We start from the raw sequence: 55,296 nt of genomic DNA on the forward strand, positions 1-55,296 counted from the left end.
CCGGCACCGACTGGGCAGCTCCGGTGGGCTCGCCGATTATTGCCGCGGGCAACGGCGTCGTCGAAAAGGCCGGCTGGGCTGGCGGCTATGGCAAGCAGATCATCCTGCGGCACGCCAATGGTTACGAGACGTCCTACAATCACCAGAGCGCCTTTGCCAAGGGCATTGAGCCGGGTGTTCGCGTTCGCCAAGGTCAGGTTATCGGCTATCTCGGCTCAACCGGCCTCTCCACCGGTCCGCATCTTCATTACGAACTGATCGTCAACGGCACCAAGGTCGATTCGATGCGCGTCCGCCTGCCGGTCGGCAAAACGCTGAAAGGCGACGACCTCGTCGCCTTCAAGCGCGAGCGCGAACGCATCGACGACCTGCTCAAGCAGGAAGACAGCAATCAGCTGAAGGTAGCGAGCGCCAAGATCGAAGGCTGAGCCGACGTTTTCGTCGTCAGCCCTGCTGATTCGCCGTGTCGCGCGCCCATGGCAGCCGCTCGCCGGAAACCGTCATCCAGGCGGTGATTGCCGAAAGCAGGCAAAGCAGCGCGGTCACTGCGGCAACGGCCGCGAATGCCGCGTCGCTGGCGGCAAGCCGTGCCGCATCGAGACCGGGCGCCAGGCCGGCGGGCGCCGGTTCGCCGAAACCCGGAATGCCGGCACCGGTGCCGAGCACGGCAGCGTAGACCCAGGCCGCCAGCGATCCCATCGCCGCCACGGCAATCAGGCCGCCGATGCGCGAGACGGCGTTGTTGATGCCCGAGGCCGCACCCGTATCCTTGTCCTCGACCGCCGTCATGATGGCGGTCGAGAGCGGCGACACCACCAGCGCCATGCCGAACCCCATCAGCGCCATCAGCGGGAACACCCCCAACCAGAAATTGTGGATGCCCCAATAGGCCAGCAAGGCAAGCCCGGCAAAGGCAACAGCCACCACCAGACTGCCGCTGGCGATCGGAAAGCGAGGCCCGATGCGGTCGGACCACTGGCCGACCGGCCCGGACAGCAGCGCGATCAATGCCGACAGCGGCAGGAAGATGAAGCCGACCTCGGCCGTGCTCAGCCCCCATCCGGCGATCATGAGCATCGGCAGATAGAACAGATTGGCCGACAGCGCGAAATAAAGGAAGAAGGTCGCCACATTGGCGCCCGCAAACGCCCCAATCCGAAACAGCGATAGGTCGATCATCGGCTCGCGCCGCTGGCGTTCGAAGACTATGAACACGACGAGCAAAACTGCGCCGGCGGCAATACTCGGGCCGGACATCAGCCCCTCCCCGTCACCGCTCATCGAGGTCAGGCCGTAAGCGAGCGCTCCGAACGCCGATATGGCGAGTGCTGCGCCGCCGAGATCGAGGCTGCGCTTTTCCGCCGGCGCGTCGGCGGGAACCTTGGCCAGCAGAAGATAGATCGAGATAAGACCGAGCGGCAGGTTGATGGCGAAGATCGCCCGCCAGATGCCGTCGCCGAAGGCCGACAGCACGAAGCCGCCCAGCACCGGACCGAGCGCCATCGTCAGCGCTGATGCCGCCGCCCAGATGCCGATCGCCCGGCCGCGTTCCTTTTTCGGATAGGCTTTGGCGATAATGGCCAGGCTGCCCGGCACCATGACGGCCGCTCCAACACCCTGGATAGCCCGAAACGCAATAAGCACCGCCGGGTTAGGCGCCAACGCGCAGGCAAGCGAGGCGGCGATGAACAGGACGATGCCGGCGACGAAGGAGTGGCGCAGGCCGAAGCGATCGCCAGCGGCGCCGCCGACGAGAATGAGGGCTGAAAGCGTCAATGCATAGGCATTGGAAATCCATTGCGCCTCGGCGAGGCTGGCGCCGAGGTCGACGCGGATCGCCGGCGTCGCAATTGCCAGGACCGATCCGTCGATAAAGCCGAGTGCGGAAGCCAGGATCGCCGCGATCAGCACGAACCGCCGCTGCGCCTGCGGGCAAAACGTATCGGACGGAAGTGAGCCGGTCAGGGGAACGGCGCCGGTACCGACTTTGGTTGGCGTGTGCATGCTGCCTTACCTAGACCGCCGGGGGGCCAGCGACAACCGGCCGGCAGGCTGTTCTCGTTGAAACCAGCCCGAACCTGGCCATGCAGGCAGGACCACGCCAGTGCGGGTGCAAACGGCCGATGCCGTGCTAAGCTTCTTGCAGCGCGACTGGCAAGGGGGAAAATACCCGCATGAAACGACCGCTCGAACCCTCGGCGGAAGGACGTGGGCGCGTCGTCGGCATCACCGACGGCGTGTTCGCCATCGCGCTCACCCTGATCGTTCTCGAGATCAGGGTGCCAGCGCATGAAACGGTGCATTCCGAAAACGAGTTGATCGCCGCGGTCGCAGCACTGGCGCCGCGTTTTCTGACCTATGCGCTCAGCTTCCTGACGCTGACCATCTTCTGGTTCGGCCAGCAGGCGCAGCACGGGCTGATCGCGAAGTCCGACAGGCGGCTTGCGACGCTGAACCTTTGTTTTCTCGGTTTCATCGCCTTGCTGCCGTTCTCGACCGATCTTTTGGCCGACTTCCTCGAATTCAGAACCGCCGTGCTCGTCTACTGGCTCAATCTTTTGATGCTCGGGCTGACGCTGCTCGCCAGTTGGCGCTATGCGGACAAAAACGGCCTCCTGGCGGAAGGCGTCGATGCGGAGACCACCCGAACGGTCTATCTGCGCATCGTCAAGGCGCAGATCCTGTGGGCGATCGGCGCTGCACTCTGCCTCGTCAGCCCGCTGCTCAGCGTCGGCTTCATGTTGGTGGTGCAGCTGATCTATGCGGCGGCGCCACGCGCGCGACTGCTGCGCAAGATCATCGGGTGAGTGGAGCGAAAACGCTCAACTCAGTCGACGAACTCCACCGTCACGCCGGGCGACACGATTTTGGCCAGCTCGCGCGCGTCCCAATTGGTCAGCCGCACGCAGCCATGGCTTTCGGTCTTGCCGATCTTGGACGGATCCGGGGTGCCGTGAATGCCATAGGTCGGCTTGTCCAGCGCAATCCAGACCGAGCCGACCGGACCGTTCGGCCCCGGCGGGATGGTCAGGATCCTGTCGTTTTCGCCCTGCTTGAAATTGATGTTCGGGTTGTAGGTGTAATTCGGATCCAACGCGACACGCGACACCGCATGGGTGCCGGACGGCGACGGCGTGTCCGACGAGCCGATGGTCGCCGGATAGGCCGCGACCAGCTTGCCCGCCGCATCATAGGCGCGGACCTGCTTGTTGGCCTTGTCGGCGATGATGCGCGCCACCGGCGTCGCCACCAGCCTGCCGAAATTGGCGACCTTGATGATGGTGCCGGGGCGGCTGAAATTGGCGTCCGGATTGAGCGATTTCAGATAGGCCTCGTCCATGTGGAAGCGCTCGGCCAGCGCCTCGGGCACCGACGTGTAGCCCATGCGGTCGAGCTGGGCCTTTTGGCTGTAGTCCTCCGGTATCGAGGCGACATAGGGGCCGGCCGCATCCTCGGGCGTGATCGTATAGGAGGCGAAGGCATCGCCACCGGATTGCGCCAGGGCGGCCTGGATGCCGATCGCATCGGTCGATTTCAGATTGCTGCCGGTGATCTCATTATAGGCGGCAAGCGCCTTGTCGACATTCGAGCCGAAGCGTCCGTCGATGACGCCGGGCGAAGAACCGGCACGGTCGAGCAGCACCTGCAGCGCCGCCACGTCCTGGCGGGCGCCGAGCGATAACGACGGGTCGACCGCCGTTTTGCCGCCAGTGCTTGGCGGCAAGGCCGCCTGCTCGCCCGGCACTGTCGGTTCGACCGGCTCGATCGAAGCCTCATTGAGCGGCTGGCGCTCAATGGTGCGCGGCTTCACCGGCTGCGCTTCCTCCGGAAAATTGTTGCCATAGCCGCCGTCATCCCGCGGCGCTTCGGGGAAGACTTCTGCCGAATTGTCGCCATAGGGGTCGTACTCGTCAGCCGGCGGCACGATGACCCTGCCTTCGTCTTCCAACTGCCTGCGACGGAACCGCGCCGTGTCCTCCGGATCGTCAAGATAATGGCGGTCGTCTTCGACCGGTCCGAGATTGCGCAGGCGCTCGCGGCGCAAGGCACGGCGATCGAGCCTGGTCTGCGGCGGCTGGATGGCGATAACCTTGCCGGTCTCCGCATCGACGATGACGCGGTTTCCCCTGGCGTCGTAATAGATGTCGAGATTGCCGTTCTGGGCGACAAGAATGCCGCCGTCATCGGCAGCACGACCCACCCGTGGCGCAGTATCCACTATCGGCGATGCCATCGTATTCGAAGCCAGCAGCCCGGCAGCAAGCGCTGAAAGGGTGAAGATGGTGCGCAACATGGTGGCCAAAATTCTCCGGTCCGTAACTGCCGCCGCCGGCATTGTCTCTCAAGAGCGCCGCGCGTCCTTTTGGGGCTTAAGGACACTCTAACGCTTTAAATCTCCGCATCGTGCTTTGCGAAAATCAAACTCGATTTCGGGCCGATGTGGTCGCGAACCCCTTCGCCAGCAAATCACTTGCGTACGATAAGGTTCCAATATGAACCGGGCATGAAGATGGCGGGTTTCTGACCGATTAACCGGCAGCAAGTCCCAATTCCTTGCGCGCCTGCTTCGTCAGCTTCAGCGCGACGAGACGGTGGCTTTCGCGTAGATAATCCTTCAACGCCTCATCATCCATGCTTTCGCCTGTCTGGCGCTGGATCCATTTCATGCCGCGCGAGGCGAGATAGGGTGCCGGCCGAAGGCCCGGCTGTTCCCTCAGCACGTCATAGGCGATATCGGAGCATTTGAAGGTGACGAACGGCTCTTTGCCTTCACTCCAGCCGCCGATTGCAAACACCTTGCCGCCGACTTTCCAGACATGGGCGCCGCCCCACTGCACGACATGGGTCGTCGAAGGCAGCGAGGCGCAGAAGCTGTTATAATCGTCCAGCGTCATCTGCGCCCCGCCAATGATGGTAGACCATGAGATCATGGTCAAAAAAGAAGAGAGGAGCCCATCCCGATTCCATCGGGATGGAACAGGCTTTGGCTTGAAGTCAGGCGGCCGCCTCGGTTGCCACGACCGCCGGCTTCGAGCGGAAGTTCAGCCGGTCGGACCCGGCGGTGACCTTGACGGTCGAGCCGTCGAGGATCTCGCCGAGCAGGATCTTTTCCGCCAGCGGATCCTGCAATTCCTTCTGCATCACCCGCTTCAGCGGCCGCGCGCCGTAGGCCGGATCATAGCCCTTGGCCGCCAGCCAGTCGATCGCCTCCTGATCGAGCGAAAGCGCGATCTTGCGGTCGACAAGCAGGTTTTCCAGCCGCTTGAGCTGGATTTCGACGATGCGGCCCATATCCTGCCGGCGCAGCCGGTGGAACAGGATCACCTCGTCGATGCGGTTGAGGAATTCCGGCCGGAACGAAGCCCTGACCACATTCATCACCTCGTCGCGCACCACGTCGACATCCTGGTCCTCGCCGAGATTGACCAGATATTCGGCGCCGAGGTTGGACGTCATGATGATCAGCGTGTTGCGGAAGTCGACCGTACGGCCCTGCCCGTCGGTCAGCCGGCCGTCGTCGAGCACCTGCAGCAGCACGTTGAACACGTCCGGATGCGCCTTCTCGATCTCGTCGAACAGCACGACCTGATAGGGCCGCCGCCGGATCGCTTCGGTCAGCGCGCCGCCTTCCTCATAGCCGACATAGCCGGGGGGCGCGCCGATCAGCCGGGCGACCGAGTGCTTCTCCATGAACTCCGACATGTCGATGCGCACCATGGCGCTCTCGTCGTCGAACAGGAAGCTGGCCAGTGCCTTGGTCAATTCGGTCTTGCCGACGCCCGTCGGTCCGAGGAACATGAACGAGCCGAGCGGCCGGTTCGGGTCCTGCAGGCCGGCGCGCGCACGGCGCACCGCTTTCGACACCGCCTGCACCGCCTCACCCTGGCCGACGACGCGCTTGCCGACCTCGTCTTCCATGCGCAACAGCTTGTCGCGTTCGCCTTCCAGCATCTTGTCGACCGGGATCCCCGTCCAGCGCGACACGATATGAGCGACGTGATCGGGGCCGACCACTTCCTCGACCATGCCGGCCTTGCCATCCCTGGCTTCAGCCTGCTTCAGCTGCTTTTCGAGTTCCGGGATCTTGCCATAGGCAAGTTCGCCGGCGCGCTGGAATTCGCCCTTGCGCTGCGCAATGGCAAGTTCGTTGCGCGCCTCGTCGAGCTGCTTCTTGAGGTCGGCGGCAAGCCCGAGCTTCTGCTTCTCGGCCTGCCACTTCGAGGTCAGCTCGGTCGATTCCTCCTCGAGGTTCGAGAGTTCCTTCTCAAGCCGGGCGAGCCGGTCCTTCGAGGCATCGTCCTTCTCGACCTTGAGCGCCTCGCGCTCGATCTTGAGCTGCATGATGCGGCGATCGATCTCGTCCAGCGCCTCGGGCTTCGAATCGACCTGCATCCTGAGCCGCGAGGCGGCCTCGTCGACGAGATCGATCGCCTTGTCCGGCAAGAAGCGGTCGGCGATGTAGCGGTTTGACAGCGTAGCGGCCGCGACCAGCGCCGAATCCGAGATGCGCACTTTGTGGTGCTGCTCGTATTTCTCTTTCAGGCCGCGCAGGATCGAGACGGTGTCTTCGACCGTCGGCTCATTGACGAAGACCGGCTGGAAGCGGCGGGCAAGGGCCGCATCCTTCTCGACATGCTTGCGGTATTCGTCGAGCGTGGTGGCGCCGACGCAGTGCAGCTCGCCGCGGGCCAGCGCCGGCTTCAGCAGGTTCGACGCATCCATGGCGCCATCCGCCTTGCCGGCGCCGACCAGGGTGTGCATCTCGTCGATGAACAGGATGATGCCGCCGGCCGCAGACGTGACTTCGGAAAGCACCGCCTTCAGCCGCTCCTCGAACTCGCCGCGGTATTTGGCGCCGGCGATCAGCGACCCCATGTCGAGCGCCATCAGCTGCTTGTCCTTGAGCGATTCCGGCACATCGCCATTGACGATGCGCAGCGCCAGCCCTTCGGCGATCGCCGTCTTGCCGACGCCGGGTTCGCCGATCAGCACCGGGTTGTTCTTGGTGCGGCGCGACAGCACCTGGATGGTGCGGCGAATTTCGTCATCACGGCCGATGACCGGATCGAGCTTGCCCGCGCGGGCGTCCGCCGTCAGGTCGCGCGCGTATTTCTTCAGCGCGTCGTAGCCCTGCTCGGCGCTCGCCGAATCGGCGGTGCGACCTTTGCGTACGTCGTTGATGACCTGGTTCAGCGCCTGCGGCGTGACACCCGCCTTGGACAGGATGTCGGCGGTCTTGGCCGACTTTTCCATGGCAAGCGCCTGCAAAAGCCGTTCGACGGTAACGAAGCTGTCACCGGCCTTCTTGGCCAGTTCCTCGGCGGTCGAGAACACCTTTGCCAGCGGCTGCGCCAAATAGAGCTGGCCATTGCCGCCCTCGACCTTGGGCATTGCCTCCAGTGCCGTTTCGACGCCGAGCTTGACGTCACGGACATTGCCGCCGGCGCGCTCGATCAGCGACGCAGCCAGGCCCTCGTCGTCGTCGACAAGGACCTTAAGAATATGCTCGGGGGTGAATTGCTGGTGGCTGCGGGAAAGCGCCATGGTTTGCGCGGACTGGATAAAGCCACGCACGCGCTCGGAATATTTTTCAAGATTCATGCCTGTCTCCTTCCGTCACCGGCCCGCTTCGCGGCACCGGATCGGATTGCGGTGACGGACCCGCCCGTTCGAGCCGGATCCTGTTCACGCAAGATATGGGACGCAAACCACGGACCCTCAAGACGCCTCGACACTGGCGAACGCATAATATTCCGAGCGCGCAAAACAAAAACGGCGGAGATTTCTCTCCGCCGTCCAGGGTAAAGGATGCGCTAAGATCGCCTGAACGTTTCTTCGATCAATTCTCGACGTCGGCAATAGTAGGTTGACCGCCGGCGTCTTCAGCCGGCGCCGCATCGACATTGCCAGTTTCGGCACTGTCAGGGCCGGAACTGTCAGGGCCGGCATTGTCGTTGCCGCCATTTGCCTGTTCGACATCGAGGCGCGGACGACGCGGACGCCTGGGGCGGCGGCCCGGGCTGTTTTCGGCCGCGGCTTCGTTGAGCTCGGCCTGGGCGGCGAGACCCGCCGGCGAAAGGTTTTCGAATTGCGGTGCGGGCTCGCTCACAAAGACCGGCTCAGCGGCCGGCACGGGCTCTGCCTGCGCCGGCGTCTCGTCGCGCCGTGGCTGTTCGACGCGCTGACCACCCTGCTGCTCGCCGCGCGCGCCATATTCGCCGCGCTGGCCGTTCTGGCCGTAACCGCCATTGGGGCGACGGTCGCGGTGGCGTCCGCCATTGTTGTCGCGGCCGCCCCGATTGTCGCGGCTGTTTTCCTGGTTCAGAGCCAGCTCGGCCGGCGTGCCATCGATGACCGGCTGCGGGCCGGCACCGTGATTGGCCGAAGCCGAGGCCTCGTTGGCATTGTTGTTGCCGGCATTGTCGAACTCATCGCGATCCTCGTCGCCGTCATCGTCGAAATCATCTCGATTCTGCTGCGCGTTCTGGATCGGCATCTGTGCCTGAGCGGCTGCGATGATGCGGTTATAGTGCTCTGCATGCTGGAGATAGTTTTCCGCCATCACCCGGTCGCCGGAGCTTTGCGCGTCACGGGCAAGGGTTGCGTACTTCTCGGCAATCTGCTGAGCCGATCCGCGGATCTTCACGTCCGGACCGTTGCTCTCATAGTTGCGCGTCAGGGGATTCGGCCCCTTACGGTTGTTGTTGTTATTGTTGTTGCCGCCGCCGCCGCCATTGTTGTTGCGACCGCGCATGCGCCTGTTTTGCTGTTGTGGCCTCATTAGACTCTCTTCACTTTGAAATTTTCGAAAAACTCTTCACGAACGGAGGCGCTCATGCGGCCAGCCGTTTCGTTCCTTCACCGGCGTTCGCCCGCATCAATTGCGTTGGCGCCACGTGCCATCCTGTTCCGGTTACTTCACTTGCCGGACGATTCCCGCACGAAGCTTGGGCGTCGTTTGCGCAAGAAGGCAGCTATTTCCAAGGAAAACCGAATCGCTAAGAGCACTGCCTGCTTCGTCTCATCCGGTTAAGGCGACCCTAGCCGCATTCCCCGGTATTGCCAAGCGCTTTTTTCGCACTGCATCACGGCTTCCACTGTTCGAACACAAGAACTCTGTCGTTTCCGCCGAGATCACGAAACACCCCGACCGGACAGTACCCGGCCGCGGAGAATATCCCCGTAACCTGTTGGTGCTGCGTATGGCCGATCTCGACCGCAATCCTGCCTTGGAGTTCCAAATAGGCTGCCGCTCCTGCGGCGATCTTCCTGTAGGGGCTCAGACCGTCCACGCCGCCATCCAGGGCCTGGCGTGGATCGAAACCGCGGACCTCGTCCTGCAGATTTCCAATGTCGTCTGAGGGTATATAGGGAGGGTTTGCGACAATTACATGGTACCGGCCAGAAACTTTTTCAAACCAGTCGGATTTGAGCGCCGTGAACCGACCGGCGAGCCCCAATTCCCCGGCATTACGCATGGCCGTGACCAGCGCCTCTCGCGAAATGTCGACGCCGGTGGCGGTCGCGGCCGGGACAGCGCTGAGCAGCGCCAGCGCGATGGCACCGGTGCCGGTCCCCAGATCGAGGACGCGGCAGCCGCCTTCGCGTGCCGCCATTGCCTTGACGAAGGGCAGTATAGCCTCGACCAGCGTTTCGGTATCCGGCCGCGGCTCCAGCGTTTGCGGCGAAAGCGACAGGCGCAAGCCGTAGAATTCGCGATAGCCGAGGATGCGGTGCACCGGCTCGCCGGCGATACGCCGCCGCAGTGCGGCATCGATCGCTGCTCTCACGCCCGCATCGACCGTTTGCTCGGGATCGGCGATGGCCTGCGTGCGGGTCGTGCCGGAAAAATGCTCGACGATCAGCCTGGCATCGAGCGCCGGATCCGCGATCCCGGCCGCGGTAAGCCGGTTTCGCGCCTCCCGCAACAGTGAGGCGAGCGTGCCGGGCAGGCCGTCAGCCATCGAGGCCGATATCGGCGAGCAGCTTCGACTGGTGATCGGCGATCAGCGCGTCGATGATCTCGTTAAGCTCACCCATCATCACCCGGTCGAGCTTGTAGAGCGTCAGGTTGATGCGATGATCGGTGACGCGCCCTTGCGGAAAATTATAGGTGCGGATGCGTTCCGAGCGATCGCCCGAGCCGACCTGCGACTTGCGCGATTCGGAGCGTTCCTCGTCCGCCTTGCTGCGCTCGAGATCGTAGAGCCTGGCGCGCAGGATCTGCATGGCCTTCGCCCGGTTCTGGTGCTGCGACTTTTCCGCCTGCACCACCATGATGCCGGTCGGCAGATGGGTGATGCGCACGGCCGAATCGGTGGTGTTGACGTGCTGGCCGCCGGAACCCGAGGCGCGCATCGTGTCGATGCGGATGTCTTCGGCCCTGATGTCGATATCGACCTCTTCCGCTTCCGGCAACACCGCGACCGTCGCCGCCGAGGTATGGATGCGCCCGCCCGCCTCCGTCGTCGGCACGCGCTGCACGCGGTGCACGCCGGATTCGAATTTCAGATGCGCAAAGACGCCCTTGCCCGAAACGGTGGCTATGATTTCCTTGTAGCCGCCGACCTCGCCCTCGCTGGCCGACACCGTCTCGAAACGCCAGCCATGCGCCGCGGCATAGCGCTCGTACATGCGAAATAGGTCGCCGGCGAAAAGTGCCGCCTCGTCACCGCCGGTGCCGGCGCGGATTTCGAGAATGGCGTTCTTTTCGTCGGCGGCATCCCTTGGCAACAGCAGGATTTGGATGTCCTGCTGCAGCGCCTCGATGCGATGCTTGACCCCTGGCAGATCGGACTCGGCCAAGGCCCGCATCTCGGCGTCGGTGCCCTTGTCGGCGAGCATCGCCTCCAGATCGGCCTGTTCGCGCTCGGCGGCGCGTAGCGCCCTGATCTTTGCCACCATCTCCTGGATGTCGGCATATTCGGAGGCCATCCTGACATAGGCGTCCGCCGCCGGCCCGGCCGACATCTGCGCTTCGAGCATGTCGAAACGCTTGACGACTTGGTCCATACGGTCGCGGGGCAGGTTGATCATGGCGAAGTCTACAACGGTATGGAGCGGTCGTCGGCAAAGGCTTGCAGCAGCGCCCGCATCGGCAGGCCTTGCGCCGGCGCCATCAGATTGTCGTCGAAGAACGCTTCCAGTTCGCTGAGCGGCAGTTCCGTCAGCATCGCCTTGACCGGGCCGATCGAAGCCGGCGACATCGAGATCGAGCGGTAGCCAAGGCCGATCAGCGCCATCGCCGAAATCGGCTTGCCGGCAAGTTCGCCGCACAGGGTCACCGGCGTATGGTTGCGCGCTCCGGCGTCGGCAATTTTCTTCAAAACACGCAGGAACGGCGTCGAGAGCGGGTCGAAGCGGTCGGACAATTGGGTGTTGCCGCGATCCACCGCCATGACGAACTGGAACAGATCGTTCGAGCCGACCGAGACGAAATCGACCGCCTTCATCAACTCGTCGAGCTGGAACAGCAGCGACGGCACCTCCAGCATCGCGCCCACCTTGAGGCTGGTCGGCAAATGATGGGCAAAGCGCGACAAATGCCGCACCTCGCGATCGATGATCTCGCGCGCCTGCACGATCTCGCCGAGTTCCGTCACCATTGGCAGCATCAGCTTCAGTTCGCGCCCGCCGCACGCCTTGAGCAGTGCGCGGATCTGGGTGCGCAGCAGGCCGGGCCGGTCGAGCGTCAGGCGGATGGCGCGCCAGCCGAGCGCCGGGTTCTCCTCCTGGATCGACCCCTTGAAATAGGGCAGCACCTTGTCGCCGCCGATATCGATGGTGCGGAACGTCACCGGCTTGCCGCGCGCCGCCTCGAGCACGTCGCGATAGAGCCGCTCCTGCGCTTCGGCGCGCGGAAAAGTCGAGGCGACCATGAATTGCAGCTCGGTGCGGAACAGGCCGATGCCGGCCGCGCCAGCTTCGGCCAGTTGCGGCAGGTCGACCGCCAGCCCGGCATTCATCAGAAGATCGACCTGGACACCGTCCTTGGTCACCGACGGCTTCTTGCGCAGCTCGCGGTAGACCTCCTGCCGCCGCGCCCTGAAGCGCACTTTCTCGGCATAGGCCGCCTCGAGGTCGGGCTGCGGGCGCAGATGGATCGCGCCTTCCTCGCCGTCGACGATGATGGCATCGCCGTTTTCCGCCATGGAAACGGCGCCCTTCATCTGGCCGGCGACCGGTATGCCCATCGCACGGGCCACGATGACGACATGGCTGGTCGCCGCGCCGTCCTCCAGCACCAGTCCGCGCAGCTTGTCTCTGGGATAGTCAAGCAGCTCGGCAGCACCCATCGAGCGGGCGACGATAATGGCGTCCTTGGGCAGCGAGGCCGCGACGTCCTCCGGTCCGCGCCCCATAAGCTGCCGCAGCAACCGGTTGGCGAGATCGTCGAAATCGCTCATCCGTTCGCGCAGATACGGATCGGTCATGTGCAGCATGCGGGCACGCATGTCGCTCTGCACCTTTTCGACCGCCGCTTCGGCCGTCAGGCCGTTGCGGATCGCCTCCTCCAGCCGGCGTACCCAGCCACGGTCGTTGGCGAACATGCGATAGGCTTCGAGCACCTGGCGATGCTCGCCCTCGAAGGCGACGTCGCGGCGCTCCAGCATGTCGTCGATGGAGAGCCTGAGCGAGCCGAGGGACGCGTCGAGCCGCCTGACCTCCTCCTCGCTGTCCTCGTTGAACAGGTTGGTGACGACAATGCGCGGCTCGTGCAGCACCACATGGCCGAGCCCGACGCCTTCATTGAAGGACAGGCCGGTAAAGCTTACCGGGCGACGCAGATCGAGCTCGAGGCCGGGGCGCGTCAGCCGCTCCAGATCGCCGGTGGCGATCATCTCGGCGATCACCATCGCCGTCGTTTCCAGCGCCTCGACCTCGTCGTCTCGATAATGGCGCATGGTCTTGTTCTGCACGACCAGGACGCCGAGCGTCCGCCCTGCCCTCAGCACCGGCACGCCGAGGAAGGAATTGTAGATTTCTTCCCCGGTCTCCGGCAGGTAGGCGAAGGCAGGATGCTCCTGTGCATTGGAAAGGTTGAGCGGCCGCGCCGAGGCCGCGATCGTGCCGACCAGGCCTTGACCCAGCCTGAGCTGCGCCAGGTGGACGGCGTTCGGGTTCAGGCCTTCGGTGGCGTAGAGCTCGAGCACCGAATCGGCGCGCAGCACATAGAGCGAGCAGACCTCGGCAACCATGTTGGAGGCGATGTCGCGCACGATCCGGTCAAGCCGCTCCTGCGGCTCCAGCGGCTCTTGCATGAGCTCGCGGAGCCGTTTCAGCAAAACGCGCGGGCCACTGGCCGAATCACGCATCGCGGCTTCTTCTCCAATAGCATTTCAGCCGGTGCAGGTTGCCCTGCACAGCGGCACAAACGCAACAACTCAATTAGAGCGCCGTGCGTCCAATTGAACGCATAAAGGCCGCTCCAAGACTTTCGATCTGCTACTGCTTATCCAGACCGTAGACGGAATGCAAAGTGCGAACTGCTAGTTCCGTATAGGGACCGTCGATCAGGATCGAAATCTTGATTTCGGACGTTGTAATGGCGCGGATGTTGATCGACCTGTCGGCCAGCGCCTTGAAGGCGGTGGCGGCGACGCCGGCATGGCTGCGCATGCCGATGCCGATGACCGAGACCTTTGACATGCCGGCTTCCGACTGCACCACATCGTAGCCGATCGTCGCCTTCAGCCGTTCGAGCACGGCAAGCGCCTTGTCGACGTCGCCGGATGGCACGGTGAAGGTCATATCGGTGAACTTGCCGTCCTCGGAAATGTTCTGGACGATCATGTCGACGTTGATGTTGGCCTCGGCGAGCGGCCCGAAAATGCCGGCGGCGACGCCCGGCCGGTCGCCGACGCGGCGCAGCGATATCTGCGCCTCGTCCTTGGCATAGGCAATTCCGGTGACGACCTGCTGTTCCACGATCTCTTCCTCGTCGCAAATAAGCGTTCCCGGCGGATTGAGCAAATCCCCCATTCCGGGTGCATCGGGATCGTCGAAGGACGACCGCACAAAGGTACGCACCCTGTGCACCATGGCAAGCTCGACCGAGCGCACCTGCAGGACCTTGGCGCCCAGCGAGGCCATTTCGAGCATTTCCTCGAAGGAAATCTTGGCCAGCCGCCGCGCCTTCGGCTCGATGCGCGGATCGGTCGTGTAGACCCCGTCGACATCGGTGTAGATGTCGCAGCGGTCGGCCTTGACCGCCGCCGCGATGGCGACAGCGCTGGTATCGGAACCGCCGCGGCCGAGCGTTGCGATCCGGTTGTCCGGCCCGATGCCCTGGAAACCGGCCACCACCGCCACCTGGCCTTCGCCGAAGCGCTTGATCAGGAACGCGCCGTCAATATCGAGAATGCGCGCCGCGCCATGCGCGTTGTCGGTCTTGATCGGGATCTGCCAGCCTTGCCAGGAGCGGGCATGCACGCCGATATTCTGCAGCGCGATCGCCAGCAAGCCGGCGGTGACCTGCTCGCCGGCCGCGACGACGGCGTCATATTCGCGCGCATCGTGCATCGGCGAGGCCTCGCGCGTCCAATGCACGAGCTCGTTGGTCTTGCCGGCCATCGCCGAGACCACGACGGCGACCTCATGGCCGGCATCGACCTCGCGTTTGACGTGACGCGCCACATTGCGGATGCGGGCGATGTCGGCGACGGACGTTCCGCCGAATTTCATCACGATGCGCGCCATGGAAGCGAAATGCCTTTGACTGAATGCCGGACCGAGGGCCGAAAAGCGGAAATGCGTCCGACCGGGCCGGACGCTCAATGCGCGGCCTCCTTAGCCAAATGATCGCGGTTTCGCAAGGCATGCCGCCGCTGCCGGCCAGGCGACACACGAGCGCAGTGTCACGCCTGCACCGCTTCTTGGCAAATGCCGCTCGCTTCAGCCCTACAGTGCTGTGGCTCTCCACAGGCGCGGATAATCGAGGACGAAACCGAGCGGCGAAACCTCCAGCATCTCATTGTAGCCGAACAGCGGCGCGGCATAGGCGTAGTGTGCGGCATCGACGCGCTGATAGGTCTGTTCGAGGCGAACGAGCCTGAGTTCGGGAAATGTCAGATAGGCTGCCGGTGCGGGCGTCGCGGTGCCGACATTGAGGACAAAACGGCGAAGCGCCAAAAGGTTCGTGGCGGGCGTGAAGCCGAGATCGACATCGATGAGACCGTCGACTTCCGCTTGATGCTCGCCGTTTAGCGTCCATTGGCGCTCGGTAAGCCGGTCGATGCCATAATGCAGCTCTTGCGTGCCGAGAAAACCGTCGGCACGCGCCGAGCGCGTATGCCAGCCGGTATCGCAGTCCACCTCGTAGGCGATGCTGCACGGCTTGCCGTCCTGGACGAAAAGCGCGTGTCCCCTGAGGTTCCACCCGGAACTCGCTTCCGACAGCAGGCAAGCGTCGTGGCCTTCCTGGTCAAGCCGGCGCCAAAGAATGGAAGCAACCGTTCGCATCATTGTGCACTCCTTCGATCACCATGTCTCGGCTTCGTCCGCCAGGGCATTGGTGTTTCCTTCCGGGACACCATCAACTGACATGTGCTGACACAATTGCCTCCGGCAAAAGGCGGTGCTGTCAGGCATCACGCGCATCGCGCTGCCGGCGGTGAATTTCGCGCCTTGACATTCGCAGCCTTGCGCCCGACTTCCTAGCGTCCGAGGAGACCACGCCATGCCAGAGCCCCGACGATCGACGATCGATGCCGGAGAGGTGGAACGATTTTCCGCCCTTGCCGCCGAATGGTGGAACCCGAACGGCAAGTTCCGCCCGCTGCATAAGTTCAACCCGATCCGGCTTGCCTATATCCGCGACCAGGTGGCGGCCCGCTTCGGCCGTGATCCGCGTGCGGCACGGCCGTTCGAAGGCCTGCGCTTCCTCGACATTGGCTGCGGCGGCGGGCTTTTGTGCGAGCCGATGGCGCGGCTTGGCGCCGAAGTGGTCGGCGCCGATGCCTCAGTCACCAACATCGAAGTGGCCAAGCTGCATGCGGCGGAAGTCGGCGTGAGCGTTGACTACCGCGCCATGACCGCGGAAGACCTGGCCGACGCTGGCGAAAAATTCGACGTCATCCTCAACATGGAAGTGGTCGAGCATGTCGCCGATGTCGATCTGTTCCTGGCCAAATGCGGCGAGATGGTCAAGCCCGGCGGCATCATGTTCGTCGCCACCATCAACCGCACGCTGAAGGCCCTGGGCCTGGCCATCATCGGCGCCGAATATGTGCTGCGCTGGCTGCCCCGCGGCACCCACCAGTTCGGCAAGCTGGTGCGCCCCGAGGAACTCGAAAAGGCGCTTGCCGGCGCCGGCCTGACCGTCATCGACCGCACCGGGGTCAGCTACAGCCCGCTCGCCGATCGCTGGCAGCGGTCGAAGGACATGGACGTCAACTACATGGTGCTGGCGGAGAAGGTATCCGTCTGAAGCTTACGCCTTCTGGCCCCTATGTCTTCTGGCTTTGCGCCTTGGTGGTGATGAACACGCCGGCGGTGATGATGACGGCACCCGCCCAGGTCAGCAACTGATAGCGCTCGCCGAGGAAGAGCGTCCCGGCAAACAGCCCGACCGCCGCCGCCACATAGCCGATCTGGCTGAGATAGACCGGGCCGCCGACCGCTTGCAGGCGGAAGAAGAAGGCGAACATCGCCGAGGCTGATGCCACCTGTGCCGCAGCGACCAGCGGCACGCCGCCGAGCGAGCCGAATGCATTGCCGCCCAGCAGGACCAGAATGCCGGCAAGCAGCATCAAGGCTGCTGCCAGATGGCTGCCGACGGCAAGCTCGATCGGGCCGGTGTCTTCAGGCCAGTCGACGGTGCGGTAGATGTTGCCGGCGGCGAGGCTGACCGGGATGAGCAGGCCCATCGCCACCCAGAAAAATTCGGCCGGATGGCCCGCTTCCCCGCGCGTCACGGCCACCATGACTGCGCCCACGAAACCGACGACTATGCCGACGATGCCCAGCATGGTCGGGCGCCTGACCCCGAGCAGCATCGAGAACACCAGCGTGACGACCGGCGACAGCGTGAACATGATGCCGCTGTAGCCGGCGCCCAGATGCGGAATGGCTGAAAACATCAGCAGATTGGGGATTGCGTAGGAGACGGCCGCGGTGACAAAGAAATAGCGCAGCCTGTGCGGCGAAAGCCGCATGCGCTGCCCGTTGAGCAGCAATGCGCACAAAAGCACGCCGCCGGCGCCAAGCGAGATGACGAAGGCCCAGACCATGGCGGGGACGCCGGCCGCCGTCGCGATCTTGCCGAACGGCAGCGTCAGGCCGAGCAGTCCACCGGTGACGACCAGAAGGCCAAGCGCCGAGTCCCAGAGAAATTTCATCGCCGTCCCATCGCCTGTTCGCACTTGGCCGATACCACAAGCTGAGGTACGATAAGGTAAAGATTCTTCACGTCAAGATACATAACGGTGAGAGACATGGATCGCGCAGCAAAAGCGATCGAGCAGTGGAAAAAGGAACGGCCGGATCTCGATGTCTCGCCGATGGCCGTGCTCGGACGGTTGAACGAGGCTGCCTCGTTGATCGCGCGGGAGCGGCTGGCGCCGCTGTTTGCAAGTTACGGACTGCAATCCGGAGAATTCGATGTGCTGGCGACGCTGCGTCGTTCCGGGCCGCCATACGCGCTGACGCCGACCGCTCTGTACGAGGCGACGATGGTGACATCGGGCGCGATGACCAACCGCCTCGATCGGCTCGAGAAATCCGGCTTGATCAAGCGCGGGCCACATCCCGACGATCGCCGCGGCATCGTCGTACAACTGACCCGGAAGGGCCTCGCTTTGATCGACGAGGCGGTTGCCGCGCACGTTGCCAACGAGCACGAGATACTTTCCGGCCTGATACGCCCGGAGCAGGTCATGCTGGCACGCCTGCTCGAAAAATTGATCGCGAGCCTAGGCTAACCAAACCGGCCAAAAGGGCCGGCCGAGAAGGTGGAAAACTCAAATCCTGGCCGCGGAGCCTCGTTTGGGCCGGCGGACAGCTCTGATCTTGCCGCTGTTTCCGCCGCCACAGAAAAACTGGTCACCGCCATCGGATTCGAGCCCCGACACGCCTGTTCCTGGCGGCATATCGAGCTTCTCCAGGACCTTTCCCGTTTCAGGATCGATCCGCCGGACATCGCTCTCCTCACCCTCCCAGGTGCCATGCCACAGCTCGCCATCGACCCAGCTGACCCCGGTGACGACGCGGTTGGAAACGATGGTGCGAAGGATTGCCCCTGTCTCGGGATCGACCTGATGGATCTTTCGGCCCCGGTGCTGCCCGACCCAGAGTGTTCCTTCGGCCCAGGCGAGCCCGGAATCACCGCCATTGCCGGGCGCCGGGATCGACGCCAGCACCTGGCCATTCTTCGGATCGATCTTGTGGATGCGATCCTCGGCGATCTGATAGAGGTGCTGGCCGTCGAAGGCCGTGCCGGCGTGTGCCGCGACATCGATCGAGCGCACCACTTTGCCGCTCGCCGGATCGAAGGCGTTCAACCTGTCACCTGACGCAAACCAGACATGCTCACCGTCGAAGGTAACGCCGTCGACGTGGTCGACACCCGGAAAGGGTCCATATTCACGGAGGATTTCGGCTGAGGATCGTTTCATAATACCACCCTAGTAGCCCGGCAGCGGGCCGGGGAGTAACAAGATTGTCGGGAAACCCGGCACCGGCGGGGTCATCCAGCGACGCGCCCGCCCGCGGCCGAACGACTGCACCTTGCCTGACTGGGCGAGTTGCTCGAGCGCCCGCTGCACGGTACGCGAACTGGCTCCAAGCGCAATCGCCAAGGCCGAGCTCGACCACGACTCGCCGTCGGCGAGGAAGGCGAGCACCGCGGCATGATCGTCCTCGACGGGCGGCGCCAGCACGACGACCTCGCCGGCGCGGCGCGGCGCCAGGGCAAAGCCCCGCTTCGTCGCGCTCACATCGGCCAAGCTCCGAAGCTCCGCGCGAAGCCGCCCGATTTCGACCCGTAACCGCGCGCGATGTGATTCGTCCGCGTCCTTTCCCCGGAAAGCGCGCGCAATAAGCGTCGATCTTGCCACGTCCCCCGGCCAGGCTTCGGCCAGCGCGCGGGCAACAGCGAACAGCACCGGGCGGGTCGCCAGCGAGACGACGGTGTCTGCGACCCGCACGACATTGCGGCATGCATCCACCACGAGCGCCCCCGACGCCAGGAGCGCTTCGACTTCGTCGAGCAGAAGGGGCCGTTCCTCGCCACGGGCGACAAGGCGTGCCGCCGGCGTCTCCAGCACCAGCGATGCGCTCTCCACCTCTGCGGTCAGCGCGGGGATGCCGGCCGCGCGCGCCGCCCGCGCCGCCAGGGCGAGTGCGGCGCGCGCAGGACCGGTCCGCAAGCGGCGGATGGCGATGCCGGCGACAGCCAGCTCGTGGGCGGCCCGCGATGCCGGCGGCAGCGGCGAGGGATCGAAGCCGTCCAGCCTGCGCTCGGCTTCGTCTAGATGACCAATCAGCAGCAGGCGCCGAACTTCGAGGTTGCGCGCATGCGCGGCGTTGACGCGGTCGCCATGCTTTTCAAGCGTCGCCCGCGCGGTGTCGAGTGCCTTGGCCGGCCAGGCGAGGTCGCGCGAGACGAGCGCGATCTCGGCCTCGGCGACGATACACCTCGCGCGGGCCACGGCCTCCCTCGGGCTGAATGCGTGCGCCGCCCTCTTGAGAAGAACCTTCGCCCTATTCAGGTCGCCAAGCTGCGCCATCGCGATACCGCGCAACGCAAGGGCCGGCGCATCGTCGCGCAGCGCAACCCGTTTCAAGGCGCCGAGCGGATCGCCCGCCGCGAGCGCATGCGCCGCGGCCGTGATCAGCGAGTCCATCGGAATCCCGTCACACTTGTCACTCCCATGCCTTCGACATCCGGCGCTAAGTCCATCTCACCAACCAGTCGTATCGAGAATGGCGACTGTAGCCAACCTGAGTTGCGGCGCGCCTGAGTTGCGGCGCGATTGTGCACTGAGCTCGAACACAACGATAAGCACTAGGAGAGACGCAATGAAGATCGAAGGTACAACTATCCTGGTGACTGGAGCCAATCGGGGCATCGGTCGGGCACTGGTCGAGGAAGCCCTGAGCAGAGGCGTAAAGCGCGTCTATGCCGCAACCCGCCAAGCCATGGCTCACCCGGACCGGCGTGTGACGTCCCTGACCATGGATGTAACGAACGCTGCGCAGATCCGGGAGGCCGTCGAGAAAATCGATGCTCTCGATATCCTCATCAACAATGCCGGCGTATCGCCCTTCGACGACCTCAGCGACCGTCGCGTGCTCGAACAACAGCTCGCCGTAAACCTCTTCGGCGCGTATGACGTGACCCAGGCTCTGCTGCCGTTGCTGGCCCGGTCGCGGGGAGCCATCGTCAACATTCTGTCGCTGGCCTCTATTGCTGCCGTGCCGTTCAGCCCGGCTTACTCGATCTCGAAGGCGGCCTCGTTCTCACTGTCACAGTCGTTGCGCACCCTCTTGGCCGGACGGGGTGTCAGCGTCCACAGGGTCCTTCCCGGCCCCGTGGACACGGACATGACACGGGGCCTAGACATCCCGAAGGCCTCTCCGGAGTCTGTTGCGCGAGCGATCCTGGACGGCGTGGAGAACGGCGAGGAGGAAATCTTCCCCGATCCCATGTCGGAATCCGTGGCGGAGGGTTGGCGCAGCAGTGCGGTCAAGGCGCTTGAACGCCAGTTTGCAGCCTATGCGGAAGCAAGCCCGTCAAGTGAAGCACGCCCGTCAAGCAGTGGGCACGAAAGAAGCAGCGACACGACTACCCGAGAAGCCCATCCTTGCTGCTCGGCATGAAACTGCAGACGCCTGTGCAGGGGGCGGCAGCACCGCCGCCCTCGACGCCGGCGGTCGGCTGTCGCTGGCGACGGCGCCGACCTTCACGGTCATGGCGCGGCCTGGCGGAGATGCCTCGTTATGTCCCGGGCAAGTTGACGGATCAGTTGCGGTCGTCCGGGAAGCTGGGAATAGGCAAGAACTCGACGCCGTCGTCGGCGAGGCTCTTGGCCTCCTCCAGCGTCGCCTCGCCATAGATGCCGCGCGGATCGCTCTCGCCGAAATGGATTTTGCGCGCTTCCTCGGCAAACTTGTCGCCGACATAATCGGCGTTCTCGCGCACCTTCTCGGCCATGGCCTTCAATTGCGCCAGCGCCTGCTTCTGGGCCTCGCCCATGGCGAGCGCGATCTTTTCCTGGTTGCGCCCGGTCGAGACCGCGGGCGCCATCAGCGCCTTGTCGACCTTACGCGAGCCGCAGGCCGGGCAATCGACGAAACCGCGCTTCTTCTGTGTGTCGAAATCGTCGTTGCTGCGGAACCATGCCTCGAATTCGTGCTCGTGCTCGCAGGTTAGGGAAAAGCGGATCAAGAGGCGGCACCCCTGAGCGGCAGCGCGTCCACCGGACCGGCGTTGACGGCAAAATCGCGTGCGTTCTTGAGGTTCGGTATCTTCTTGCGCGCTGCGACCGACTGCGCCGGGTCGATTTCGGCGACGATCACCGCCGGCTCGTCATGCGCTGCTTCGGCGATGATGCGGCCCCAGGGATCGACGATCAGCGAATGGCCATAGGTTTCGCGACCGTCTTCGTGCACTCCGCCTTGCGCGGCGGCGACGACATAGGCGCCGTTCTCGATGGCGCGCGCCCTGAGCAGCACATGCCAATGCGCTTCGCCGGTCTGGCGGGTGAAGGCGGCGGGCACCGCAAGCAGATCGGCGCCGGCCAGCGCCTCGGCGCGGAACAGCTGCGGGAAGCGCAGATCGTAGCAGACGGCAAAGCCCAGCTTCGCGCCATCGATTTCGGTGACGACAGCCTCCGTGCCCGGCTCATAAGCGGCGGATTCGCGCCAGCTCTCGCCATTGTCGAGATCGACGTCGAACATGTGGATCTTGTCATAGGTGGCAATCGTGGCGCCGTCAGGCCCGAACAGAAGTGCGCGGTTGGCGAGCTTGCCGTCGGCGCGCAGAATGGCGGTCGAGCCGATATGCAGGAAGATGCCGAGTTCGTTGACCAGCTTCCGCGACGTCGAGACGATGATGTCTTTGTCTTCGGAGGTGAACGAAGGGGCCCGGGCTTGGCTGTCGCGGATCAGCGCGCCGGTCATTTCCGGGGTCTGGATGTAGCTCGCGCCCAGGCCTGCCGCCTCGCGCACCAGCCGTTCCAGATCGACCGCATTGCGCTCCGGGCTGGTTCCCGAACGCATCTGGATCGCCGCCGCCTTGAAACCAGTCATCGTCATGTCCTTACCTGGCCGAGCCGTTGGCGAGCAATCTGTCCAGCCGTCCTTCCGCCTCCAATTCGTGGAGATCGTCGGAGCCGCCGACATGCGTGTCGCCGATGAATATCTGCGGAAAGGTGGAACGGCCGTGAGCCCGGGAGATCATCTCCTGGCGCAGCTCCGGCGAGAAGGAGGCGTCGTGCTCGGTGTAGGCGACACCCTTCCTGTCGAGCAGCCGCTTGGCCGCAGTGCAATAGCCGCACATCATCCGCGTGTAGATCGTCACATCGACCATCGGTCAGCAACCCTGCCTCGTTCCGCTGTCATATAGGCTATATAGGCGCCGATTCGTCGGCCCGAAAGTCCCCCGGCAGCACGCGCGCGAAGGTCAGTACGTCGACTGCGCCGGCACCGCCCTTTTTTAACGCCCTGGCGACCGCACGGACCGTGGCGCCGGTGGTGTAGACATCGTCGATCAACAGCACCCGGCGGCCGGCGATTTCGATCTCCGCTTCATCAGGCACTGTGAATGCGGCGCGCACATTTTCCTCGCGTTCCCGCCGCTCCAGCCCGACCTGCTGGCGCGTGAGTTTGACGCGCTTGATGGCTGATGGCGCGAAGGGCCGATCGCCGAGCTGCGCCACCGCCCGCGCCAGTTCCGCCGACTGGTTGAACTGCCGCCTGAAGAAGCGCCGCCAGTGCAGCGGCACCGGCACGACCACGTCGGCCTCGGCGATGAGCTCGGCACCGGCGCGAAGCATCCAGCGCGCCATCCACGGCGCCAGATCGGTGCGGTCCTGGTATTTCAGCCCTTGCACCATCTGGCGGGCCACGCCGGAATAGGCAACCGCCGCGCGCGCGCGCTCGAATGGCGGCGGGTCGGCTATCGCCTCCGCCGACAGGAACCCCTCACCCATATTGTGGGTGAACGGCGTGCCCATCACCGGGCACCATGGCCGTTCCAGCAGCCTGAGTTTCGGCCAGCAGGCGCCGCACAACACGCCGGGTTGCGAGACATGGCGGCGGCAGCCGGCGCAGACCGGCGGGAACAACAGGCGCGCCGGCCAGCCCAATGCCTTGCGGGCAATGCTCTTGATCGCAATACGCTTGATCTCCGGCATGGGATCGGCCACGTGGTTGGTCCTCCGCATCACTATATCAGAGAGCGAAGCACAAGGACCTGCCCATTGCAGCTTGTAATCGACACCTCGCTCTGGCTGGCGCACAAGCGTCGGGCACTGGCCCGCCCTATCGCCGGGGCGGATTTCCTCATGCGGCGGGCGGCCGAGGATCTTGCCGACCGGCTCGGCGCCGTCGAACGCAAGTTCGGCAAGGCGGCCTCATTGTTTTGCCAGACGCCGGCAGCAGCAGAGGTGCTCGCAGAAAGCGGCAAGGTAGCGGAAAACGTGCGCGTCGAGGCCGACGCCGCTTTCCTCGACGGCCGGCCAGGAGTGGTGGCGCCGTTGGAAACCGTGCCATTCGAGCCGGAAAGCCTCGATCTCGCTGTCTCGCTGCTGTCGCTGCAGGCGATGAACGACATTCCCGGCATGCTGGTGCAGATCCGCCGGGCGCTAAAGCCGGACGGGCTTTTCCTCGGCGCCTTCGCGGGCATAGGCACGCTCTCCGAACTGCGCGAAAGCCTGCTTGCCGCCGAGACCGAGCTCTACGGCGGCGCCAGCCCGCGTGTGATCCCGTTCACCGATGTCCGCGACGCCGGCGTGCTGCTGCAGCGCGCCGGCTTGGCGCTGCCGGTTGCCGACGTCGAGACGATTACGGTGCGCTACGATTCCCTCTTTGGCCTGGTCGCCGACCTGCGCGCAATGGGCGAGACCAGCGCGCTTGTCGACCGCAGCAGACGGCCGGGCACCCGAGCGCTGTTCGCGCGCGCCGCCGAAATCTATGCGGAGCGGTTTTCGGACGCCGATGGCCGCGTCAGGGCGAGTTTCTCGGTGGTCTGGATGTCAGGCTGGGCGCCCGATGCCTCTCAGCAAAAACCGCTGAAGCCGGGCTCCGCAAAAATATCGCTGAAGACGATCCTGGAAAACCCCGGCGGCCCCTGAGCATATCCCTGCGCAAAAGCTAGGCGTAGCCCCTGCGCAACAGCCGAGCGAATCACTGCGCAAATGCGTTGGCAAGCCTGCTGCTGTTGTCGCTGAACAGCCACTCGATCGCACCGGCAGCCTGGCCGATGCCTGTGACAATGGCAAGCGACAGCACGGCCACGATCAAACCATATTCGATAGCCGTCGCACCCCTCTCGTCTTCTAAAAATCGTTGCAGCAAGATTTTCATGGGCGCCCATCCCTCTTGCCGGAACCTAGCGCCGACCCGTTAAGAAAGGTTAACGTGACAGGCTTAACGCGCGGTGAAACAGCTGCATTCCAATGCATGTCGCGCAAAAGTGTGCAGCGGTTTTGCGATAACGACATGCATCGAAACATAAGCGCGTCGCACGAGGCCGGTCGAACGCGACGCGCTTCAGATATCTGTTGAGGACGTCAGCAGTCACCGCTGCTTCTGCCATCGGCCCGAATGACGCAAACCGAACTGGGCAGCGGCTGCAGCACGCTCTTGCGCAGCGTATAGCTGTCGCGCTGGCCGATCGAGCCGGTGCTCATTGTATCAAGCCCATCGCGGGCAAACTGCGATCGGGTCCGGCTGTCGAGGTAGGGTGTCGCGATCAAGGCCAGAGCCACCGCGGCCGAGCCGAACAAAAGGGCGATGCGCAATATTCCCATGCCAGCATTGGCGGCGCCAGGAAGGCGATCGGGCCAAGGCAAGTCCCAGTCCTTGTCGAAGCTTATGCAAATCGCTCCCCAGCGGTGGAATCGGCGTAACCGCTTTGCGTCAATTTTTCACGGCCAGATAAATCTTTCATTAACGCTGCTGATATCGCTTCGCGGAGCTGCCCGGTTTATGGGAGATCGGCCGTTACAGCAGATCGATGAGGAACTGGATCAGCGGGGCATCGGCCGGCGGCATTGGAAAATCGCGCATCTGGCGCGGCCGCACCCATTTCAGCACCTGCCGTTCCTTCGGCTGGGCAATGCCGCGGAAGCGACGGCAGACGAACAGCGGCATCAGCAGGTGAAAATCATCGTAGGAATGGCTGGCAAAGGTGAGTGGTGCCAGGCAAGGGATATCGGTCTCGATGCCGATCTCCTCATACAGTTCGCGGATCAGGCATTGTTCCGGCGTTTCGCCGGGCTCGACCTTGCCGCCCGGAAACTCCCATAGGCCGGCGAGTTGCTTGCCTTCGGGCCGCTGCGCCAAAAGCACGCGCCCGTCGGCATCGACCAGCGCGCAGGCCGCAACCAGGAGCAGGCGCTTGCCGAGCGTGTCTGAGCCGCTCATGCGCCTTGTGGCCGGCGATAGTGATAGCGATAGACTTCGTCGAATCCGAGCGAACGGTAAAGCGCCAGCGCCGGCGCGTTGTCCGCCTCGACTTGCAGCCAGGCTTCCCGCGCCCCGCGCAGTCGCGCCCATTTCAGCGCCGATCGGATGAGGTGGCGGCCATGGCCCTGGTTGCGCACCGATCTGTCGGTGGCGATCTCGAACAGCCCGGCAAGGTCGCCGTCATGCACGCAGATCAACGTTGCCAGCGGCTCGCTGCCGTTCTCCAGCGCAAACAGCCCGGCCTCCGGCTGGATGGCGCCAATGATCTCCGACAGGCCGGGCCGCAGCGACACATCCGAGCCGCTCACCTTGAGCGCCGCGCCGATGAAACGGCTGATGTCCTTCAACGGAATCTGGTCCATGGCGTCGTCGAGCATAGCGTCCGCCAGCGGCAGCCGCATGACCAGCGACTCCGCGAATGTGCTCCAGCCCTCGCTGTCGAGGTACTTTGAGAGATCCGGCCCCGACAGCGGCGAGATGCGAAAGGTCAGCGGCCTGCCATAGGCGTCGAAGCGACGGCTGGCGCGGCCGATGCGCTCGGCAATGTGCTGAATGTCGCCCGGATCGAGCGGATTGACCGAATTCAGCCGCTTGGCCGGGTGGCCAGCCGTCAGCCGCACCACCCAGGTGCCATCATAATGGACGGCGGCCGCCGGCCAGGCGCGAAAGCCGGCCGCCTCGTAGCGGCGCACGATCGCCAACACGCTTGCCGGATGTCTGGAGGCCAATGTCATCAGCTCCGATAATCGCCATTGATGGCGACATATTCCTTGGTGAGATCGCAGGTCCACACCGTCGCCTTGCCGCGGCCGATGCCGATATCGGCGCGGATGCGGATCTCGTCGCGCTTCATATACGCCGAAGTCGCCGCTTCGGAATAGGCGGCGTCGCGCTCGCCCTGAAATGCCAGGCGGTTGTCGCCGAACCAGATCGACAGAAGGTCGCGGTCGGCCGGTTCGCCGGCCTTGCCGACGGCCATGACGACACGGCCCCAATTGGCGTCCTCGCCGGCGACTGCCGTCTTGACCAGCGGCGAATTGGCGATCGACAGCGCAATGCGCTTGGCCGAGCGGGCCGATTTGGCCCCGGTGACGGTGACCTCGACCTGCTTGCGGGCGCCCTCGCCGTCGCGCACCACCTGCAGCGCCAGCGATTTCAGCACCTTGCCGAGGGCACGGCGGAACGCGCCGAGGCGCGCATCCTTGGGGTCGGAAATTGCCGGCGCGCCACGCCTGGCGGCAGCACCTGTGGCGAACATCAGCAGCGTGTCGCTGGTCGAGGTGTCGCTGTCGACGGTGACCGCGTTGAAGGTCTTGGCCGTGCCGCGCGACAACAGATCCTGCAGCACCGGTGCTGCGATCGGCGCATCGGTGGCGATGAAGGAAAGCATCGTCGCCATGTCGGGCGCGATCATCCCCGCGCCCTTGGCGATGCCGTTGATGGTGACGTCGGCATTGCCGAGCTTGACCGTCGCGGTCGCCAGTTTGGGATAGGTGTCGGTGGTCATGATTGCCTTGGCGGCTTCGGTCCATAATTCCGGCTTGCCGTCCTTGATCAGCCCGGCCAGCAGGTGGCTGAACTTACCAGTATCGAGCGGTTCGCCGATGACGCCGGTCGAGGCCAGGAACACCTCGCCCGCTGTGCAGCCGGCCGCCTTAGCCGCCGTCTCGCCCGTGAGTGCCGTCGAGGCGCGGCCCTTCTGGCCGGTAAAGGCATTGGCATTGCCGGAATTGACGACCAGAACGCGCGCCTTGCCCGCCGTGAGGTTCTGCCGGCAGAAGTCGACCGGCGCCGACGGGCATTTCGACCTGGTAAACACGCCCGCGACGGTGGTTCCGGCGTCGAACACCATGGCCAGCAGGTCGGTGCGGTTCTTGTATTTTATGCCGGCCTCGGCGGTGGCGATGCGCACGCCCTCGATGGCCGGCATCTTGGCATATTTCTTCGGCGCGAGCGGCGAAACCTGTGCGGACATAGAAGACCCCGGGGCGGGAAAATCGCGAAAGGAACGCCGGTTTGCCCGATAGCGCGCGTCGGCGCAAGCCGTTTTCACAGCCGTTACGGGTGCCGGACGCCTGACACTGCCTCATGCCGCAAGCAGGGCTGTTGCAAATTTGTTGGCATCGCTGCGGCCGATAGCGCTATGATCCTGCCCTATGGGCAGGCTTGTGGTCTTGGCACTGGCGTTTCTGGGCTTTCTGCTGCTGCGCGCGGATGCGCAGACGGCGCGGCGCGTGGCGCTTGTGGTCGGCAACGGCAGCTACGCCAAAGCCGGCACGCTGGCCAATCCCGTCAACGATGCGCTCGACATTGCCGACAAGCTGCGCGCCATCGGTTTCGAAGTGATCGAAGGCAACGATCTCGGGAAGCGCGAGCTCGAACGCAAGATCGGCGAATTCTCCGATGCGCTGCAAGGCGCCGGTGCCGGGCTGTTCTACTATGCCGGCCATGGCCTGCAGGTCGACGGGCGCAACTTCATCGTGCCGGTCGACGCCAGGCTGGACATGCCGGTCAAGCTGCAGCTCGAGGCGGTGCCGATCGACGAGGTCCTCGACATCATGGAGCAGCAGACCAAGGTCAGCCTGGTCTTCCTCGATGCCTGCCGCAACAACCCGTTTGCCCGAAGCCTCAGCCGCAGCGCCACGACGCGCTCGGCGACGGCTCTCGCCGGCCTCGCCCAGTTCGAGTCGACACGCGGCTCGTTCATCGCCTTCTCGACGGCGCCCGGCGCCGTCGCAATGGACGGGACGGAGCGCAACTCGCCCTTCGCCGCCGCACTTTTGCGGCATATGGCGGAACCCGGACAAAGCATCAACGACATGATGATCGCGGTGCGCCGCGATGTCGTTTCCGCAACACGCGAGGCGCAGCGTCCCTGGGAGCAGGGATCGCTGCTCGAGCGTTTCGAATTCGTGCCGGGCGGAGACAGTGCCCAGCAACCGAAACCGGCCGTCACCCCGGCGCCCGCGTCTGAGGTCGCAGCGCTCGAACGCTCCGTCGGCGACAAGGGCGCCATCGAGCAGTTTCTGCGCCACGACTATCTGGCGCCTGATGCCAAGGCGATGCGCGAGACCGTCAAGCGGCTTTACGGTGCGTCGGCCACCATCTACGGCACGCGCTACGACAGCGAGGCCATCGTCAAGGTCAAGACCGACTGGTTCGCGCAATGGGCATCGTGGTCGTTCGGTCTTGAGCCCGGCAGCCTTGAGGTGACGCCGCACGGCAAGGACCGCGCCGATGCGGTTTTCGCCATGACCTACGATTATGTGCCGAAGGACCACTCGGCGCAGCGGCTGACCGGCAAGGCACGGGTCATGCTGGAACTCGTGCTGGCCGACGGCGAGTGGCGCGTTGCGTCGGAAACGTCGCAGGCGCTGGAATGAACATCACCGGACCGCTGGGTTAATGAACCCGCGAAACGCCCGCTGCACGCCCGGAATCAGTCCCCAGATCATGATCGAGACCATCAGCGGCGCGATGACCAGTGTACGCTGCCAGATTTGCCACTCCTTGGTCAGCGGAAAAACCATGTACAAAATGGCAGTGATCAGCGGGTAGACGCCGAGCAGCACCAGCAGGGCGAAGCGCAAGCGCGAAAAACGCGTGGCGACAGTCGAGGTCATTGCTGTTCTCCTTATCGTTACGGAACGTTCCGTTACATATGAAACGGATCGTTTCGTTTCGTCAAGGGGCTGTGTATGATGGCTGCTGAGATCATCGGCAAGGAAGACGAGATGGGCGAAACCACCGATCCCGGGCGCAAATCAGCCGGCGCACGGCGCAGCCCCGAAAGCGCCGATGCCATTCTCGATGCCGCCGAAGCGGTACTGGTCGAAGCCGGCTATTCCGGCTTCTCCATCGAGGCGGTGGCGCGGCGGGCGCGCGCCGGAAAACCGACGATCTATCGCTGGTGGCCAAGCAAGGCCGCTCTGCTGCTCGACGTCTACCAGCGGCAAAAGCGTGTCGACAATCCCGACACCGGGAACCTTGAGCAGGACCTCGTCGGCTTCCTGAAGAGCTTGTTTGCGCACTGGCGCGACACATCGTCGGGCAGCGTGTTCAGATCGCTGATTGCCGAGGCGCAGTCGGACGAAAAAGCGGCCGCCGCCCTTGCCGAATACGCGAGAGGCCGTCGTGTCCACACCGGCCAGATGGTCGAACGCGCCAAGGCAAGGGGAGAGGTGGCAGCCGATGTCGATGCCACTGTCGTCGCCGACCTGATCGCCTCGTACGCCTGGACGCATCTTCTGACGAACCGCCTCGACGAGGACGAAGCGACGCTGCACAGGGCGGTCGGCTATGTCTTGAAAGGCATCGTCGCTGGCGATGCCGGCGATGCCACGGCGGTCCGGCGGCGGCGTCGACGCATCATCGTTCGCCCTACCAAATAGAAGCGACAGGGCGGCAGCGCGCCCTGTCGTAGCTCAATCTGGCCTATTTCGCGCTTTCCAGTGCGTCGACCGTCTTCTTCAGGTTGGCATCGGGGATGTCGACCTTGGCGTTGGCGCGCAGCGACTTGACCAGCGCGAAATACTTGTCGCGGATGACCGCCTGGCGGGCCTGGTCCTTGACCTCGTCGAAGGCCGGCGGCTGCTTGGTGCGCTTGTCCTCGACCTTGATGACGTGCCAGCCGAACTGCGACTGTACCGGCTGCTCGGTGTATTTGCCGACCGCCAGCGCAAACGCCGCCTTGTCGAATTCCGGCACCATCTGGCCAGGCCCGAACCAGCCGAGATCGCCGCCGCTGGTCTTGCCGCTCGGATCGCTGGTGTGCTCGTTGGCAAGCTTCTGGAAATCGGCACCGCCGTCGAGCTGCTTGATGATGGCGTCCGCCTCTTCCTTCGTCTTCACGAGGATGTGACGGGCGTGCACCTCGTTGGTGGGCGGCGTGTTGGCGATTTCCTGGTCGTAGCGGGCGCGGACCTCGGCATCGGTAACTTTGTTGACGACGCCCTTCTCGACCATTTCGCCATGCAGCGCGCGCTGCTGCAGGAATGCCATGCGGCGCTGGAAGTCGGGATCCTTGTCGAGGCCGGTGGTCACCGCCTGGGCCGCCATCACGCGGATTTCGATCGCCGCCGACAGCGCCGCGGCGCGGCGCTGCTCGGGCGGAAGCTGCGCGAACTGCTGCGACAGCTCGCCCTCGGCAAGCCCAAGGTCTGCCTCGGTCAGCGTCTGGCCGTTGATGGTGGCGACCACGGCGTTCGGATCGACCGGCTTGGCCGCCGGGGCGGGTGCCGCCGGCTGGGCAGGGGCGGCTTCCTGCGCCATCAACGGCGACAGCGAGAGGGCCGACAGCCCGAATGCCAGACCAAGGCTGGCGAGCGACGCGCGGCGGAACAATACAGACATTACGATTATCTCCAAAGCGGGGTAGCTAGAGCGGAATGGCTTCCAGACCAGCAGGATTGTGGCGGAATTTGGCGCGGTCGACAGGGCGAGCGCGGCGTTGACATCGAATGAGCCCCCTCTTATCTGTCCAACGACTTTGCGTCCAGAACCGTTTTCCGGGCGCTTTTTGCGTTTGTCCGCGTTCACGCGGATTTGATGGGGGCCGGCCGGCGCCCGTCGCAATGACTTGGAATGCTATCGAAAGGGCCATTGGATGGTCAGTCTCGGCGGTCTCGCCCGTAAGGTTTTCGGCTCCTCCAACGATCGTCGGGTCAAATCGACCCGGCCGCGCGTCGAGGCGATCAATGCCATGGAAAACGAGATGCGGGCGCTTTCCGACGCCGAGCTTCAGGCCCGCACCGACAAATTCCGCCAGGACATCGCCAACGGCGCCAGCCTCGACGACCTTCTGGTGCCGGCCTTCGCTACCGTGCGCGAGGCCGCCCGCCGCGTGCTCGGCATGCGGCCGTTCGACGTGCAGCTGATCGGCGGCATGGTGCTGCACAATGGCGGCATCGCCGAGATGCGCACCGGCGAAGGCAAGACGCTGGTGGCGACGCTGCCGGTCTACCTTAACGCGCTCGCCGGCAATGGCGTCCATGTCGTCACCGTCAACGATTACCTGGCCACGCGCGACTCCGAATGGATGGGCCGCGTCTACAAATTCCTCGGCCTCAAGGTCGGCGTCATCGTCCACGGCCTGTCCGACGAGGAGCGCCGCGTCGCCTACGCCGCCGACGTCACCTACGCCACAAACAACGAGCTCGGCTTCGACTATCTGCGCGACAACATGAAATACGAGCGCGCCCAGATGGTGCAGCGCGGTCACAGCTACGCCATCGTCGACGAAGTCGATTCCATCCTGGTCGACGAAGCCCGCACGCCGCTGATCATTTCCGGTCCGCTCGAGGACCGTTCGGAAATGTACAACACCATCGACACCTTCATCATCCAGCTGCAGCCGCAGGACTACGAGATCGACGAGAAGCAGAAGACCTCGATCTTCACCGAAGAAGGCACCGAGAAGCTGGAGAACATGCTGCGCGATGCCGGCCTGCTCAAGGGCGAGTCGCTCTACGACGTCGAGAATGTCGCCATCGTCCATCACGTCAACAACGCGCTGAAGGCGCACCGGCTGTTCCAGAGGGACAAGGACTATATTGTCCGCAACGGCGAGATCGTCATCATCGACGAGTTCACCGGCCGCATGATGCCCGGCCGCCGCTATTCGGAAGGCCTGCACCAGGCGCTCGAGGCCAAGGAGCATGTGGCGATCCAGCCGGAGAACCAGACGCTCGCCTCGGTCACCTTTCAGAACTATTTCCGCCTCTACAAGAAGCTCGCCGGCATGACCGGCACGGCGCTGACCGAGGCCGAGGAATTCGCCAACATCTACAATCTCGACGTCACCGAGATCCCGACCAACCTGCCGGTCATCCGCATTGACGAGGACGACGAGGTCTACCGGACGGTCGAGGAGAAATACAAGGCGATCGTCAAGGAGATCAAGGAAGCCCGCTCCAAGGGCCAGCCGACGCTGGTCGGCACGACTTCCATCGAGAAGTCCGAGCAACTGGCCGAACGCCTGCGCAAGGAAGGTTTCAAGGATTTCGAGGTGCTGAACGCCCGCCACCACGAGCGCGAAGCGGCGATCGTCGCCCAGGCGGGCAAGCCCGGCGCCATCACCATCGCCACCAACATGGCCGGCCGCGGCACCGACATCCAGCTCGGCGGCAATGCCGACATGCGCATTGCCGAGGAGCTTGGCGACATGCCGGCCGGCCCCGAGCGCGAGGCCAGGGAAAAGGAAATCCGCGACGACATCGCCCGGCTGAAGGAAAAGGCACTCGCCGCCGGCGGTCTTTATGTGCTCGCCACCGAACGCCATGAATCGCGCCGCATCGACAACCAGTTGCGCGGCCGCTCGGGCCGCCAGGGCGATCCCGGCCGCTCGAAATTCTTCCTGTCGCTGCAGGACGACCTGATGCGCATCTTCGGCTCCGAGCGCATGGACGGCATGCTGCAGAAACTCGGCCTCAAGGAAGACGAGGCAATCATCCATCCGTGGATCAACAAGGCGCTGGAAAAGGCGCAGAAGAAGGTCGAGGCGCGCAACTTCGACATCCGCAAGAACCTGTTGAAATATGACGACGTCTCGAACGACCAGCGCAAGGTGGTATTCGAGCAGCGCATCGAGCTGATGGACGGCGAAGGTCTGTCGGAGACCATCACCGAGATGCGCGAAGGCGTCATCGAGGAGATCGTCGCCAAGAACATTCCCGAAAACGCCTATGCCGAGCAGTGGAACGTCGCCGGGCTCAAGGCCGAGATCGCCGAATTCCTCAATCTCGATCTGCCGGTCGAGGACTGGGTCAAAGAAGAAGGCATTGCCGAGGACGACATCCGCGAGCGCGTCAGCCAGGCTGCCGAAGCCGCCGCCAAGGAGCGCGCCGAGCGCTTCGGCCCCGACGTGATGACCTATGTCGAGCGTTCCGTGGTGCTGCAGACGCTCGACCATCTGTGGCGCGAGCACATCGTCAATCTCGACCATCTGCGCTCGGTCGTCGGCTTCCGCGGCTATGCCCAGCGCGATCCGCTGCAGGAGTACAAGGGCGAGGCGTTCGAGCTGTTCCAGGCGATGCTGGGCAATCTGCGCCAGGCCGTCACCGCGCAATTGATGCGCGTCGAGCTGGTCCGCCAGGCGGCGGACGCGCCGCCGCCCGAGGCCCCCGACATGTTCGGCAGCCATATCGACGGCAGCACCGGCGAAGACGATTTCGACGGCGGCGAGACGGCCGTGCTGGTCCGCCAGGAAAGCAACGCCATCGTCGCCCCCGAAGACCGCGACCCGAAGAACCCGGCAACCTGGGGCAAGGTCGGCCGCAACGAAGCCTGCCCGTGTGGGTCGGGCAAGAAGTACAAGCATTGTCATGGGGCGTTTGCGTAAGGCTGCGCTTTCCTTCTCCCCGTGATGGGGAGAACGTGACCGAGGGGCGGATGACGCGCAGCGCAGGGCTTGGCGACTAGCCAATCTCCCCACCTGAGGGGGAGATGGCCGGCAGGCCAGAGGGGGGCGGTGTCCCGCCGACACCAAAATACGCATTTCGAATTTTCTGTATCTCGACCGGCGGTGGTGTTTGAGTTTGAAATCTAATAGCCGGGTGACGCACGCGCTGATGTCCGCGCTTCATGAAGATCGGAACCTGCTAAAGTGGGTAAAGACACTACTTTGATTCAATAACCCCGTTCGAGGTCGATCTTGTTGGACAGAGGCTCTCCTCTGGCGACTTGACCGCAGAGATCGGCGGCCTGGTCGATTCCAGAATCCACCCAGAAGCTCGCGACATGAGGTGTGACGGTCACCTTGGGATGAGTCCACAACGGCGATGAAGCCTCCAGCGGTTCACGCTCAAACACGTCAAGACAAGCACCAGAAAGCTGACCTTCGTCGAGAGCGCGGATCAGGTCGGCTTCGTTGACATGCGCGCCCCTGCCGACATTCACAAGGTAGGCACCTCGCTTCATTTTTCCAAAGGCACTCAAGTTCAGTATCCCACGAGTCTCACCAGTCAGGGGAAGTGAACAGATAACGTAGTCCCGACTTGTGAGTGCGCCCGCAAGCTGGGCACGGCCAAAGTAACTGTGTATGCCAGGAAGCGTCTTTTGATGACGAGACCAGACTGCTGTGTCGTAGCCAAAGTCCGCAAACAGCTTTGCGGCCCAGCCACCGATCCGGCCCGCACCAAGCACAACTATTCTTGTCTCGGAGATCTTCCGCGGCGCGATCGGATTCCACAACTTGCGGGCTTGTAGACTCATGTAATCCGCAACATGCCGTTGCTGGCAGAGAACGCGAAGGACGATGTACTGCACCACTTCCGAAGCCTGCTCACGCGTTGCGAGCCTGATGAGCGGAACACTCTTGGGAAAGCTCTGAAGATCAATACCCTCGACACCGGCTCCCAAATAGACGACGGCGCTTAGCCCCGTCATGGCATCAAAAAAGCCAGGACTGGCGCCCTTGTCGATCAGCACAATATCTATGTCACTTTTGTTCCCGGCGTCTGGCCAAAGCCTGAACTCCAGCTGCGGCACACGGGTTTTCAGCTCAGCAGCCCACACTTGTGCATCAATGTAGTCAGGATACTCATTGACCATCAGAACGGTAATGGGCTCGCCTAACACTTCGCCCCTCCCAGATTCAGGTAATCAGGCATCCACCGGATTACCGTTCTGTTGAGACTGAGGTTTGCGCAAACTGGCACCAGTTGCAAGATCAGACCCCGGCAAAAATGGCGTTGGTGATCCGCCAAAGCCGTGATGTCTGCCCGCTGCTGGCCGAGGATGTCGATTTCGCTTTCTTCAAGGCATAGTTCTCCCCTTGTTTTGCTGAAACGCATGACAACCGGGCCGGTCACGCCGGTGATGGATGGGGCGATGGCCGGAGTTCCGCGATCAGCCGCAGGATGTCGGTGAAGAGTTGCCTCGGGATAGCGACCTCCGCATCTGGAAGGCGACATAACGCCCATGGCTGATAACCTCGGCAACGATCTTGATGAGCTTCTTTGTGAGCTGGTAAGTGGTGCCAGAACATCCTTCCTGGCCTTTAGGTCCGGTTGGCATTCTTAGTTCTCCGCATGGCTAAAGACGACAGCGCCGTTGTCCTTACGAACTTCAACGGACACGATTCCATCGTCACCCTTTCGGGTTTGGAACATGGAGGTTGCATGATCTTTCGCGGTCTTCTCGTCGTCGAAGATCACCTTGTCGACGATGCCCTGCCTTCCATACCAAATGACAGTGTAGACCATTGTTGCTGCCATGCGTTCCGCTAAGCATATAGGCGTTTTCGCATATGGGGCAAACGAGATAGGCGTTTCCGCGTATTTCAAACTGAGACACTAAAGAGCAGGGTGAAGGGTTGCGCGAATGATGAATATGAAGCAGCGCGCCGCCCCTCATCCGCCTGCCGGCACCTTCTCCCCGTGAACGGGGCGAAGGAACACCCACCCAACCGTTTCTTAATGTGTTTTCGCTACACGCATAGCCAGAAAAGAAGCGGAAAACGGAGTGTGATCGGGGTGCGCTTTTCCGCGGCGACGACAGCCGGGCGGTTCCTGCCGCAGCGCTTTGCGCTGCGCATAAGGCCGCTGCTTGGCCTGATCGATGCCGTGCTGTTCAGCGCCGGCGAGCGCGGCGAAGCCGGCCGCATGTCGCTGATCGCCTTTTCGGTCCGCATCGTCAGCGCCGTCATCGCCTTCGTCAGCCAGGTCTTGATGGCGCGCTGGATGGGCTCGTTCGAATACGGCATTTTCGTCCTCGTCTGGGTAACGATGGTCATCGTCGGCAACCTCGCCTGCCTTGGCTTCCACACCTCGGTCATCCGCTTCATTCCCGAATATCGCGAGCGCGGCATGCTGGCCGAATTGCGCGGCATCGTGCAGGCCAGCCGGCTGTTCGTGCTGGTTGCCTCCACGGCGATCGCCGGGCTCGGCGCGCTCGGCGTCTGGCTGCTGTCGCCCTTTATCGAAGACTATTATGTCGTGCCGTTCATCCTCGGCATCATCTGCCTGCCGATGATCGCCATGTCCGACCTTCTGCAAGGGCTGGCGCGCGCCAATTCCTGGGCGCTGTTTGCGCTGTCGCCGACCTTTCTGGTGCGGCCGCTGCTGATCCTGGCGTTCATCGCGCTGATGCTGCTGGTCGGCTACGCGCCGGATGCCAAAACGGCGATCTTCGCCGCGATCGCCGCCACCTATGCCACCACGCTCGGTCAGCTCATCGGCGTCACTTCACGCATGGACAGAAGGATCCCGGCCGGGCCGATGAAGCTGCATTTCGGCCAGTGGTTCATCGTCTCGCTGCCGATCTTCCTGGTCGAGAGCTTCTTCTTCCTGCTCACCAATGCCGACGTGCTGATGGTCGGCGCCTATCTCGATCCCAACGACGTCGCCGTCTATTTCGCCACCGTCAAGACGCTGGCGCTGGTGCATTTCGTCTATTTCGCGGTCAAGGCCGGTGTCGCCCAGCGCTATGCGCAGTTCACTCATGGCGAGCCGCAAAAGCTCGCCGCCTTTGCCCGCGAGACGGTGTCGTGGACGTTCTGGCCGTCGCTGGCGATGGCGCTGCTGGTGCTGACGCTGGGCGAGCCGATGCTGACCCTGTTCGGCCCGGAATTTGCCGCCGGCTATCCGCTGCTGTTCCTTTTGGTGTTCGGCGTCGTCGCTCGGGCCGCCGTCGGCCCTTGCGAAAGCCTGCTCACCATGAGCGGCAACCAGAATATCTGCGCCGCCGTCTACGCCATGACCCTGGCCTTCAACATCGCCCTCAACGTCGTGCTGATCCCGCTCTTCGGCCTGTGGGGCGCGGCGATGGCCACCGCCTTCGCCATGATCTTCGAGGCCGGCGCGCTGTCCTTCACGGTCTGGCGCAAGCTCGGCATCGTCATGGTGATTTTCGTGCCCGCCAAAGGAGCCGCCTGATGGCTGCCGTCCCCTTGCTCGAGGAAACCAGCGGCGGCCCGGCCGGTGCCATGGTGTCCGGCCTTGCCGGGCTTGCCCGCGAAGCTGATCCCGCCCATATCGAGATCCTCGCCAACAACCGGCCCGAGCGCAAGCTTGCCATCTATCCGGCCTCCGCCGGCTTCGACCTGGTCGAGGAGCTCGACTATCTCTGCACCCGCACGATCGAGCCGAACGTCTTCTTCAATCCGCGCTTCCTGGCTCCGGCCATGCCCAGGCTCGAGGACCGCGAGGTGCGGCTGGCGGTCATCCGCGACGGCGACCAGTATCGCAACCGGCTGCGCCTGCTGGTGCCGTTTTCGGTCGAGCGGCCGATGGTGCCGCTCGGGGTTCCCGTCATGCGCACCTGGTCGAGCCCGTTCGGCCCGATCGGCACGCCGCTGGTCGACCGCGACGATCCGATCGGCGTCATCGAGGATTTCTTCTCGATGCTGTCCAGGCCGCATCTCAAGCTGCCGAAGGTCTTCGTGCTGCCCGACATAAGGCTGGATGGCCCGGTGGCCAGCCTGCTCGCCAGCGTCGCCGAGACGCGCGGCCTGACGCTGGTCACCACCGGCAAGGCCGACCGCCCGGTGCTCGAAAGCGAGCTCGACGGCGAGGCGTATCTGAAGGCTTCGCTGCGCGCCCACCATTATCGCGAGTTTCGCCGCCTGAAGCGCCGCCTCGCCGACCTCGGCCGGCTGGAGCATGTCGTGGCGCGCGGGCCCGACGAGATCCGCCACGCCATCGAAAATTTCCTGACATTGGAGGCCGCCGGCTGGAAAGGCCGCGAGCGCACCGCCATGGCCATCGACCGCTACCGCGCCGCCTTCGCCCGCGAGGCGGTGCACCGGCTGGCCGAGCAGGATCTTTGCCGCATCCATTCGCTGACGCTCGACGGCCGCACCATCGCCTGCCTGGTCGTCTTCGTCGAGGCCGGCGTCGCCTATACCTGGAAGACCGCCTATGACGAGACGCTCGCCGCCTATTCGCCGGGCACGCTGCTGATGATCGAGGTGACCAGGCAGCATCTCGACGACCCCAACATCATGATGACCGATTCCTGCGCGGTGCCCGACCACCCCGTGATGAGCCGGCTGTGGAGCGAACGCAAGCCGATGGGCACGCTGGTGATCGGGCTGACGCCGGACGCCGACCGCCCCGCCCGCCAGGCGGCCTCGCAGCTTCACCTCTACCGCGAGACCCGCAACATGGCGCGCCTGCTGCGCAACCGGATGAGAAGCCTGCTGCGGCGACGGTAGCGCATCGGGTCCAAAGGGGGGACCCGGCCCAGCCGACCGTCTCCGCACCATCGACCTGCTCGGGCCTAGGTCGTCAGGGTTAATTCTCCCGATCAGCGGAAAGGATTAGCATCGACGCAGTCCCAACAGGGATGAGGCGATCAATTACGGCCGCGCGTCCAGCATCACTGCCGCCTCGGTCCTGCACGGCCAGAAGAAAAATCTGGGAGGAATGCATGACGAAAACAACTCACCTCAGGTGTCTCGGTATCCTCACATTGGCAGGTCTCGTCGGCGCGTGTCTGAACGCCGCCGCTCCTCGGGCCGCCGAACCCGACAAGGCCGAGATCGATGCCCTGCGTAAATCGCTGTCCAGGTATGAAGACTACAAGGTTGCCATTCGCGAGCTTTATCTGTCGACGGTTGGATGCGTCTTCTACAGCGGCGAAAAGGTAGAGGGAGCGATGGACTACCCGAAGGGCGCGATGGGCATCCATTTCGTCAACGTCACGACTGTCGGCCCGACCGCGGATCCGACGCGCCCCAATGTGCTGATCTATGAGCCGGTCGGCGGCGAATTGCGCCTGGTCGGTGTGGAATGGCTCGTGCCCTTGACGCCGGACACCAAGGAGCCGCCGAAGCTCTTCGGCCAGACATTCATGGGGCCTATGGAGGGGCATTATCCGCTCATCCCGAAGGAGTTCCACCACTACGACCTTCACGCCTGGCTGTTCAAGGAGAACCCACTCGGAATGTTCAGCCCGACGAACCCGGACGTGAAATGCGACAATTATGCGTTTCCGATGCCGGAGCAGCCGACCAAGATGGTGCCGGGGCCGATGTGATAGCGGCTCGGGCTGCGATCCGCAGCTTGCCAGGAAGGGCTGCCGGATCTCAGACGTTATCCCAGAGGACGCTCCTGGGATAACGCCCAAGTAACCTCTCGAGGTTTCCCGGAAGAAAATGGTGCCCTCAGCCCGGATCGAACCGGCGACGCATCGGCAGCCTAGGGCAATTTCGCCATAGCGCATTCGCTGCGGGGCCGTTGGGCTCGCAGCGCGGTCGCCTATGACTTTGCGGGCATGGCTTGGACGAAAGCCGCCATCTGGCGTTCGAGCGCCTTGAACGCGCTGCCGCGCCAGCTCTCGGCCATGGACGCCGATTTTGGATCGGGGAAAATTTCCTCCTCCCCTCGCGCCATGCCGTCCAGGATACCTTTCGCGACGCTCTCCGCGGAGCTCTTCGGTATGTCGGCGTCTCTGCTCATGTCGGTGTCTATGGGACCAGACAGGACCGCATGAACGCTCACGCCACGAGCGCCGGCGAGAGCACGTAGCGATTGCGTCATGGAGAACGCGGCGGCCTTCGACAGCGAGTAGGACGGAATAATCGGGAAGGGAACGAGGGCCGCTTCCGACAGGATGTTGACCACGGCGCCGCGCGAACGCGTGAGCAGCGGCAGCAATGCGTGGGTTACGCCGTGCACGCCGAGCAGGTTGACGGCGAGGTGTCGCTCGAGCGCAGCACGATCGCCGAGGTCGTCGTAGAGCCCGATGCCAGCATTGTTGATGAGGATATCGAGGGACCCGATCCGCTCGACAGCCGCCCCAATCTGCGCCGTATCGGTCACGTCCAGGATCAGCGGCGTGATACGCTGATCCGCGTGGGCGAGCGGTTTGCGCGCGCCAGCATAGACGCGCTTGGCACCCCGCCTCAATATTTCCTCGACCAGCGCCTTGCCGAGGCCGCGGTTGGCCCCGGTTACCAGAACGGCCTTGTCTGTGACTTCCATCGATTTTGGCACGGCGATCTCTCCTCCTACTTGCATGAATGCAAGCCATTCGTTCTTGCATCATGCAAGTAGGTTATAGGTTTCTGTTCCATGCTTGGATGCCGTCCCCCTTTGCGTTGCTCCAGGGCAGCCGGCACCGGCACCGTCGCCGGGCGAACCCTTGCAATCAGGACCCGACTTCCAATGTCGTGTAGGAGATCGGCGATGGGCGCTCCAGGAAGGCGCCGGTTATGGCCGAGACGAAATTCTTCGCGTCCGCCGAGCGTAGAAAAGCGTCGCGCTCCTGCTTCGATATCCAGCGCTCGACGCAGATCGTAACATGGGGCTCCGCCTCCGAGCGAAAGACGCTGTAGTCGATGCATCCGCTTTGCCTGCGGGCCGCCCCTGCTACGTCCCGCAGGGCATTCCGCACCTTGCTCTCGATGCCGGGCTTCGCCGCTGCCGTCGTCATGACGATCATCTCGGCGCCATCGCTCGCTGTCTTGCGCTCGAGGCCGATGTTCTCGTTTTGCGGCACGACCGTTGGATTGGCGTTCTCTTCGCCCTTGTTGGGCTGCCCCTTGCCCGTCGAAATCAGGTCGCGAAGACTCGCGACATAGAAGCGCCAGGAGTCATGGCAGACGTCGTAGCATTCTTCACTCGGCTTCAGCCCGACATGGGTGAAGCGCAGCTCGGTACCCTTGTCGGTCGGCGCGATCTCGAAGACCACGTCCGTGCCGGTCCACTCGGTCGCATCCTTGACGAAGTTGAAGTAGTTCTGGACGACGTGCCAGACGACCTTCTTGCCGGGCACAAGCTCCGTAACCTTGAAGGTACCGCGGTGGATATCCTTGAAGTGATAGTAGAATATCGCACCGAGCTTGTTGGTATCGCCGTCGATGTCTTCGGACCACCAGGCGCGCGGATTGACAACCGCCGCAAAAACCTCTTCCGGGCTTTGCTCAACGACAAATGACGTCGTGTAATCTTCATCCTTTTTCATGACATATCTCCTGTCTGGATCCGACGGTTGATGGGCACCCAAGTCTCGGGCGATGAAGTGAGCGACGCTCTCTCGAGCTCCATCGCTTGCATCATGCAAGCACAATGCATACTTGCATGATGCAAGTCAACAGGGTATGTTCACGCCATGCTTGGTCGTCTTTATGAAAAACAGAACTGCTCGGCCTCACGCGCCCTGGAGCTGGTCGGCGAGCGCTGGAGCCTGTTGATCCTGCGCGACGCGATGTTCGGCGGCTACACGCGCTTTTCGCAATTCCAGAAGAGCCTGGGGATTGCCACCAACATCCTGGCCAAGCGCCTCGAGGATTTCGTCGAGGCCGGCCTGATGGACCGTCGTCCGGGTGCCGCCGGCGAGCAGGCCGAATACGTCCTGACCCGAAAGGGGCTGGAATTCAAAACGGTCATCATCGCGCTGACCGAGTGGGGCGACAAATGGGTGCGGCCCGGACCCATCTTCTACTGCGACCAATCCGACGGCAGGCCCGTCGAGGTGCAATTGCGCCGCGCCGACAATGGCAAGCGGGCCGATTTCGCCGACGTCGTGGCGGCCCTCCGCTAGGCACGGCGGCGGGTCCGGCCCGCAGCACGATCCAAGACGAAGCTGTTTCGAATTGTGCCATAAATGTTACCGCATAGCTCACCTCTCCAGGTTGCATCTGTGGCTCGGGTCTGGTGGATAGTCCGCGGGAGGAAACATGTCCGTCGGACAGCGATCGACTTTGCGGCAGCGTCTTTTTGCGTTTCTCGTCGCCGGCCTTGGTGGCCTCGCGGCGGCCGCCGCGTCATTCGCAATGACGGTGTATGAAGCATCCAACTCGCGGCCAACTCCAACGGTCGCAGCCGGCGAGCCCATCGACACCGGGCGCTGGGTTATTACGTTTCGCGGTGCCCGAACCGGGGCGGGTGCGCCGACGGGAACCGAGCCGTCCCAGCCGAAGACCTTTTTGATGGTCGAATTCGACCTCGACAACCGCTCGGCGGCGACCAGCAACGCCTTCGCGTCCATGTTTGACATCGACCCGCCGATCACGGACGTGCAGGCGCCGGCCTTCTATCTTGCACGCGACAAATGGATCGCAAGCGGCGTCCATCCCGGCATACCGGAACACATGATCGCCGCCTGGGAGTGCCCGAAGGCGCAGCCGCTGCCGCAGGATCTGCGTCTCGTGGTGGGCAGCCAGATCTACAAGCGGCGTGACAATCTCTACGGCGGCTCGGGCTGGTTCGATCGCGATCCGGTCGCGATCGTGGCATTGCCGGTAAAGACCGAAATGGTCGTCGGGCCGGGGCAATGAGAACAGGTCTCAAGGAAACCGGCGCGATCATCTTCGCGGCGGCGATCCTCTACGCAATGCAGCGGACTACCCCGCTCTACAGCAACATCACCTCGCCCGTCTCGATTGCTGGCGAGCAGGGTAAGCGCACCGACGCACGCGCCTTCGCGCTGGCCGTCGGCGACGTGCATCTCGCGCGTACCGTAAGGATCGAGCGCTTTGGCCAGACCCGGACCTACACCACTTCCGGGGTCTGGGTCCTGGTCGAGGCCGCCGCCGAAGCAAAACGCGAGAGCCTGACCCTGACCTCCGCCGAATGGCTCGGCCCGAGCGGGTTGCGCTATTCTCTCAGCCAGCGCATTTCCACCATGCCGGCAATGCTGCCGGCAGAGCGGCTGGAGCCGGGTCTGCCAAAGCCCGTGCTCATGGCTTTCGAAGTCCCGGAAAACGAACTTGCGGGCGGAACCGTGCTGGTCGCGCCATCGGCATTCACACCGCTGGGTGAAGAGGTCCGGGTGGCAATCACCGAACTTGCGGTGGGCGACATCCCTGGCGCCGTGACGATCCGCCGGAGCGATGGCCCGATGCCTTGGACGCTGGAGACCGAGTGATGGCGGAGGCCATTTCCCGTGCCGAGAGACGCCGCTACTGGCTGAGCCTTGCTGGGCTCGGCTTCGCCCTGCCGGTTGCAGTGCTGGTGCATTCCTGGGAAAGCCTGGAGGCATGGCGATCCGGTAGCGACCGCGACCCGATCGCGGTCGACAGGGGTGAGTCGCAGCGCTACGCCGGGGCCGAATGGCGGCTGACAACGCTGTCGCGCCTGCCCGGCGGCTCGGCAGATGAAGCCGTCGTGCTGGCCGAATTCGAGGCGAGGATCGAGGATCCTGGTCTCCTTGCAGAAAGCCCCTGCGCCGTTGTGCTCACAGACGCCGAAGGCCGCCGCTGGCTGCCTGCCTTCCTGACCCGGCCCGTCGTGCGCAAGATGCAGCCCGAGGCAGCCGACAAGCCCCGCTGCGGCGGGCTGGCCTTCCAGGGCGCCGGCACGCACGGCACGGCGCGCATGGCCGAGACTTTCGTCATTCCGGCGACGGCAAGCGGCCTTGCGCTGTCGGTCACGCTGGCGAACGCCAGGCCGCGCCATCTGCTCTTCAGGTAGCGACCCTCAGCGGCTGCCGTTGCGCCGCCACCGCAAATTCAAGCACCGCCGCCAGCAGCGCGATCCTCAAGGCGTCGAGCACTATGCCGCCGTCAAGATCGCTCGGACTGCCGATGAACACGCTGGCGAAGCTGAAGACGACCTGCCATGTATCGAGGTCTGGCGCGCCGAGCGTCCGCGTCGCGCCAAACCACAGCCAGGCGCAAAGCCAGCCGATCAGCCGGTAGGCGACGACGAAGGTGAGCAGCGTCGCGAGTCCTGCGCCGAGCGTGAGCTTGAGACACGCCCAAGTCGGCGCATAGCGCGAGCGGTAGCCGCCGAGGAAATGCGTGATGAAGTCGCTCAACCATTTGCGCCAGGTGGACCCGCGCGACGGCGGCGGCGCGGCCGCTGCCGAAGCGGCCGTCAGCTCGTAGCCGTTGATGATCGCCGCCATGACCAGCCAGACCATTGGCAGAAGCGCATAGAAGAACAGGCTTTGCGCCTGTTCCAGGATGCCGGGCTGCCTGAACTCGACCGGCGTGAAGCCTTCGGCAGCGTGAGCGGCGATCGACAGGACAAGCGATCCTGCGCCCATGCTGAGTTCGCTGCGCAACGCACTAGCCCCGATCCAGGTGATGAACTCGTCCTTCCAGATATCGAGCGCATAGAGCCCGATAAAAATCCAGCTTGCATCCGCCGCCACGACGAGCAGCCGCCAGTAAGGCCTGCGCGCGCCTTTGTTCATGCGCTTCGCGAACCAGCGGACCAACCAGCAGCCGACAATCGACGCAATGAGGCCGCTGGAGCGCAGCAGGCCGAATATGTCGGCGCTTTCTCCCAGCGGAATGCGTTCGAGCGCCAGCCGCGAATATTCTCGCACACTGTCGCCGAGGAATCCCCATGCGGCGTAATAGGCGAAGAAGGGCAAGATGGCGGCCGCGGTCACCGCCAGCAAGTGGTCGGCGGGCTGGGACGTTTTCTCCTGTTTCGCACCGCTTGCCGACATTTGGCGAAGCGAGGCGAGTGCCGGCAGTCCCGGACGCAGGGCGACGAACATCGCCACGATGACCAGAAGCTTCGTCAGCACCACCAGCGAAAGCACAACCATCCCGCCGAGGGGATTGACGAGGCCCACCGTGACTGCCGCGTTGAGCAGGAGGTCGCGCGCTACATAGCCGATGGCGCCGAGAAGCAGCAGTTGCGGCCAGAAGCGGGCAATAAGACCCACGGTAAGGGAAAGAGGCCTGACAATATCGTCGGTCGTTGTCATGCCATGTGCATAGCCGAGCAAGACCGGCGCCTCAATCCACGGAATGTCCGGTTCGGCTATACCAGCTGACCGCGGAGTTGGCGGCGCATCCCTCGTGATGGCGGGGACCGCAGCACGCCCGATTGCGGTGGTGAGGAACGCCCAATTGCGCTTGGGTCTAGTCCGCGCACCGTTCAGCGGAAGCTTGGGCAGCTTGCGGCAACAGGCAAGACGCAACCATTCGATGCCGTCGAGGGCGTCGTGGACGATCCCACCGACGCCCTTGGGTTTAATAAGAAGTGGCGTGGGAATTTAAGAAATGGTGCCCCTAGCCGGGATCGAACCAGCACTCCTTGCGGAACTCGATTTTGAGTCGAGCGCGTCTACCAATTCCGCCATAGGGGCTCAGGCCGGGCGGCCTGGATGGGCGCGGACTATACGGTTGGAGGCCTGTTCGTCAACTGGCCAATTCCCGAGACCCTATCTAGCCCAAGCCCAGGCTTTCGATTTCGTCGATCGGAGGCTTCGGTCCATAGTGGGCATCTCAGCCCGTTTGAACCCTTCTACCTCAACAGCGGCCACAGAATGCCGATGAATGCTGACACCCCATCCATGAGCCAATGCGCCGTCGCCAGCGGCAGGATGCGGCGCACGCGCAGGTACACGAGGGTGATGAATGTCGAATGGGCGATAGGCGCCAAGAGCCGGTAGAGCATGAAGTGTGGGTCGAACGTCAGCGGCATCACGGCGTGCTGAAACGACCAGGAAAACGCTACGACGGCAACGGCAAATCCCGTGCTTCCCGACAAGACTTGGAAACGCGGCAGAAGATAGCCGTTATAGGTGGTCTGCTCCGTAATGCCCCAGACCAACGGAAAGATCAGCACCCCGTAAAGCGCAGGCAAGAGCGGCAAAGGTCCGTATATTTGCAGTGCATCAGGGTTGCCGTAGACCAACAGGCTGCTGGCGATGATCCCACCGTAGATGAAAACGAGGCTCGGGAGGATGAGCGCGACGCCCAACAACAGATCGCGCCCCAAGCGTTTGCGATCGAAGCTGATAAAATCGAGCAGCGTGATGCCCTCGCGCCCGTGCAAGCCACCACAGGAGACCAAGGCAGCCCGCGTCGATCAAACTGCCGTATGCCGGCAGCCAAGCCCCTGCGTCGCGCCAGGGCGTTGCCGAACCGTGCGCTGCATAAATGGCCGCAACCAGGCCCTGCGCGGCAACAGCGAACGCCGAGCGCGCGAACAACATCAAGGCGGGGCCGGACCATGTCAGCACGCCGGCAGATCGCCGCTCGAGAATGGCGGCACGGGAGTTCGGGACTGTGGCTTCGCTCATGATCGGCTTCCGAACGCTACGGTGGAAACGAGTTCAGCCAATTCCGGTTTCTGGAGTGAAAGCAGAATGTGTCGAGCCGGCCATGAGCAAAACATCATCACCGAGGGCGGCTCACATCTCCTCGATGGCGTCGGCAATGTAGCCGCCGGTCTGACGCTTCCACAGTCGGGCATAGAGCCCGTCGCGTTCCAACAGCGCCGATGGTTTTCCCTCCTCGACGATGCGGCCTTTGTCGAGGACGACGATCCGGTCCATCCTGGCAATGGTCGACAGGCGATGGGCGATGGCGATCACGGTCTTGCCCTCCATCAGAACCGCGAGCTTGGACTGGACCGCCGCCTCGGCTTCGCTGTCCAGTGCGGACGTCGCCTCATCGAGAACCAGGATTGGCGCATCCTTGAGCAACACCCGGGCGATCGCGACGCGTTGGCGCTGGCCGCCGGAAAGCTTCACGCCGCGATCGCCGACGAAAGCGTCGTAGCCGGTGCGGCCTTCAGCATCTCTGAGATCGGCGATGAAGCCGTCGGCCTCGGCCAGCATCGCGGCGTGCTCCAACGCCTCCGGCGGGGCATCGGGCCGGCCGTAGCGGATGTTGTCGCCGACGGAGCGATGCAGCAGCGAGACGTCCTGGGTGACGACGCCGATGCTCTCCCGAAGGCTGGCCTGGGTCACGCTGCGGAGATCCTGTCCATCGATCAGGGTCGCGCCGCCCTTCAGCTCGAAGAACCTTAGGAGCAGGCTGACAAGGGTCGACTTGCCGGCCCCGGAGAGGCCGACGAGCCCGACCTTCTCGCCTGCGCGCACGGTGAGCGACAGGTCTTCGATCACCCTTTGGCCCTCGCGGTATTCGAACTGGATGTTCTTGAACTCGACTTCGCCGGCCGTGACGTCGAGCGGGTTGGCGTTCGGCGCGTCTTTTGTAGTCGGCGGCGTCGTCACGACCGGCATTGCGTCGCGGATGGTGCCCACCGCCTGGAAAATCTGCTGGCCCATCTGCAGGAAGGCACGGGAGTTGGCATTGAGCCGCTGAACGATGGCGATCGATGCGGCGAACTGGCCAATCGTGACAAAGCCGGCGACAAATCCCCAGAGCCCTATGGCAACGTTGGTGAGAAAGAGCGCAACATTGAGCAGGACGACGCCCACGTCGGTCGTCAGATAGATGCGCCTTTCGCGCTGCTGGGTCTCGATGGCGTTTTCCATGACGGTGCGCATTGCGCCCGCCTCGCTGTCTTCCGCCGCAAACAGCTTGACCATCTGGATGTTGCTGTAGAGGTCGGTCATGGCGCCGACAACAAGGCTGCGCCCCCGCGTCGAGCGGCGCGAGCGTTCGGAATATTGGGGCACCGCCACCACCGCAATGGCGATGTTGGCGGCGATCCAGACGAACACCGGAAGCGCCAGCGGCCAGGATACCGCGCCAAGCAGAACGAGCGAACCGACGAGCTGCACCAGAAATAGCGGTATTCTGTAAAAGGCCACGACGATCTGCTGCTGCACGGCGGATGCGACTTGCGAAATGCGCGACGCAACCTGACCTGCGAAGAGATCGTGGAAGAAGGCAAGGTCCTGGCGTTCCACCGCCTTGTGGCCCTGCCATTGCATCGCCGCCGGCATGCATACGGCCACCGTCTGCGAGTTCAGCGCATTGCCCAGGAAGATGAGCAACGGCAGCACGGGGAAAACCAGCACGCCGAGCACGACCAGCGTCGGCCAGTCCCCGTGCAGGAAAACCGCCGCGCCCTTCGCGCTCACCCCGTCGACGACGAACGAGGCCCCCCAGATCGTCGCAAGGTTGATCCCCTCGATCGCCATCATCAAGACGGTAATGGCCGCAAGAGTGCCGCGGAACATCCTCGCGAAATGCAGGAGCAGCGCAAACGGCCCGCTCGCTGGCAGCGGCCCCGGTGGAATATCCAGCGGACGGATGAGCGTCTCAAAGGGGCGGTAAATGAAATCGGAGAACGTCATGGCGGCGCAAAGGGCGGATGGAAAGACAGGATGTGACAAAAATCGCCGTATTTAAACCGGATCGTGTTCGACGGGAAAACCCACGATTTATTAGATATTGCCTTGACGCACTTCAGGCGGGCAGGTGCCTGGTCGTCAACTGGCCAAATCCCGACATCTGGGCTCGCTCAAGCCTCAGCCTTTCGATTTCGTGAAGCAGCTGCCATTGTGCAGCGCGGAAAATCTTTCTAGACAGGCGGCGCATGTCATTGAAGCGCACCTTGTCCGACGAGATTGATACGGCGCGCTTCCAAGTCTTGTTTGTACATGTCGTGACCCAAGACCACTACCGGTTTGGGCGTGCATTAGGAGTGCCGATGCTTCGCGGACTTTACGACTGGACCTTGTCGCTGGCGGCCAGCAAATCGGCCGAATGGTGGCTGGCCTTCATCGCCTTCGTCGAGAGCTCGGTGTTCCTGGTGCCGGCCGACGTGCTCTATCTGCCGATGGCGCTTTCGCGGCCGGATCGCGCCTATCGTTACGCGCTGGTCGCCACCGTCGCCTCGGTGCTGGGCGGCATCGCCGGCTGGTTCATCGGGCACTACGCCTATGACGCGGTGGCGCGGCCGATCCTCGAATTTTACGGCAAATATGACGAGTTCGAGGCGATGCGCGTCTCGTCGGGTGTTGGCTTCATCATCCTGATGCTGGTCACCTCCGGCCTCGCCCATCTGCCGCCGATCAAGGTGGTGACAATCCTGTCCGGCGTCATCGGCGTTCCTTTGCTGCTGTTCATCGTGCTGGCAATCGTTGCGCGCGGAGCTCGCTTCCTGTTTCTCGCCTGGCTCTTGCGCCGCTATGGCGAGCCGATCCGCCACTTCATCGAAAAGCGCCTTGGCCACATTGCGGGCGCCGGCGCCGCTGCCCTGATTTTGCTCTATATCGTCGTCAAATACGCCGTCTGAACGGCATCGAACCGAATGGACTGAGTCCGATGACAGCGACCGTGAATGCCGATACCGGACGCCAGCGGCTGCGCACCGCCCTGTTCCTCGCCGTCGCCATGGCCGCCACAGTCGGCTCGGCGCTGGCCTTCCAGTATGTTGGCGGCTACATCCCTTGCAAGCTCTGCCTCGAGCAGCGCACCCCTTACTATGCCGGCGTGCCCTTGATGCTGCTGGCGGTGCTTGCGTCGGCCCTTAAGGCGCCCGCCTGGATAAGCCGTGGCCTGCTGGCCATTGGCGGCCTGCTGATGCTCTACGGCCTCTATCTCAGCGTTTATCACTCCGGCGTCGAATGGGCGTGGTGGCCGGGCCCGACCGATTGCACCGCAGCCGCCGGACCGGTGGACACCGGCGGCAAGGGCGTGCTCGACGCGCTCGACAAATTCGTCCCGCCCTCCTGCGACAAGGCGGCGCTCCGCATCCTCGGCCTGTCCTTGGCCGGCTGGAACGCCATCGCCAGCTTTGTCCTGGCAGTCGTAGCCTTCCGCAGCGCCTTTGCCCGCGATTGAGCGGTTCACCCTTGCGCCGACGCGAGATTATTCAAGAATTCGGCAGGCTGAGTCGTATCAAGTGATTATCGAGAACCGGAGCGGAGCGTACTAAAGTACGTGAGCACCGGCCTACGCCAGCCGTAGCCTTAACTACCACACCACGACCGCTCATAAATGCTTCGGCCGGCGAAGGCCGGAAGCGCAGAAAATCGCTTCAGACGGCCAGCCTCCCGAATTATCGGATGATCTCAAGGCTCCAGTTCGACATCCCAGTACAGATAATCCATCCAGCTTTCGTGCAGATGGTTGGGCGGGAACAGCCGGCCGTTATTATGCAAATCATGCACCGTCGGCTGGTAGGGCTTCTGCAGCGGCCACATCTTGGCGTGGGCCGGCATCATGCCGCCCTTCCTCAGATTGCAGGGCGAGCAGGCAGCGACGACATTCTCCCAGGTCGTGGCGCCGCCGCGATGGCGCGGAATGACATGGTCGAACGTCAGATCGTCCGGCGTGCCGCAATATTGGCACTGGAAACGGTCGCGCAGGAAGACGTTGAACCGGGTAAACGCCGGATGCCTCGACGGCTTCACGTAGGCCTTCAGGCTGACGACACTCGGCAGCTTCATCGAAAAGGTCGGCGAAGAGACGGCGTGTTCGTATTCGGCGACGATGTTCACCCTCTCGAGGAACACCGCCTTGATGGCATCCTGCCAGGACCAGAGCGACAGGGGGTAATAGCTGAGCGGACGGTAATCCGCATTCAGCACCAGCGCTGGAAGCCCATCCGGAGATACGGCAACCGTCACGTCGTTGACCTCCTTCACCCTAGAACCGGTCGACGCGGATACTGTAAGCCCGACATGACAGGGATGTGAAGCGGATTGTCGATCATGCCGGGTCTCAAAAACGCATGATTTCAATGCTTTTTTGCGGATTCAGGCCGGAGGCGCGGCATCCCTGCCCTTCAATTCGCGATAATAAGCCCAGAAAAGCCGCGATGCGACACCGCGCCACGGGCTCCATGATTCGGCAAGCTGGATCAGCATTTTCTCCGGCGGACGCGGGTCGATGCCGAGCGCATGGCCGACCGCGCTCTGCAAAGCAACGTCGCGCGCCGGAAAGATATCTGGGTGTCCGGCGGCAAACAAAAGGTAGACTTCAGCCGTCCACGGGCCGATGCCTGGCACCTTGGTCATGGCTGCGATCGCCTCCGTCGCATCGAGCTGGCAGAGGTGATCGAGGTCGAGCCCGTCGGCCACCGCCTGGGCGACGGCAATCAGGCCGCGCTGCTTGGGCCGCGACAGCCCGACCTCGCGGAAGACCGCCTCATCGGCGGCTAGTATCGCCTGCGGCGTCAGCGGATCGAGCAGTTTCGTCAGCCGGCCGAAGATCGCATCGGCGCTCGCGCGGGACACTTGTTGCGAAACGACGATCGAGGCAAGGCTCCTGAAGCCCGGCTCCGACAGCCTGAGCGGCACCTCGCCGGCCATGCCGCGCACCTTGTCCAGGCGCGGATCTAGCAGGCACAGCGCGTCCAGGCCTTCTACAATGTCGTCAAGGTTGGCGATGCGTTGCATGTCTGCTTGTTCCAAAATTAAAAGTGCCGCACACGCTTCGTCACGCGTCCCTCTGGACGCGCGACGCTGCCGGCGCAAAGTAGCAATTGGCGAAAGCGCCGCACAACCCGATTGCCGCCGGACAATGACACTGCTGACATTCCGCTTCGCGCCGAGCCCGAATGGCGAATTGCATCTCGGCCACGCCTATTCGGCACTGCTCAACCAGGCAATGGCTAAGGCGGCGGGCGGACGCCTGCTGCTGCGCATCGAGGACATCGACACGACACGCTGCACGCCGGAATTCGAGGCGGGCATTTTTCGCGACCTGAAATGGCTGGGGCTTGGCTGGGAGGAACCGGTGCGCCGCCAGTCCGAGCATTTTGCCGAATATCAGGCTATGCTCGAGCGTCTGATCGAAGAGGAGCTTGTCTATCCAGCCTTCATGAGCAGAAGTGAGATCCGCGCCTTCATCGCCGACAGCGAAAAGCGCGGTCGCGACTGGCCGCGCGACCCGGACGGCGTGCCCCTCTATCCCGCCGCCGACAAGGCGCTGCCGGCCAGCGAGCGTAAGCGGCGCATCGTCGAAGGTGCACCATTTGCCTGGCGGCTAGACGTCGATGCGGCAATGGTGCGGGTCGGCAGGGACCTGACATGGGCCGAATACACGGACGAGACGCTCTCTGGGACGCGTCATGTCGAGGCCCGACCGCAGGATTGGGGCGACGTGATCGTGGCGCGCCGTGAAATCCCGACCAGCTATCATCTCGCCGTCACCTTGGACGACGCGCTGCAGGGCGTCAGCCATGTCGTGCGCGGCCAGGACCTTTATTCCGCGACCAGCGTGCAGCGGCTGCTTCAGCAACTGCTTGGCCTGCCGCAGCCGGCCTATTTCCACCATCGCCTGATCCTCGGCCCGGATGGACGAAAACTGTCGAAGAGTCTTGGCGATACCGGCCTTGCCGCCCAGTGTAAGGCGGGCGCCTCGCCCGACGATGTCAGGCGGCTGGTCGGTCTTTAGACCGGTGAGCCGACGGCCATCAACGGCGCTCCTTCAATTGAAATGACTCTATGGATCAACCGTTTGGTTTTGCTTGCCGGCCCGAACGGCATTAAGCAATCGCCGCAGTCGATCCCTCACCCGAATTCACCGCGGCCTCCGGAAAATGCACAGCCTCAAGCGGTTCATCCCCGCCTCTTTCGTCGTCCTGTGGGCGACCGGCTTCATCGGCGCGCGCTATGCCATGCCGTGGGCGGAGCCTTTTACTTTCCTGGCTGCGCGCTTTGTCCTGGCCGCAATCCTGCTTGTCGCGTTGATGGCCGCGCTTGGTTCGAGCCGCGCCACCCGCGACGAGGCGCTGCACGCAGCCGGCGCCGGCATCCTGATGCATGGGGTCTATCTCGGCGGCGTGTTCTGGGCCATCCACCGGGGCATGCCCGCAGGGCTTTCAGCCCTGATCGTCGGCCTGCAGCCGCTGATCACGGCAGTGCTCGCCGGCCGGCTTCTGGGCGAGGCCATCCTGCCGCGCCACTGGGCCGGTCTCGGCCTCGGGTTGATCGGCGTGGTAATCGTGCTCTGGCCGAAGCTCGGCGCGCTCGGCGGCGGCGTGACCGCCGAAACATTGGGCGCCTCGCTGGTCTCCGTACTCGGCATGAGCGCCGGCACGATCTGGCAGAAGCGTTTCGCCTCCGGCGGCGATCTGGTGGCTGCCACGTTCTGGCAATATGTCGGCGGCGCATCGGTGATGGCTCTGGCCTCGCTCGCCTTCGAGACCCGAACGGTGATCGTCAACGGCGAACTGATCTTCGCCACGGCCTGGCTCGTGCTGGTGCTGTCGATCGGTGCCATCTTCCTGTTGATGGTAATGATCCGCGACGGCGAGATGTCGAAGGTCGCCTCGCTGTTTTACCTCGTGCCGGCCGTCACCGCGGTCATCGCCTGGGCATTGTTCGGCGAGCAATTGAGCCCGCTCCAGATCGCCGGCATGGCGATCGCGACGCTCGGCGTCGGGCTGGCGACGGCTCAGCCACCGACGCGGGCGCGCGCCTCCAAATAGCGGCTGATCGCGGCGTTGAGCTCGCCGCCGAGGATGAAGATCGCCGAGACGATGTAGAGGAAGACAACGGCGATCATGATCGAGGCGAGGCCGGCATAGGTCGTCACATAGGACGAGAAATGGTCGAGATAGGCGGCGAAGATGGTCGACCCGATGAGCCAGCCGACCAGCGTGAAGATAATGCCAGGCACGATCGAAACGAACCGGCGCTTGCCGGCCGGCAACCAGAAATGCACGGCGAACAGGCCGCCGATGATGACGACCGAGGCGATGACGTAACGCCAGAGGGTGATCGTGCCCATATAGGGTTTTATCCATTCAAGATGAGATTCGGCCAGCCGCGCCAGCAACGGCGCAAAGACCAGCAGCACGCTGATCGCCAAAAACCCGGCCGTCGCGATCAGCACGAAGATGATGCTCTGCACCCGCCGGTAGATGATGCCGCGCGTTTCTGAGACACGATAGGCGCGGTTGAGCGAGGTGCGCAGCGCCTCGATGCCGTTCGAGGCGAAGTATCCGGCAAGCACGATACCGTAGGTCAACAGGTCGCTGCGCCGGACGGTAAGCACGTTGAGCACTTCGCGCGCGATCGGTTTGGCGATCTGCTCGGGCCATGTGTCGAACACAAGGTGCACGGCGGTGTCGGCGAAAGCCTGCGCGCCGAAAAAACTCGCCAGCGTCGTGGCGAAGATCAGGAAAGGAAAAAGCGCCATCAGCGCGGTGATCGCCAGATGGCTGGCCATTGCCCAGCCGTCGTCGGTGTTGAAATGGCCGAGCGCGTCGTAGAGCACGCGTTTGAGGGCTACGATCTTCCGCAACAAGAACCGCGTTCCCTTCGATTGTCCCGACGCCGCGAATATGGGAAGGGTTTGCGGCAAATGACAACCCTCGGTCAAACCACCATTCCTCCCGAAGAAGAGTTGCGCACCATCATTGTCACCGGTGCCTCTTCCGGAATAGGCGCCTATTGCGCCCATGCTCTTAAGAAGGAAGGCTGGCGGGTGTTCGCAACGGCCCGAAAGCCGGAAGATATCGCTGCGCTCGAGGCCGACGGCATCGACGCCTTTTATCTGGACTACACCGAGCCCGGATCGATCGAGGCGCTGGTGGCGTCGGTGCTGGAGCGGACCGGCGGCCGGCTCGATGCCCTTTTCAACAACGGCGCCTACGGGCAGCCCGGTGCCGTCGAGGATCTGCCGGTCGAGGCTTTGCGGCAGCAGTTCGAGGCCAATGTCTTTGGCTGGCATGACCTCACTCGTCGTGTCGTACCGGTGATGCGCCGCCAGGGTCATGGCCGTCTCGTTCATTGCTCGTCGATCCTCGGCCTCGCGCCGTTGCCTTTCCGTGGCGCTTACTCGGCATCGAAGCACGCCGTCGAGGGGCTGATGCTGTCCCTCTATCAAGAACTGCTCGGCAGCGGCATCCATGTTTCGCTGATCGAGCCGGGGGCGGTGAAATCGAAGATCGCCAGCAACAGCCTCCCCTGGTTCCTGGCGAACATCGATCACGAGAACTCAGTCCATCGCCTCGCCTATGCAGTGCAACTCAAACGGCTGCGGGCCGGCGGCAGCACATCGCGGCTGAAGCCCGGGCCGGAGGTGGTTTATGCCGCCTTGCGCCATGCGCTTCTGTCGCGGCGCCCGCGCCCGCATTATGTGGTAACTGTGCCGGCCAG

Annotated in this window: 55 protein-coding genes and 1 tRNA gene (2 of these 56 cut by a window edge); 21 read left to right on the forward strand and 35 right to left on the reverse strand. The window is 63.6% G+C overall.

Annotated features, from left to right (window positions below):
* Positions 1-428, forward strand: the final stretch of a protein-coding gene (locus NKH37_RS20780; RefSeq protein WP_023722302.1) for a M23 family metallopeptidase. 1,531 nt of this gene lie to the left of the window's left edge; only the last 428 of its 1,959 coding nucleotides appear in the window; its start codon lies off the left edge, out of view; its stop codon occupies positions 426-428.
* A 16-nt stretch (positions 429-444) separates the two neighbouring features.
* On the opposite strand, the gene NKH37_RS20785 is transcribed toward NKH37_RS20780, so the two are convergent.
* Positions 445-2,004 carry an MFS transporter gene (locus tag NKH37_RS20785; protein WP_353026389.1) on the reverse strand — a complete coding sequence of 520 codons (1,560 nt, stop codon included), beginning with the start codon at positions 2,002-2,004 and terminating at the stop codon, positions 445-447.
* Between the two features lie 170 nt (positions 2,005-2,174).
* Between NKH37_RS20785 and NKH37_RS20790 the strand changes: the two genes are divergently transcribed.
* A complete protein-coding gene (locus NKH37_RS20790; RefSeq protein WP_352496396.1) occupies positions 2,175-2,807 on the forward strand; it encodes a TMEM175 family protein in 633 nt (210 codons plus the stop codon).
* A gap of 20 nt (positions 2,808-2,827) precedes the next feature.
* Here the strand turns inward: NKH37_RS20790 and NKH37_RS20795 are convergent, their stop codons facing one another.
* From NKH37_RS20795 to NKH37_RS20835, 9 genes are all read right to left on the reverse strand, one after another.
* Positions 2,828-4,294 carry a L,D-transpeptidase family protein gene (locus NKH37_RS20795; RefSeq protein WP_353005930.1) on the reverse strand — a complete coding sequence of 489 codons (1,467 nt, stop codon included), beginning with the start codon at positions 4,292-4,294 and terminating at the stop codon, positions 2,828-2,830.
* A 235-nt stretch (positions 4,295-4,529) separates the two neighbouring features.
* Positions 4,530-4,895, reverse strand: a complete 366-nt coding sequence (locus tag NKH37_RS20800; protein ID WP_352643391.1) for an MmcQ/YjbR family DNA-binding protein — start codon at positions 4,893-4,895, stop codon at positions 4,530-4,532.
* A gap of 100 nt (positions 4,896-4,995) precedes the next feature.
* On the reverse strand, positions 4,996-7,602 hold the full coding sequence (gene clpB / locus NKH37_RS20805) for an ATP-dependent chaperone ClpB (RefSeq protein WP_352483554.1): 2,607 nt from the start codon (positions 7,600-7,602) through the stop codon (positions 4,996-4,998).
* Between the two features lie 238 nt (positions 7,603-7,840).
* The gene (locus tag NKH37_RS20810) at positions 7,841-8,755 is read right to left on the reverse strand and encodes a DUF4167 domain-containing protein (protein WP_353005931.1); all 915 of its coding nucleotides are present in this window, start codon (positions 8,753-8,755) and stop codon (positions 7,841-7,843) included.
* A 331-nt stretch (positions 8,756-9,086) separates the two neighbouring features.
* Complete coding sequence (gene prmC / locus NKH37_RS20815) at positions 9,087-9,965, reverse strand: peptide chain release factor N(5)-glutamine methyltransferase (RefSeq protein ID WP_352818572.1); 879 nt, start codon at positions 9,963-9,965, stop codon at positions 9,087-9,089.
* Positions 9,958-11,037, reverse strand: coding sequence for a peptide chain release factor 1 (gene prfA / locus NKH37_RS20820; protein ID WP_353005932.1), 1,080 nt, complete (start codon positions 11,035-11,037; stop codon positions 9,958-9,960). The genes prmC and prfA overlap by 8 nt, the downstream gene beginning before the upstream one ends.
* An 8-nt stretch (positions 11,038-11,045) precedes the next feature.
* The gene (gene ptsP, locus NKH37_RS20825) at positions 11,046-13,316 is read right to left on the reverse strand and encodes a phosphoenolpyruvate--protein phosphotransferase (RefSeq protein WP_352483551.1); all 2,271 of its coding nucleotides are present in this window, start codon (positions 13,314-13,316) and stop codon (positions 11,046-11,048) included.
* 130 nt (positions 13,317-13,446) lie between these two features.
* Positions 13,447-14,700: an aspartate kinase gene (locus NKH37_RS20830; protein WP_352496390.1), complete on the reverse strand. Its 1,254-nt coding sequence runs from the start codon at positions 14,698-14,700 to the stop codon at positions 13,447-13,449.
* Positions 14,701-14,901: 201 nt separating this feature from the next.
* A complete protein-coding gene (locus tag NKH37_RS20835; RefSeq protein WP_352789477.1) occupies positions 14,902-15,465 on the reverse strand; it encodes a putative glycolipid-binding domain-containing protein in 564 nt (187 codons plus the stop codon).
* A gap of 214 nt (positions 15,466-15,679) precedes the next feature.
* Between NKH37_RS20835 and ubiG the strand changes: the two genes are divergently transcribed.
* Positions 15,680-16,429 carry a bifunctional 2-polyprenyl-6-hydroxyphenol methylase/3-demethylubiquinol 3-O-methyltransferase UbiG gene (gene ubiG / locus NKH37_RS20840; protein WP_352965534.1) on the forward strand — a complete coding sequence of 250 codons (750 nt, stop codon included), beginning with the start codon at positions 15,680-15,682 and terminating at the stop codon, positions 16,427-16,429.
* A 19-nt stretch (positions 16,430-16,448) separates the two neighbouring features.
* Here the strand turns inward: ubiG and NKH37_RS20845 are convergent, their stop codons facing one another.
* Positions 16,449-17,339 carry a DMT family transporter gene (locus tag NKH37_RS20845; RefSeq protein ID WP_352483547.1) on the reverse strand — a complete coding sequence of 297 codons (891 nt, stop codon included), beginning with the start codon at positions 17,337-17,339 and terminating at the stop codon, positions 16,449-16,451.
* Between the two features lie 96 nt (positions 17,340-17,435).
* Here NKH37_RS20845 and NKH37_RS20850 point away from each other — a divergent pair, with 96 nt between their 5' ends.
* Positions 17,436-17,921 (forward strand): MarR family winged helix-turn-helix transcriptional regulator, encoded by a 486-nt coding sequence (locus NKH37_RS20850; protein WP_023722290.1) that lies wholly within the window; start codon positions 17,436-17,438, stop codon positions 17,919-17,921.
* Between the two features lie 39 nt (positions 17,922-17,960).
* On the opposite strand, the gene NKH37_RS20855 is transcribed toward NKH37_RS20850, so the two are convergent.
* Complete coding sequence (locus tag NKH37_RS20855; RefSeq protein WP_023722289.1) at positions 17,961-18,614, reverse strand: Vgb family protein; 654 nt, start codon at positions 18,612-18,614, stop codon at positions 17,961-17,963.
* Between the two features lie 9 nt (positions 18,615-18,623).
* Complete coding sequence (locus NKH37_RS20860; protein ID WP_353038429.1) at positions 18,624-19,844, reverse strand: helix-turn-helix domain-containing protein; 1,221 nt, start codon at positions 19,842-19,844, stop codon at positions 18,624-18,626.
* A gap of 175 nt (positions 19,845-20,019) precedes the next feature.
* On the opposite strand from NKH37_RS20860, the gene NKH37_RS20865 reads away from it, so the two are divergent.
* Positions 20,020-20,820 (forward strand): SDR family NAD(P)-dependent oxidoreductase, encoded by an 801-nt coding sequence (locus tag NKH37_RS20865; RefSeq protein ID WP_353006089.1) that lies wholly within the window; start codon positions 20,020-20,022, stop codon positions 20,818-20,820.
* Positions 20,821-20,962: 142 nt separating this feature from the next.
* On the opposite strand, the gene NKH37_RS20870 is transcribed toward NKH37_RS20865, so the two are convergent.
* The 4 genes from NKH37_RS20870 to NKH37_RS20885 are packed head-to-tail and all read right to left on the reverse strand — an operon-like array spanning position 20,963 to position 23,369.
* Positions 20,963-21,388: a DUF1178 family protein gene (locus NKH37_RS20870; RefSeq protein ID WP_352483544.1), complete on the reverse strand. Its 426-nt coding sequence runs from the start codon at positions 21,386-21,388 to the stop codon at positions 20,963-20,965.
* On the reverse strand, positions 21,385-22,251 hold the full coding sequence (locus tag NKH37_RS20875; protein WP_353006090.1) for a carbon-nitrogen hydrolase family protein: 867 nt from the start codon (positions 22,249-22,251) through the stop codon (positions 21,385-21,387). Before NKH37_RS20875 ends, NKH37_RS20870 begins: the two co-directional genes overlap by 4 nt.
* A gap of 10 nt (positions 22,252-22,261) precedes the next feature.
* The gene (grxC, locus tag NKH37_RS20880) at positions 22,262-22,531 is read right to left on the reverse strand and encodes a glutaredoxin 3 (RefSeq protein WP_023721036.1); all 270 of its coding nucleotides are present in this window, start codon (positions 22,529-22,531) and stop codon (positions 22,262-22,264) included.
* A 37-nt stretch (positions 22,532-22,568) separates the two neighbouring features.
* The gene (locus NKH37_RS20885) at positions 22,569-23,369 is read right to left on the reverse strand and encodes a ComF family protein (protein WP_352847635.1); all 801 of its coding nucleotides are present in this window, start codon (positions 23,367-23,369) and stop codon (positions 22,569-22,571) included.
* Positions 23,370-23,423: 54 nt separating this feature from the next.
* Here NKH37_RS20885 and NKH37_RS20890 point away from each other — a divergent pair, with 54 nt between their 5' ends.
* On the forward strand, positions 23,424-24,296 hold the full coding sequence (locus NKH37_RS20890; RefSeq protein ID WP_023721038.1) for a methyltransferase domain-containing protein: 873 nt from the start codon (positions 23,424-23,426) through the stop codon (positions 24,294-24,296).
* 52 nt (positions 24,297-24,348) lie between these two features.
* Here the strand turns inward: NKH37_RS20890 and NKH37_RS20895 are convergent, their stop codons facing one another.
* The 5 genes from NKH37_RS20895 to argJ form a co-directional block, all read right to left on the reverse strand.
* Positions 24,349-24,528 (reverse strand): Flp family type IVb pilin, encoded by a 180-nt coding sequence (locus NKH37_RS20895; protein ID WP_023721039.1) that lies wholly within the window; start codon positions 24,526-24,528, stop codon positions 24,349-24,351.
* 206 nt (positions 24,529-24,734) lie between these two features.
* The gene (locus NKH37_RS20900; protein WP_023721040.1) at positions 24,735-25,040 is read right to left on the reverse strand and encodes a hypothetical protein; all 306 of its coding nucleotides are present in this window, start codon (positions 25,038-25,040) and stop codon (positions 24,735-24,737) included.
* Positions 25,041-25,167: 127 nt separating this feature from the next.
* A complete protein-coding gene (locus tag NKH37_RS20905; RefSeq protein ID WP_352895386.1) occupies positions 25,168-25,590 on the reverse strand; it encodes a (deoxy)nucleoside triphosphate pyrophosphohydrolase in 423 nt (140 codons plus the stop codon).
* Complete coding sequence (locus NKH37_RS20910) at positions 25,587-26,366, reverse strand: GNAT family N-acetyltransferase (protein ID WP_352641400.1); 780 nt, start codon at positions 26,364-26,366, stop codon at positions 25,587-25,589. The genes NKH37_RS20905 and NKH37_RS20910 overlap by 4 nt, the downstream gene beginning before the upstream one ends.
* A complete protein-coding gene (gene argJ / locus NKH37_RS20915) occupies positions 26,366-27,607 on the reverse strand; it encodes a bifunctional glutamate N-acetyltransferase/amino-acid acetyltransferase ArgJ (RefSeq protein ID WP_352847627.1) in 1,242 nt (413 codons plus the stop codon). Before argJ ends, NKH37_RS20910 begins: the two co-directional genes overlap by 1 nt.
* 181 nt (positions 27,608-27,788) lie before the next feature.
* On the opposite strand from argJ, the gene NKH37_RS20920 reads away from it, so the two are divergent.
* Positions 27,789-29,015 carry a caspase family protein gene (locus NKH37_RS20920; protein ID WP_352895388.1) on the forward strand — a complete coding sequence of 409 codons (1,227 nt, stop codon included), beginning with the start codon at positions 27,789-27,791 and terminating at the stop codon, positions 29,013-29,015.
* Positions 29,016-29,018: 3 nt separating this feature from the next.
* Here the strand turns inward: NKH37_RS20920 and NKH37_RS20925 are convergent, their stop codons facing one another.
* Positions 29,019-29,255, reverse strand: coding sequence for a putative antibiotic biosynthesis monooxygenase (locus NKH37_RS20925; protein ID WP_352483537.1), 237 nt, complete (start codon positions 29,253-29,255; stop codon positions 29,019-29,021).
* Positions 29,256-29,366: 111 nt separating this feature from the next.
* Here NKH37_RS20925 and NKH37_RS20930 point away from each other — a divergent pair, with 111 nt between their 5' ends.
* Positions 29,367-30,023: a TetR/AcrR family transcriptional regulator gene (locus NKH37_RS20930; protein ID WP_352483567.1), complete on the forward strand. Its 657-nt coding sequence runs from the start codon at positions 29,367-29,369 to the stop codon at positions 30,021-30,023.
* Between the two features lie 43 nt (positions 30,024-30,066).
* On the opposite strand, the gene NKH37_RS20935 is transcribed toward NKH37_RS20930, so the two are convergent.
* Positions 30,067-30,984, reverse strand: a complete 918-nt coding sequence (locus NKH37_RS20935) for a peptidylprolyl isomerase (RefSeq protein ID WP_023721047.1) — start codon at positions 30,982-30,984, stop codon at positions 30,067-30,069.
* A 253-nt stretch (positions 30,985-31,237) separates the two neighbouring features.
* Here NKH37_RS20935 and secA point away from each other — a divergent pair, with 253 nt between their 5' ends.
* A complete protein-coding gene (secA, locus tag NKH37_RS20940; RefSeq protein WP_353006092.1) occupies positions 31,238-33,970 on the forward strand; it encodes a preprotein translocase subunit SecA in 2,733 nt (910 codons plus the stop codon).
* Positions 33,971-34,257: 287 nt separating this feature from the next.
* Here secA and NKH37_RS20945 read toward each other — a convergent pair whose 3' ends face one another.
* Together NKH37_RS20945 and NKH37_RS20950 are read right to left on the reverse strand one after the other, a co-directional pair.
* On the reverse strand, positions 34,258-35,208 hold the full coding sequence (locus NKH37_RS20945; RefSeq protein WP_156948167.1) for a 2-hydroxyacid dehydrogenase: 951 nt from the start codon (positions 35,206-35,208) through the stop codon (positions 34,258-34,260).
* A gap of 440 nt (positions 35,209-35,648) precedes the next feature.
* Positions 35,649-35,834, reverse strand: a complete 186-nt coding sequence (locus NKH37_RS20950) for a hypothetical protein (RefSeq protein ID WP_031194557.1) — start codon at positions 35,832-35,834, stop codon at positions 35,649-35,651.
* 270 nt (positions 35,835-36,104) lie between these two features.
* On the opposite strand from NKH37_RS20950, the gene NKH37_RS20955 reads away from it, so the two are divergent.
* The 3 genes from NKH37_RS20955 (at position 36,105) to NKH37_RS20965 (ending at position 39,609) form a co-directional block, all read left to right on the forward strand.
* Entirely contained in the window at positions 36,105-37,505 is a 1,401-nt protein-coding gene (locus NKH37_RS20955) for a lipopolysaccharide biosynthesis protein (protein ID WP_352641410.1), read from the forward strand.
* Positions 37,505-38,785 (forward strand): GNAT family N-acetyltransferase, encoded by a 1,281-nt coding sequence (locus NKH37_RS20960; protein WP_352641392.1) that lies wholly within the window; start codon positions 37,505-37,507, stop codon positions 38,783-38,785. Before NKH37_RS20955 ends, NKH37_RS20960 begins: the two co-directional genes overlap by 1 nt.
* A gap of 215 nt (positions 38,786-39,000) precedes the next feature.
* Positions 39,001-39,609 carry a hypothetical protein gene (locus NKH37_RS20965; protein WP_353006093.1) on the forward strand — a complete coding sequence of 203 codons (609 nt, stop codon included), beginning with the start codon at positions 39,001-39,003 and terminating at the stop codon, positions 39,607-39,609.
* A gap of 221 nt (positions 39,610-39,830) precedes the next feature.
* Here the strand turns inward: NKH37_RS20965 and NKH37_RS20970 are convergent, their stop codons facing one another.
* Both NKH37_RS20970 and NKH37_RS20975 read right to left on the reverse strand, forming a co-directional pair.
* Positions 39,831-40,568 (reverse strand): SDR family NAD(P)-dependent oxidoreductase, encoded by a 738-nt coding sequence (locus NKH37_RS20970; RefSeq protein WP_352495603.1) that lies wholly within the window; start codon positions 40,566-40,568, stop codon positions 39,831-39,833.
* Between the two features lie 154 nt (positions 40,569-40,722).
* Positions 40,723-41,538, reverse strand: a complete 816-nt coding sequence (locus NKH37_RS20975; protein WP_352495604.1) for an antibiotic biosynthesis monooxygenase — start codon at positions 41,536-41,538, stop codon at positions 40,723-40,725.
* Positions 41,539-41,685: 147 nt separating this feature from the next.
* On the opposite strand from NKH37_RS20975, the gene NKH37_RS20980 reads away from it, so the two are divergent.
* The 4 genes from NKH37_RS20980 to NKH37_RS20995 all read left to right on the forward strand — a co-directional run bounded on the left by NKH37_RS20980 (position 41,686) and on the right by NKH37_RS20995 (position 43,988).
* Positions 41,686-42,117 (forward strand): winged helix-turn-helix transcriptional regulator, encoded by a 432-nt coding sequence (locus NKH37_RS20980; RefSeq protein WP_023721056.1) that lies wholly within the window; start codon positions 41,686-41,688, stop codon positions 42,115-42,117.
* A gap of 136 nt (positions 42,118-42,253) precedes the next feature.
* Entirely contained in the window at positions 42,254-42,853 is a 600-nt protein-coding gene (locus NKH37_RS20985) for a hypothetical protein (RefSeq protein ID WP_353041309.1), read from the forward strand.
* On the forward strand, positions 42,850-43,443 hold the full coding sequence (locus NKH37_RS20990) for a hypothetical protein (protein WP_023721058.1): 594 nt from the start codon (positions 42,850-42,852) through the stop codon (positions 43,441-43,443). Before NKH37_RS20985 ends, NKH37_RS20990 begins: the two co-directional genes overlap by 4 nt.
* Positions 43,443-43,988 carry a hypothetical protein gene (locus tag NKH37_RS20995; RefSeq protein WP_023721059.1) on the forward strand — a complete coding sequence of 182 codons (546 nt, stop codon included), beginning with the start codon at positions 43,443-43,445 and terminating at the stop codon, positions 43,986-43,988. Before NKH37_RS20990 ends, NKH37_RS20995 begins: the two co-directional genes overlap by 1 nt.
* Here the strand turns inward: NKH37_RS20995 and NKH37_RS21000 are convergent.
* From NKH37_RS21000 to NKH37_RS21015, 4 genes are all read right to left on the reverse strand, one after another.
* Positions 43,981-45,240, reverse strand: a complete 1,260-nt coding sequence (locus NKH37_RS21000; protein ID WP_353006095.1) for a hypothetical protein — start codon at positions 45,238-45,240, stop codon at positions 43,981-43,983. The genes NKH37_RS20995 and NKH37_RS21000 overlap by 8 nt on opposite strands.
* A 299-nt stretch (positions 45,241-45,539) precedes the next feature.
* Positions 45,540-45,624 (reverse strand) — tRNA-Leu (locus NKH37_RS21005).
* Positions 45,625-45,782: 158 nt separating this feature from the next.
* Entirely contained in the window at positions 45,783-46,316 is a 534-nt protein-coding gene (locus NKH37_RS21010; RefSeq protein WP_023721061.1) for a CPBP family glutamic-type intramembrane protease, read from the reverse strand.
* Positions 46,317-46,674: 358 nt separating this feature from the next.
* Positions 46,675-48,534 carry an ABC transporter ATP-binding protein gene (locus NKH37_RS21015; protein ID WP_353006096.1) on the reverse strand — a complete coding sequence of 620 codons (1,860 nt, stop codon included), beginning with the start codon at positions 48,532-48,534 and terminating at the stop codon, positions 46,675-46,677.
* 356 nt (positions 48,535-48,890) lie between these two features.
* Between NKH37_RS21015 and NKH37_RS21020 the strand changes: the two genes are divergently transcribed.
* The gene (locus NKH37_RS21020; RefSeq protein WP_352483530.1) at positions 48,891-49,478 is read left to right on the forward strand and encodes a YqaA family protein; all 588 of its coding nucleotides are present in this window, start codon (positions 48,891-48,893) and stop codon (positions 49,476-49,478) included.
* A gap of 29 nt (positions 49,479-49,507) precedes the next feature.
* Positions 49,508-50,026 carry a disulfide bond formation protein B gene (locus NKH37_RS21025; RefSeq protein ID WP_352495606.1) on the forward strand — a complete coding sequence of 173 codons (519 nt, stop codon included), beginning with the start codon at positions 49,508-49,510 and terminating at the stop codon, positions 50,024-50,026.
* A gap of 230 nt (positions 50,027-50,256) precedes the next feature.
* Here the strand turns inward: NKH37_RS21025 and NKH37_RS21030 are convergent, their stop codons facing one another.
* Together NKH37_RS21030 and NKH37_RS21035 are read right to left on the reverse strand one after the other, a co-directional pair.
* Positions 50,257-50,814: an HNH endonuclease gene (locus NKH37_RS21030; RefSeq protein WP_023677956.1), complete on the reverse strand. Its 558-nt coding sequence runs from the start codon at positions 50,812-50,814 to the stop codon at positions 50,257-50,259.
* A gap of 129 nt (positions 50,815-50,943) precedes the next feature.
* Entirely contained in the window at positions 50,944-51,585 is a 642-nt protein-coding gene (locus tag NKH37_RS21035; RefSeq protein WP_352789515.1) for a DNA-3-methyladenine glycosylase family protein, read from the reverse strand.
* Between the two features lie 124 nt (positions 51,586-51,709).
* On the opposite strand from NKH37_RS21035, the gene gluQRS reads away from it, so the two are divergent.
* Both gluQRS and NKH37_RS21045 read left to right on the forward strand, forming a co-directional pair.
* A complete protein-coding gene (gene gluQRS, locus NKH37_RS21040) occupies positions 51,710-52,585 on the forward strand; it encodes a tRNA glutamyl-Q(34) synthetase GluQRS (RefSeq protein WP_353006097.1) in 876 nt (291 codons plus the stop codon).
* 145 nt (positions 52,586-52,730) lie between these two features.
* Positions 52,731-53,621, forward strand: coding sequence for a DMT family transporter (locus tag NKH37_RS21045; RefSeq protein ID WP_352483529.1), 891 nt, complete (start codon positions 52,731-52,733; stop codon positions 53,619-53,621).
* Here NKH37_RS21045 and NKH37_RS21050 read toward each other — a convergent pair.
* Positions 53,588-54,442 carry a YihY/virulence factor BrkB family protein gene (locus NKH37_RS21050; protein ID WP_031194564.1) on the reverse strand — a complete coding sequence of 285 codons (855 nt, stop codon included), beginning with the start codon at positions 54,440-54,442 and terminating at the stop codon, positions 53,588-53,590. The genes NKH37_RS21045 and NKH37_RS21050 overlap by 34 nt on opposite strands.
* Positions 54,443-54,499: 57 nt before the next feature.
* Between NKH37_RS21050 and NKH37_RS21055 the strand changes: the two genes are divergently transcribed.
* Positions 54,500-55,296, forward strand: the 5' portion of a protein-coding gene (locus tag NKH37_RS21055) for an SDR family oxidoreductase (RefSeq protein WP_353006098.1). Its footprint extends 70 nt past the window's final position; the window shows 797 of its 867 coding nt (coding positions 1-797); its start codon is at positions 54,500-54,502; its stop codon lies beyond the right edge, outside the window.

Origin of the sequence: Mesorhizobium sp. M1217, assembly GCF_040318275.1 — a bacterium.
Lineage (GTDB): Bacteria > Pseudomonadota > Alphaproteobacteria > Rhizobiales > Rhizobiaceae > Mesorhizobium.

What these genes read in the sequence shown, in the direction of transcription:
- NKH37_RS21000 (WP_353006095.1), bottom strand. Translation starts at nt 45,240, where the DNA reads ATGACAACGACCGACGATATTGTCAGGCCTCTTTCCCTTACCGTGGGT.
- NKH37_RS20790 (WP_352496396.1), top strand. Translation starts at nt 2,175, where the DNA reads ATGAAACGACCGCTCGAACCCTCGGCGGAAGGACGTGGGCGCGTCGTC.
- secA (WP_353006092.1), top strand. Translation starts at nt 31,238, where the DNA reads ATGGTCAGTCTCGGCGGTCTCGCCCGTAAGGTTTTCGGCTCCTCCAAC.
- NKH37_RS20985 (WP_353041309.1), top strand. Translation starts at nt 42,254, where the DNA reads ATGTCCGTCGGACAGCGATCGACTTTGCGGCAGCGTCTTTTTGCGTTT.
- NKH37_RS20830 (WP_352496390.1), bottom strand. Translation starts at nt 14,700, where the DNA reads ATGGCGCGCATCGTGATGAAATTCGGCGGAACGTCCGTCGCCGACATC.
- NKH37_RS20935 (WP_023721047.1), bottom strand. Translation starts at nt 30,984, where the DNA reads ATGTCTGTATTGTTCCGCCGCGCGTCGCTCGCCAGCCTTGGTCTGGCA.
- NKH37_RS21015 (WP_353006096.1), bottom strand. Translation starts at nt 48,534, where the DNA reads ATGACGTTCTCCGATTTCATTTACCGCCCCTTTGAGACGCTCATCCGT.
- NKH37_RS20855 (WP_023722289.1), bottom strand. Translation starts at nt 18,614, where the DNA reads ATGAAACGATCCTCAGCCGAAATCCTCCGTGAATATGGACCCTTTCCG.
- NKH37_RS21025 (WP_352495606.1), top strand. Translation starts at nt 49,508, where the DNA reads ATGACAGCGACCGTGAATGCCGATACCGGACGCCAGCGGCTGCGCACC.
- NKH37_RS20950 (WP_031194557.1), bottom strand. Translation starts at nt 35,834, where the DNA reads ATGGTCTACACTGTCATTTGGTATGGAAGGCAGGGCATCGTCGACAAG.
- prfA (WP_353005932.1), bottom strand. Translation starts at nt 11,037, where the DNA reads ATGATCAACCTGCCCCGCGACCGTATGGACCAAGTCGTCAAGCGTTTC.
- NKH37_RS20995 (WP_023721059.1), top strand. Translation starts at nt 43,443, where the DNA reads ATGGCGGAGGCCATTTCCCGTGCCGAGAGACGCCGCTACTGGCTGAGC.
- NKH37_RS20845 (WP_352483547.1), bottom strand. Translation starts at nt 17,339, where the DNA reads ATGAAATTTCTCTGGGACTCGGCGCTTGGCCTTCTGGTCGTCACCGGT.
- NKH37_RS20835 (WP_352789477.1), bottom strand. Translation starts at nt 15,465, where the DNA reads ATGATGCGAACGGTTGCTTCCATTCTTTGGCGCCGGCTTGACCAGGAA.
- ubiG (WP_352965534.1), top strand. Translation starts at nt 15,680, where the DNA reads ATGCCAGAGCCCCGACGATCGACGATCGATGCCGGAGAGGTGGAACGA.
- NKH37_RS20860 (WP_353038429.1), bottom strand. Translation starts at nt 19,844, where the DNA reads ATGGACTCGCTGATCACGGCCGCGGCGCATGCGCTCGCGGCGGGCGAT.
- NKH37_RS20895 (WP_023721039.1), bottom strand. Translation starts at nt 24,528, where the DNA reads ATGAAAATCTTGCTGCAACGATTTTTAGAAGACGAGAGGGGTGCGACG.
- NKH37_RS21045 (WP_352483529.1), top strand. Translation starts at nt 52,731, where the DNA reads ATGCACAGCCTCAAGCGGTTCATCCCCGCCTCTTTCGTCGTCCTGTGG.
- NKH37_RS20795 (WP_353005930.1), bottom strand. Translation starts at nt 4,294, where the DNA reads ATGTTGCGCACCATCTTCACCCTTTCAGCGCTTGCTGCCGGGCTGCTG.
- NKH37_RS20965 (WP_353006093.1), top strand. Translation starts at nt 39,001, where the DNA reads ATGACGAAAACAACTCACCTCAGGTGTCTCGGTATCCTCACATTGGCA.
- NKH37_RS20875 (WP_353006090.1), bottom strand. Translation starts at nt 22,251, where the DNA reads ATGACTGGTTTCAAGGCGGCGGCGATCCAGATGCGTTCGGGAACCAGC.
- NKH37_RS20975 (WP_352495604.1), bottom strand. Translation starts at nt 41,538, where the DNA reads ATGAAAAAGGATGAAGATTACACGACGTCATTTGTCGTTGAGCAAAGC.
- clpB (WP_352483554.1), bottom strand. Translation starts at nt 7,602, where the DNA reads ATGAATCTTGAAAAATATTCCGAGCGCGTGCGTGGCTTTATCCAGTCC.
- NKH37_RS20785 (WP_353026389.1), bottom strand. Translation starts at nt 2,004, where the DNA reads ATGCACACGCCAACCAAAGTCGGTACCGGCGCCGTTCCCCTGACCGGC.
- NKH37_RS20810 (WP_353005931.1), bottom strand. Translation starts at nt 8,755, where the DNA reads ATGCGCGGTCGCAACAACAATGGCGGCGGCGGCGGCAACAACAATAAC.
- prmC (WP_352818572.1), bottom strand. Translation starts at nt 9,965, where the DNA reads ATGGCTGACGGCCTGCCCGGCACGCTCGCCTCACTGTTGCGGGAGGCG.
- NKH37_RS20990 (WP_023721058.1), top strand. Translation starts at nt 42,850, where the DNA reads ATGAGAACAGGTCTCAAGGAAACCGGCGCGATCATCTTCGCGGCGGCG.
- NKH37_RS20960 (WP_352641392.1), top strand. Translation starts at nt 37,505, where the DNA reads ATGGCTGCCGTCCCCTTGCTCGAGGAAACCAGCGGCGGCCCGGCCGGT.
- NKH37_RS21020 (WP_352483530.1), top strand. Translation starts at nt 48,891, where the DNA reads ATGCTTCGCGGACTTTACGACTGGACCTTGTCGCTGGCGGCCAGCAAA.
- gluQRS (WP_353006097.1), top strand. Translation starts at nt 51,710, where the DNA reads ATGACACTGCTGACATTCCGCTTCGCGCCGAGCCCGAATGGCGAATTG.
- ptsP (WP_352483551.1), bottom strand. Translation starts at nt 13,316, where the DNA reads ATGCGTGATTCGGCCAGTGGCCCGCGCGTTTTGCTGAAACGGCTCCGC.
- NKH37_RS20905 (WP_352895386.1), bottom strand. Translation starts at nt 25,590, where the DNA reads ATGAGCGGCTCAGACACGCTCGGCAAGCGCCTGCTCCTGGTTGCGGCC.
- NKH37_RS20980 (WP_023721056.1), top strand. Translation starts at nt 41,686, where the DNA reads ATGCTTGGTCGTCTTTATGAAAAACAGAACTGCTCGGCCTCACGCGCC.
- NKH37_RS20925 (WP_352483537.1), bottom strand. Translation starts at nt 29,255, where the DNA reads ATGACCTCGACTGTCGCCACGCGTTTTTCGCGCTTGCGCTTCGCCCTG.
- NKH37_RS20910 (WP_352641400.1), bottom strand. Translation starts at nt 26,366, where the DNA reads ATGACATTGGCCTCCAGACATCCGGCAAGCGTGTTGGCGATCGTGCGC.
- NKH37_RS20850 (WP_023722290.1), top strand. Translation starts at nt 17,436, where the DNA reads ATGGATCGCGCAGCAAAAGCGATCGAGCAGTGGAAAAAGGAACGGCCG.
- argJ (WP_352847627.1), bottom strand. Translation starts at nt 27,607, where the DNA reads ATGTCCGCACAGGTTTCGCCGCTCGCGCCGAAGAAATATGCCAAGATG.
- NKH37_RS21035 (WP_352789515.1), bottom strand. Translation starts at nt 51,585, where the DNA reads ATGCAACGCATCGCCAACCTTGACGACATTGTAGAAGGCCTGGACGCG.
- NKH37_RS20865 (WP_353006089.1), top strand. Translation starts at nt 20,020, where the DNA reads ATGAAGATCGAAGGTACAACTATCCTGGTGACTGGAGCCAATCGGGGC.
- NKH37_RS20930 (WP_352483567.1), top strand. Translation starts at nt 29,367, where the DNA reads ATGGGCGAAACCACCGATCCCGGGCGCAAATCAGCCGGCGCACGGCGC.
- NKH37_RS20800 (WP_352643391.1), bottom strand. Translation starts at nt 4,895, where the DNA reads ATGACGCTGGACGATTATAACAGCTTCTGCGCCTCGCTGCCTTCGACG.
- NKH37_RS20920 (WP_352895388.1), top strand. Translation starts at nt 27,789, where the DNA reads ATGGGCAGGCTTGTGGTCTTGGCACTGGCGTTTCTGGGCTTTCTGCTG.
- grxC (WP_023721036.1), bottom strand. Translation starts at nt 22,531, where the DNA reads ATGGTCGATGTGACGATCTACACGCGGATGATGTGCGGCTATTGCACT.